This is a genomic window from Paenibacillus hemerocallicola (genome assembly GCF_006265175.1).
GTDB lineage: Bacteria > Bacillota > Bacilli > Paenibacillales > NBRC-103111 > Paenibacillus_AB > Paenibacillus_AB hemerocallicola.
The window spans coordinates 57,672-113,446 of sequence record NZ_VDCQ01000010.1 but is presented as its reverse complement, the minus strand read 5'-3'; the positions used below and the strand labels follow the sequence as shown (position 1 = coordinate 113,446).

The 55,775-nt window shown below is 55.4% G+C and carries 46 protein-coding genes and 2 tRNA genes (1 of these 48 only partly in view); 33 read left to right on the top strand and 15 right to left on the bottom strand.

Annotated elements, in window-relative coordinates:
• Positions 1-205 precede the first annotated feature (205 nt).
• Positions 206-1,594, bottom strand: a complete 1,389-nt coding sequence (locus tag FE784_RS09680) for an extracellular solute-binding protein (protein WP_139601991.1) — start codon at positions 1,592-1,594, stop codon at positions 206-208.
• 327 nt (positions 1,595-1,921) lie between these two features.
• On the opposite strand from FE784_RS09680, the gene FE784_RS09675 reads away from it, so the two are divergent.
• The 10 genes from FE784_RS09675 (at position 1,922) to FE784_RS09630 (ending at position 15,342) form a co-directional block, all read left to right on the top strand.
• Positions 1,922-2,791: a sugar phosphate isomerase/epimerase family protein gene (locus FE784_RS09675; protein ID WP_139601990.1), complete on the top strand. Its 870-nt coding sequence runs from the start codon at positions 1,922-1,924 to the stop codon at positions 2,789-2,791.
• Positions 2,792-2,814: 23 nt separating this feature from the next.
• A complete protein-coding gene (locus FE784_RS09670) occupies positions 2,815-3,846 on the top strand; it encodes a Gfo/Idh/MocA family protein (protein ID WP_139601989.1) in 1,032 nt (343 codons plus the stop codon).
• Positions 3,843-5,138 carry a neutral/alkaline non-lysosomal ceramidase N-terminal domain-containing protein gene (locus FE784_RS09665; protein WP_139601988.1) on the top strand — a complete coding sequence of 432 codons (1,296 nt, stop codon included), beginning with the start codon at positions 3,843-3,845 and terminating at the stop codon, positions 5,136-5,138. The genes FE784_RS09670 and FE784_RS09665 overlap by 4 nt, the downstream gene beginning before the upstream one ends.
• Position 5,139: 1 nt before the next feature.
• Positions 5,140-5,913: a glucosamine-6-phosphate deaminase gene (locus tag FE784_RS09660; protein WP_139601987.1), complete on the top strand. Its 774-nt coding sequence runs from the start codon at positions 5,140-5,142 to the stop codon at positions 5,911-5,913.
• 4 nt (positions 5,914-5,917) lie between these two features.
• Entirely contained in the window at positions 5,918-7,111 is a 1,194-nt protein-coding gene (locus FE784_RS09655) for an N-acetylglucosamine-6-phosphate deacetylase (RefSeq protein WP_139601986.1), read from the top strand.
• Entirely contained in the window at positions 7,108-7,959 is an 852-nt protein-coding gene (locus FE784_RS09650; protein WP_139601985.1) for a sugar phosphate isomerase/epimerase family protein, read from the top strand. The genes FE784_RS09655 and FE784_RS09650 overlap by 4 nt, the downstream gene beginning before the upstream one ends.
• 549 nt (positions 7,960-8,508) lie before the next feature.
• The gene (locus FE784_RS09645; RefSeq protein ID WP_139601984.1) at positions 8,509-9,417 is read left to right on the top strand and encodes an AraC family transcriptional regulator; all 909 of its coding nucleotides are present in this window, start codon (positions 8,509-8,511) and stop codon (positions 9,415-9,417) included.
• 677 nt (positions 9,418-10,094) lie between these two features.
• Positions 10,095-12,830 carry an alpha-L-rhamnosidase gene (locus FE784_RS09640; protein WP_176706090.1) on the top strand — a complete coding sequence of 912 codons (2,736 nt, stop codon included), beginning with the start codon at positions 10,095-10,097 and terminating at the stop codon, positions 12,828-12,830.
• Positions 12,831-13,275: 445 nt separating this feature from the next.
• Positions 13,276-14,775: a DEAD/DEAH box helicase gene (locus FE784_RS09635; protein WP_139601982.1), complete on the top strand. Its 1,500-nt coding sequence runs from the start codon at positions 13,276-13,278 to the stop codon at positions 14,773-14,775.
• 24 nt (positions 14,776-14,799) lie between these two features.
• Complete coding sequence (locus tag FE784_RS09630; protein ID WP_139601981.1) at positions 14,800-15,342, top strand: hypothetical protein; 543 nt, start codon at positions 14,800-14,802, stop codon at positions 15,340-15,342.
• 135 nt (positions 15,343-15,477) lie between these two features.
• Here the strand turns inward: FE784_RS09630 and FE784_RS09625 are convergent, their stop codons facing one another.
• Positions 15,478-17,028: an extracellular solute-binding protein gene (locus FE784_RS09625; protein WP_139601980.1), complete on the bottom strand. Its 1,551-nt coding sequence runs from the start codon at positions 17,026-17,028 to the stop codon at positions 15,478-15,480.
• A 336-nt stretch (positions 17,029-17,364) separates the two neighbouring features.
• On the opposite strand from FE784_RS09625, the gene FE784_RS09620 reads away from it, so the two are divergent.
• Positions 17,365-19,575, top strand: a complete 2,211-nt coding sequence (locus FE784_RS09620; RefSeq protein ID WP_176706089.1) for a helix-turn-helix domain-containing protein — start codon at positions 17,365-17,367, stop codon at positions 19,573-19,575.
• A gap of 142 nt (positions 19,576-19,717) precedes the next feature.
• Complete coding sequence (locus FE784_RS09615; RefSeq protein WP_139601978.1) at positions 19,718-20,269, top strand: CcdC protein domain-containing protein; 552 nt, start codon at positions 19,718-19,720, stop codon at positions 20,267-20,269.
• Positions 20,270-20,349: 80 nt separating this feature from the next.
• Here FE784_RS09615 and FE784_RS09610 read toward each other — a convergent pair whose 3' ends face one another.
• Positions 20,350-21,069: a response regulator transcription factor gene (locus FE784_RS09610; RefSeq protein ID WP_139601977.1), complete on the bottom strand. Its 720-nt coding sequence runs from the start codon at positions 21,067-21,069 to the stop codon at positions 20,350-20,352.
• Between the two features lie 119 nt (positions 21,070-21,188).
• On the bottom strand, positions 21,189-22,187 hold the full coding sequence (locus FE784_RS09605) for a ketoacyl-ACP synthase III (protein WP_139601976.1): 999 nt from the start codon (positions 22,185-22,187) through the stop codon (positions 21,189-21,191).
• Positions 22,188-22,374: 187 nt separating this feature from the next.
• Between FE784_RS09605 and FE784_RS09600 the strand changes: the two genes are divergently transcribed.
• The 10 genes from FE784_RS09600 (at position 22,375) to FE784_RS09555 (ending at position 33,308) form a co-directional block, all read left to right on the top strand.
• Positions 22,375-23,166 (top strand): CAP domain-containing protein, encoded by a 792-nt coding sequence (locus FE784_RS09600; protein ID WP_139601975.1) that lies wholly within the window; start codon positions 22,375-22,377, stop codon positions 23,164-23,166.
• Between the two features lie 129 nt (positions 23,167-23,295).
• Entirely contained in the window at positions 23,296-23,991 is a 696-nt protein-coding gene (locus FE784_RS09595; RefSeq protein ID WP_176706088.1) for a YhcN/YlaJ family sporulation lipoprotein, read from the top strand.
• 293 nt (positions 23,992-24,284) lie between these two features.
• Positions 24,285-24,509, top strand: a complete 225-nt coding sequence (locus tag FE784_RS09590; protein ID WP_138877617.1) for a helix-turn-helix domain-containing protein — start codon at positions 24,285-24,287, stop codon at positions 24,507-24,509.
• A 748-nt stretch (positions 24,510-25,257) separates the two neighbouring features.
• Positions 25,258-26,826, top strand: a complete 1,569-nt coding sequence (locus FE784_RS09585) for a TolB-like translocation protein (protein WP_139601973.1) — start codon at positions 25,258-25,260, stop codon at positions 26,824-26,826.
• Positions 26,827-26,937: 111 nt separating this feature from the next.
• Positions 26,938-27,774: a helix-turn-helix transcriptional regulator gene (locus tag FE784_RS09580; protein ID WP_246131967.1), complete on the top strand. Its 837-nt coding sequence runs from the start codon at positions 26,938-26,940 to the stop codon at positions 27,772-27,774.
• Between the two features lie 129 nt (positions 27,775-27,903).
• Positions 27,904-28,755, top strand: a complete 852-nt coding sequence (locus FE784_RS09575) for a sugar phosphate isomerase/epimerase family protein (RefSeq protein WP_139601972.1) — start codon at positions 27,904-27,906, stop codon at positions 28,753-28,755.
• Between the two features lie 15 nt (positions 28,756-28,770).
• The gene (locus tag FE784_RS09570; RefSeq protein ID WP_139601971.1) at positions 28,771-29,892 is read left to right on the top strand and encodes a Gfo/Idh/MocA family protein; all 1,122 of its coding nucleotides are present in this window, start codon (positions 28,771-28,773) and stop codon (positions 29,890-29,892) included.
• 781 nt (positions 29,893-30,673) lie between these two features.
• Complete coding sequence (locus tag FE784_RS09565; protein ID WP_139601970.1) at positions 30,674-31,408, top strand: class I SAM-dependent methyltransferase; 735 nt, start codon at positions 30,674-30,676, stop codon at positions 31,406-31,408.
• 6 nt (positions 31,409-31,414) lie between these two features.
• Positions 31,415-32,383: an MBL fold metallo-hydrolase gene (locus tag FE784_RS09560; RefSeq protein ID WP_139602048.1), complete on the top strand. Its 969-nt coding sequence runs from the start codon at positions 31,415-31,417 to the stop codon at positions 32,381-32,383.
• Between the two features lie 157 nt (positions 32,384-32,540).
• Positions 32,541-33,308 (top strand): DODA-type extradiol aromatic ring-opening family dioxygenase, encoded by a 768-nt coding sequence (locus tag FE784_RS09555; protein WP_139601969.1) that lies wholly within the window; start codon positions 32,541-32,543, stop codon positions 33,306-33,308.
• Between the two features lie 240 nt (positions 33,309-33,548).
• Here FE784_RS09555 and FE784_RS09550 read toward each other — a convergent pair whose 3' ends face one another.
• Positions 33,549-34,076, bottom strand: a complete 528-nt coding sequence (locus FE784_RS09550) for a phosphatidylglycerophosphatase A family protein (protein ID WP_139601968.1) — start codon at positions 34,074-34,076, stop codon at positions 33,549-33,551.
• 238 nt (positions 34,077-34,314) lie between these two features.
• On the opposite strand from FE784_RS09550, the gene FE784_RS09545 reads away from it, so the two are divergent.
• The 4 genes from FE784_RS09545 to FE784_RS09530 all read left to right on the top strand — a co-directional run bounded on the left by FE784_RS09545 (position 34,315) and on the right by FE784_RS09530 (position 37,162).
• Entirely contained in the window at positions 34,315-35,355 is a 1,041-nt protein-coding gene (locus FE784_RS09545) for a GerMN domain-containing protein (RefSeq protein WP_139601967.1), read from the top strand.
• A gap of 187 nt (positions 35,356-35,542) precedes the next feature.
• Complete coding sequence (gene rph / locus FE784_RS09540) at positions 35,543-36,307, top strand: ribonuclease PH (RefSeq protein ID WP_139601966.1); 765 nt, start codon at positions 35,543-35,545, stop codon at positions 36,305-36,307.
• Positions 36,285-36,950, top strand: coding sequence for an XTP/dITP diphosphatase (locus FE784_RS09535; RefSeq protein WP_139601965.1), 666 nt, complete (start codon positions 36,285-36,287; stop codon positions 36,948-36,950). Before rph ends, FE784_RS09535 begins: the two co-directional genes overlap by 23 nt.
• Positions 36,951-36,973: 23 nt before the next feature.
• Positions 36,974-37,162, top strand: coding sequence for a hypothetical protein (locus FE784_RS09530; protein ID WP_139601964.1), 189 nt, complete (start codon positions 36,974-36,976; stop codon positions 37,160-37,162).
• A gap of 233 nt (positions 37,163-37,395) precedes the next feature.
• On the opposite strand, the gene asnB is transcribed toward FE784_RS09530, so the two are convergent.
• Positions 37,396-39,240 carry an asparagine synthase (glutamine-hydrolyzing) gene (gene asnB, locus FE784_RS09525; RefSeq protein ID WP_139601963.1) on the bottom strand — a complete coding sequence of 615 codons (1,845 nt, stop codon included), beginning with the start codon at positions 39,238-39,240 and terminating at the stop codon, positions 37,396-37,398.
• 319 nt (positions 39,241-39,559) lie between these two features.
• Between asnB and FE784_RS09520 the strand changes: the two genes are divergently transcribed.
• Together FE784_RS09520 and FE784_RS40765 are read left to right on the top strand one after the other, a co-directional pair.
• On the top strand, positions 39,560-42,706 hold the full coding sequence (locus FE784_RS09520) for an efflux RND transporter permease subunit (protein ID WP_139601962.1): 3,147 nt from the start codon (positions 39,560-39,562) through the stop codon (positions 42,704-42,706).
• A 123-nt stretch (positions 42,707-42,829) separates the two neighbouring features.
• A complete protein-coding gene (locus tag FE784_RS40765; RefSeq protein ID WP_176706087.1) occupies positions 42,830-42,991 on the top strand; it encodes a hypothetical protein in 162 nt (53 codons plus the stop codon).
• A gap of 104 nt (positions 42,992-43,095) precedes the next feature.
• On the opposite strand, the gene FE784_RS09515 is transcribed toward FE784_RS40765, so the two are convergent.
• From FE784_RS09515 to FE784_RS09480, 8 genes are all read right to left on the bottom strand, one after another.
• Entirely contained in the window at positions 43,096-43,431 is a 336-nt protein-coding gene (locus FE784_RS09515) for a potassium channel family protein (RefSeq protein ID WP_139601961.1), read from the bottom strand.
• A gap of 143 nt (positions 43,432-43,574) precedes the next feature.
• Complete coding sequence (locus tag FE784_RS09510) at positions 43,575-44,003, bottom strand: vitamin K epoxide reductase family protein (protein WP_139601960.1); 429 nt, start codon at positions 44,001-44,003, stop codon at positions 43,575-43,577.
• Between the two features lie 184 nt (positions 44,004-44,187).
• Entirely contained in the window at positions 44,188-44,904 is a 717-nt protein-coding gene (locus FE784_RS09505) for an ankyrin repeat domain-containing protein (protein ID WP_139601959.1), read from the bottom strand.
• Between the two features lie 30 nt (positions 44,905-44,934).
• On the bottom strand, positions 44,935-46,443 hold the full coding sequence (locus FE784_RS09500; protein WP_139601958.1) for an S-layer homology domain-containing protein: 1,509 nt from the start codon (positions 46,441-46,443) through the stop codon (positions 44,935-44,937).
• A gap of 156 nt (positions 46,444-46,599) precedes the next feature.
• Positions 46,600-47,292, bottom strand: coding sequence for a response regulator transcription factor (locus FE784_RS09495; protein ID WP_139601957.1), 693 nt, complete (start codon positions 47,290-47,292; stop codon positions 46,600-46,602).
• Positions 47,289-48,773 carry a sensor histidine kinase gene (locus FE784_RS09490; protein ID WP_139601956.1) on the bottom strand — a complete coding sequence of 495 codons (1,485 nt, stop codon included), beginning with the start codon at positions 48,771-48,773 and terminating at the stop codon, positions 47,289-47,291. Before FE784_RS09490 ends, FE784_RS09495 begins: the two co-directional genes overlap by 4 nt.
• A 172-nt stretch (positions 48,774-48,945) precedes the next feature.
• Positions 48,946-49,335 carry a YmaF family protein gene (locus FE784_RS09485; RefSeq protein ID WP_139601955.1) on the bottom strand — a complete coding sequence of 130 codons (390 nt, stop codon included), beginning with the start codon at positions 49,333-49,335 and terminating at the stop codon, positions 48,946-48,948.
• Between the two features lie 315 nt (positions 49,336-49,650).
• A tRNA-Arg gene (locus FE784_RS09480) sits at positions 49,651-49,724 on the bottom strand.
• Between the two features lie 166 nt (positions 49,725-49,890).
• Here FE784_RS09480 and FE784_RS09475 point away from each other — a divergent pair.
• Positions 49,891-50,676 carry a DUF1906 domain-containing protein gene (locus tag FE784_RS09475; RefSeq protein ID WP_139601954.1) on the top strand — a complete coding sequence of 262 codons (786 nt, stop codon included), beginning with the start codon at positions 49,891-49,893 and terminating at the stop codon, positions 50,674-50,676.
• A gap of 1,271 nt (positions 50,677-51,947) precedes the next feature.
• Here FE784_RS09475 and FE784_RS09470 read toward each other — a convergent pair.
• Positions 51,948-52,018, bottom strand: a tRNA-Gly gene (locus FE784_RS09470).
• A 267-nt stretch (positions 52,019-52,285) separates the two neighbouring features.
• Here FE784_RS09470 and FE784_RS09465 point away from each other — a divergent pair.
• From FE784_RS09465 to clpX, 4 genes are all read left to right on the top strand, one after another.
• Positions 52,286-53,194, top strand: coding sequence for a hypothetical protein (locus FE784_RS09465; RefSeq protein WP_139601953.1), 909 nt, complete (start codon positions 52,286-52,288; stop codon positions 53,192-53,194).
• A gap of 138 nt (positions 53,195-53,332) precedes the next feature.
• Complete coding sequence (tig, locus tag FE784_RS09460; RefSeq protein ID WP_139601952.1) at positions 53,333-54,631, top strand: trigger factor; 1,299 nt, start codon at positions 53,333-53,335, stop codon at positions 54,629-54,631.
• A 216-nt stretch (positions 54,632-54,847) separates the two neighbouring features.
• Positions 54,848-55,438, top strand: a complete 591-nt coding sequence (gene clpP, locus FE784_RS09455) for an ATP-dependent Clp endopeptidase proteolytic subunit ClpP (RefSeq protein WP_139601951.1) — start codon at positions 54,848-54,850, stop codon at positions 55,436-55,438.
• 11 nt (positions 55,439-55,449) lie between these two features.
• Positions 55,450-55,775 carry the 5' portion of an ATP-dependent protease ATP-binding subunit ClpX gene (gene clpX, locus FE784_RS09450; RefSeq protein ID WP_139601950.1) on the top strand. 946 nt of this gene lie beyond the right edge of the window, so 326 of the gene's 1,272 nt are visible here — the first part of the coding sequence; it begins with the start codon at positions 55,450-55,452; its stop codon lies beyond the right edge, outside the window.

Genomic DNA, 55,775 nt, shown 5'->3' with positions numbered 1-55,775 from the left:
CGTGTTGTAACCGCTAAAATCTTAAAAACAACACGATGTTAACGGATGTGGAGCGCATTCCCCCACCTCTTGTCTTCGGAGCTTCCTCTCTTTGCAGACTTTTTCAACAGCCTCAAAAGCTCCCTTGCGGGAGCTTCGAACGAATCGGTTTATCTATCGGGCGCTCGGCAATGGTTCGTTGCGAGGCACCGCCATGCGGGGCAAGCTAGGATTTGTTCGACAAGATGCGGATCATCCGGTCGGCAAACGATTCGGCCGATTCGAGCCCTCCCCAGTACAGCTCCATCTCCGCTTCCAGCTCCTCGAGCACGTTCAAATCGCCCAGCAGCTCGTGCAAAAAGTAGCCGTTCTCGATTTGGCGGTTCGCGATGTTCAGCGAAGCAAGGCGGGTGGCGTCCCACACGGCTTCGTTCACTTCCGGGATGCAGGACAGGAACCCGGTCTCGCGGGCGAGACGCGTCTGCAGCTTATGGTCGAGCGTCGTGCGCAGGAAAGCGAGCGCCAGCTCCCGGTCTTGGCATTCCTTGTGAACCATGAACGTATTGGCGACGAGCAGCGTCGATTTGACCGGCCCGAACGGCAGTGGCGCCACCTTCGCTTCGAACGGCATGTTCTCGTTGCGCCATCCGGCGATTTCGATCGAGGTCGTCAGCACCATGGCGGCTTTCTCCCGGAGGAAGGCGCCGGCATTGCTGGTGGAGCGCGAGCTGTGGTACAGTGTCGCGATCCGCTGCTTGTACACGACATCGTGGAAAAAGTTCAGCGTATCGACGACGGCCGAGCGATCGGTCGACTCGTCGAACTTGACGCCGTTTTGCAGCGCGATCACGGGCCAGCGGTTCAGGAACGAGGATAGCGACATACCGTACAGATCGGTGATGCCGTCCCGGTCCTGATCGACGGTCAGCTTCCGGGCCGCCTCGATCAGCTCCTCCTTGGTCCAGCCCGCGCGGGGCTCCTCCACGCCGTACCGGGCGAACAGCTCCGGATTGTAGGCCAAATATACCGGAGAGAACGTGACCGGAATAGCCGGTTGAACGTTGCCCTCGCGGAACGGCTCCACGACCCGGGGATACAATTCGCCGAGCAGGTCGTCCAGATGCTCGCGCAGATCGAGAAAGGAGTCCGCGCGATCCGGATGCGCGAAGTGCCTGTCCGTCATCAGCACGAGATCCGGGGGCTGGCCCAGCTCGATGCTCGTCATCATGGAATCCCAGTAGTTCCAGCTCGGAAACGTGAGAAGCTTGACGTCGACATGGGGAAACTTGGTTTGGAACGCGTCGATGATCGTTCCGAGGCAGTTGTCGACAAAATACGAGGGCGCATTGGTTAAAATGCGCAGCGTACGCCGCTCGCTGGGCGAGATGACCAGATCGGGCGAGACGATCGTCCCTTGACCGACCTTTTTCACAATAAGGCCTTCCTTTTGCAACTGCTCGAGCGATTTGCGCACCGACGTGCGGCTAAGGCCGTAATATTTGCACAGTTCGTTCTCCGAGAGCAAATATTCCCCCGGCTTGATGAAGCCGGACATAATTTGTTCGCGGAGAATATGCGCCAGGCGGGAGTAGCGGAATTCGTTATCGCGTCTCATTCGTACCTTCCGTTTCTATAGCGGGATGGGTTGTGCCTGCTTGACCGTAAAAAGCTTTTAATACCAATTATAGCGGATATTTCGAATATAGAGAAGCGGGGCGGATTAGACTCGCTTATGATGCGCCTTCCATTGACGAGGAAATTGAGATACAACTATAATACAGCTGTAGGCGGGCGGGAAACGAAAAAAAAGTAAACTCCGATCGAAAGAAAGATCAACAAATCCCGTCCCAACCTTGGTATAGTTATAGTTGGAAAGATGCGGGCACAACCCGGACCTGGCCGGGCAAGAGCGCTCGCACGAGTCGAAAGGGGAGAAACCGTTATGGTAATGGATCGTCTTGGCATACTTACGGATGAGGTATATCCGGATCAATTCGAGAAATCGCTGGACTGGATCGTGGAGCAAGGGTTGAAACATATCGAGGTGCGCGTCGTGGACGGCGTCAATATTTCGAATATGACGGACGAGCAGGTGGCGGCGGTTCGCCATCAAATCGAGAAGAGAGGGCTCTCCGTAACGGCTATCGCCTCGCCGCTGTACAAATGCGCGCTCGATCCGAACCGCAAGGTAGCGTCGGGAGACGTGTTCGGACAGGCGGAGGAAAGCGTGGAGGCTCACCATGAGAAGCTGAAACGGGTCATCGCGATTACTAAAATGCTCGGTGCGCGGAATATCCGCATATTCTCATTCTGGCGCGAGACGGAGCCGGAACGATATTTCGACGAAATCGTCGCTCATTTAAAGACAGCGGCCGCTCTGGCGGAGAAGGAAGGCGTCATGCTGCTTCAGGAAAACGAACCGGCTTGCAACGGAGGCTTCGCCGAAGAGGTGGGCAGCATCGTTCGCGCCGTAGGCTCTCCGGCGATGAAAGTGCTGTGGGATCCGGGTAATGAAGCGTATGGAGGACGTCCGGCTTTCCCCGAAGGATACGGCTTTATTAAAGACGTTCTTGCACACGTTCACATTAAAGACGCCTATGTGCTCCCGGACGGTTCCTCCCGATGCGTGCCCGTCGGCTCCGGCAACGTGCCGTTCATCGCGCAGCTGCAGGCATTGAAGGAAGACGGCTACGAAGGCCTGTTTACGATCGAAACGCATTACAAGCCGGAGGGCGGCACGAAAGCGGCCGGCTCGAAGATGACGCTGGACGCTTTCCGCGTGCTGACAGGGGAAGCATTCCCGGCGAAGTAACTCATTCCTAGGAGGGAATACGGATGAAAACGTGGGGATTCGGCATTATCGGCACCGGCTCGATTGCGGACTTTCATGCCGCTGCGATCAAGGAAATCGAGCGCGGCAAGCTCGTCGCCGTCGCCAACCGGACGGAAGAGCGGGCGAAGGCGTTCGCGGAAAAGGAAAGCTGCGGTTATGCGACGGACTACAGGGAGCTGCTCGCCAATCCGGAAATCGACATCGTCTGCGTCACGACCTCGAGCGGCAGCCATGCCACGATCGGTCTCGACGTCCTGAATGCGGGCAAGCATCTCATCATCGAGAAGCCGATCGCGATGAATACGAAGGACTCGCTCGCGCTTATCCGCGCGGCGAAGGCGGGCGGCGTGACGCTGTCGGTCATCTCCCAGCGGCGGTTCGAAGCCCAGCATGTCGCCGTCCGCAACGTGCTGGACAGTGGCGCGCTCGGCAAACTGCTGCTCGTGGAAGTATCGCTTCCGTTCTACCGCGCGCAGTCTTACTATGATAGCGCCGATTGGCGGGGAACGATCGATCAGGACGGCGGAGCGCTGATGAATCAGGGCATTCACTCGATCGACCTGCTTCTCTGGTTCGGGGGACTCGTCGATACCGTCTATGGCAAAACGGCGACGAATACGCACAAGATGGAAGCGGAGGATCTGGGTCTGGCCCTGCTGACGTTCAAGAACGGCGCCTTCGGCACGATTATGGCGTCGACGAGCATACAGCCCGGCTTCGCCGCGGCTTTGAATCTGTACGGGGAGCACGGCACGATCAAGCTCGAAGGCTCCTCGGTCACGCATTGGACCGTACCCGGCGTCGAAGCGCCGGATCTCGGCGGCAATACGAACTACGGAGGCGTATCCGATCCGCGGAGCATCTCCCACGTCAACCATCGCATCCAGATGGAGAACGTCATCGCATCGATCGAATCCGGCGAAGAGCTGTATTTGAAAGGGCTCGACGGACTTCGCGCAGTCCAGCTCGTCGAGGCGATCTATGACTCGTCGGCACAAGGGCTGCCGATCAAGCTGGAAGAGGTGTCCGAATGAGCGGAGCGAAACTGCTGCTCGGAACGGCCAAAATCGATATTACGCCCGAACGTCCGATCCCGCTCGCGGGCTTCGGACACCGGAAGGGTCCTTTTCTAGGAGTGAATCGCCGTCTGTACGCGAGAATCAACGTGTTCGAGCATGACGAAGGCGGGAAGAAGAGCCGGGTACTGATCGCGCAGGGAGACATCATCTGGTGGGGCAGCGAGCGGATGGCCCGCATACGCGAGACGATTGCGCAGCGGTTCGGGATCGGACCGTCGGATCTCATTCTGAGCGCCCAGCATACGCATGGCGGTCCGCAGACGAGCACGGAGTTTTGCGATATTCTCGGCTTGCCGGATGCGGACTATTTGGAAAGCCTCGATCAAGCGCTGTTTCTCGGCATCGAGGCGGCTATAGCCAATCTTGAGCCGGTGACGATCGAACGCGGCAAGGGCAATTGCCGCATCGGCATCAACCGCCGCAAAATCGTTAACGGAAAGATGGCCATGGCGCCGAATCCGGACGGCCTGCTGGATACGGATGTGAACGTCATCCGTTTCCGCAAGGAGGACGGCGTCACGAAGGCGGTTTTCATTCATTATACGTGCCACCCGACGACGACCAATACGAACTTCGTCACCTCGGAATATCCGGGGGTTGCCGCGGAGCGTCTGGAAGCCACGTTCGGACGCGGCACGATCGTATCGTTTCTGCAGGGCTGCACGGGCAACGTCCGCCCGGCGCTTCACCGCGACGACAAGTTTTATGCGGGAAGCGAGGAGGAGGTCGCGAAATTCGGCCGGCAGCTCGCGAATGAAGTGGAACGCGTATTGGACGGAGCGATGGACGAGCTCGCGTCCGTGCCGGTGTCGGGCAGACGGATCGTCGTGCAGCTGCCGTTTCAGACGCTGCCGACGGAAGCGGAGATCGACGCAAGCATCGCGAAGGGCGGTGCGTTGGCTGAATGGGGCGAGAAGCTGCGAGGCCGACCGGAGAAGCTGCAGAGCCATATCCCGTTCGAGCTGACCCGGATCAAGCTCGCGGACGGCTTATCGTTCCTCGCCATGGACGGTGAAGTCGTGCTGGAATACGGCGACTATGCGAAGCGGTTGTCTGGGGACGGCACGCTCCCGATGGGATACAGCAACGGAATGATCGGTTACGTGCCGACTGCGGCCCAGATCTCCGAAGGCGGCTACGAGGGCAAGGACTCGGGCATTTACTTCGCGCTGCCTGCGGCGTTCGCCCCCGAGACCGAGACGATCATCCGCAAAGCGATCGAACAATTGATTCGAGAGGAAGAGTGACATGAGCCTGCAGCCACAACCCGTTAAGGCACAATCGGTGGATCATTTGAAAGTGAACGTATACGCAAACCGGCAAGATCTTGGGACATCGGCGGGCCGGGCGGCGGCCGCTACGATCAAGGAGCTGCTCGGCACGAAAGACCGGCTCCGGATGATTTTCGCCGCGGCGCCTTCGCAGAACGAATTTCTCGATACGCTTGCCTCCGATCCCGACATCGATTGGTCGCGCATCACGGCGTTCCATATGGACGAATATATCGGACTGCCGAACGATGCGCCCCAGAAGTTCAGCCGGTTTCTGTGCGAGCGTCTGTTCGACAAAGTGAAGCCCGGCCAAGTTCATCTGATCGACAGCTCGAGCTCGATCGAAGAGGAGTGCAAGCGGTACGGGGAATTGCTGCGCGAGGCGCCGATCGATATCGTTTGTCTCGGAATCGGCGAGAACGGACATATCGCGTTCAACGATCCGCCGGTCGCCGATTTTGACGATCCGTTTACGATCAAAGCCGTCGAGCTCGACGACGCGTGCCGCCAGCAGCAAGTGAACGACGGCTGCTTCCCGACGTTCGACGACGTGCCGACCCATGCGCTTACTTTGACGATCCCTACGATGATGGCGGGCGCCCATCTGTACTGCATGGTGCCCGGTCCGACTAAGCGAAATGCGGTGCAACGTACATTGAACGGAAGCATCTCGACGGAATGCCCGTCCACCGTGCTGCGCCGCCATGCGGACTGTACGCTGTACGTGGACCGCGATTCCTATGGAGCGTGAGGCGATGAGTGCGAACGGAAACGAAGCAAGTGCGCGGGTTCTCGAAGGCATTCATTACGCCACCGGTTTCGCCGTGCGGGTCGTCATCCATAACGGTCTTATTCAGGGCATCGAGCCATTGGAGGCCGGTCATGCGGAGCGATTGCCGATCATCGGCCCCGGTCTCGTGGATTTGCAAATAAACGGATATGCGGGCGACGACTTCAATACGCTGCCTTTCTCGACCGATCTGGTCGTCAAGGCAAGCCGCGCCTTGTGGCGCGAGGGCGTTACGTCGTACTATCCGACGATTATTACGAACTCCCCGGAAGAGATTGAAGAAGCGGCCGGCATCATTGCGCGGGCGTGCGACGGCGATGCCCGAACGAACCGGATGATAGCGGGCATACATGTCGAAGGCCCGTTCATCTCCCCGGAGGACGGAGCGAGGGGCGCGCATAGCGCCGACTACGTGCGTGCGCCGGATTGGGAGCTGTTCGAGCGGTGGCAGCGCGCCGCAGGAGGCCGCATCCGCATCCTGACGCTGTCGCCGGAATGGCCGGAGAGCGCCGATTTTATCGCGAAGTGCAGCGCCACCGGAGTGACCGTCTCGATCGGCCATACGTCGGCTACGCCGGAGCAAATCCGCGAAGCCGTGCGCGCCGGCGCCCGCATGTCGACGCATCTCGGCAACGGAGCCCATCTGATGATGCCCCGTCATCCGAACTACATTTGGGAGCAGCTGGCGCAGGACGACTTGTGGTCGTGCGTCATCGCGGACGGATTTCATTTGCCGGAAGCGGTGCTGAAGGTCATTTTCAAAACGAAAGGCTCGCAAGCGTTGATGGTCAGCGATGCGGTATATTTGTCCGGCATGCCGGCAGGGGAATATACGACGCACGTCGGCGGGAAGGTCGTTCTGACGGAAGAAGGGCGGCTGTCGCTTGCAAGCAATCCGAAAATATTGGCCGGGTCGGCGCAAATGCTGCTGTGGGGGATCGAGCATGTGCTCCGTACAGGGCTTGCCGATCTGCGCGACGCCTGGGAAATGTCCTCCGTCCGTCCGGCGCAGTTCATGAAGCTGGCCGCAGGAGCGGGGCTTACACCCGGAGCGCCGGCCGACGTCGTGCTGTTCGAACGGAACGCGGACCGCATCCGGCTGCTGCAAACGTACAAAGACGGCGAGCTCGTATACGAAGCGGAGGAGAAATCGACATGAAATTTGCGGCATTCGGCGGAGTTTTGATCGATCACAGCATCCAGGAAGCGATGCGCCTTACGAAACAAATCGGCTTTGACGGCATCGAAATCGCGGCGAGGGAGCCGCATTTGTCCGCCACGACCAGCGCGACCCGCATCAAGGAAATCCGCTCGGTCGCCGACGGGCTCGGCCTGGCCATTCCGGTTATCGCCGGATATATGGGAGGGTTCTCCACCGGCAGCGATAAAGAGTGCGAGCAGGCGTACGGCGATTTCCAGCGCATTCTCGAAGCTTCCGCCGTGCTGGGTGCGGATATGATCCGCGTAGGCGCCGGCGGGCCTAACGCGTTCCTTGCGCAAGACTACCACTACGCGAAGGCGGCGCACTGGCTGAAAAAATGCGCGGTCGAAGCGGGCAAGCAAGGCACAAGCATCGTGCTGGAAATTCATAACGTATCGCTCGCGGAAACGGTGGAGTCCAGCCTGCGCATCGTCGATCTCGTCGGGGAAGACAACATCGGCCTGATCCACGATGCGGGCAATATGTACATTACCGATACCGACTATGGCCGGGATTCGGTTATCGGTCTCGGCAAAAAGATGTTCCACGTCCACGTGAAGGACGAGAAGCGCGTAGCCGAAGTCGGAGCTCCGGGAACGTTCGTCAACCGGACGAAGCACGGGGAAGAGAAGTTTCTGCAATGCCGGCTCGGCGAAGGCGAAGCCGATCATCAGCCGCTGTTCGACGCGCTGAAGGAAACCGGCTACTCCGGCTGGGTGACGCTGGAATGCCATGCGCCGTTCCCGGCTTACGAACGGCTGGAGCACGACTATCGTAAAGTGAAGCAAATGCTCGGCCTGGCGTAAATAAAGCCGGAGTCCGATCAGGCGGGAAGCGCCGCCGGCACAGACCCTCCCCGTTAGCGGGGCCGAGGTATGCCGGCAGTCGGTTCCCGCTTTTTTTGCACGAAAGCGTAATACCCCAAGCGTAATACCCCTACGGAAGTGCATACCTCGCATGCTCGGTGAAGGCTTGCCGCCTTTACTGGCGCTCGCGAGACCGCGCATCCGACAAATAGCGGAACTGGCGTATGCTATGGACCCGAATCCGAGTATCGACAGCCAAATAACGGATAGCCACTCCTCTATTCCGCCGCTCACTCCTTATTTTCACCTTTAGAGATCGAAATAGCGGAAGCCTGTGCCGTTATGTTCAGAAGTATAACGAAATTCGGGACGATAACGGAACCCAGCGCCGCTATATATACCGACAAGTTGCCACGACCACCAACACGCCTCCAGCTTGTATACGGATGAAGCGGCCGAAGTTTTTTGACCGAATTAAGGAATAAGCCGGATAATCTGGTACAATAGTGGCTGTCGCAAGGACACCGCCATTGAAACGGAGGAATCGGGATGGAGGCTCGGCCGCCGCTCAAGTACAACAGCTTGAACTATTTCAGACCCGGAGAACTGTTCGCCATCATCCGCTACCACGAGCCTGTAAAGGAACACCGTATCTATCACTCCCACGATTTCGTGGAACTCTGTTATGTGGCGGGCGGCAACGGCTACCATATACTGGACGGCAAGGAGTATCGCGTCACCCGCGGGGATCTGTTCATTATCAATTACGATGTTTCCCACGCCTTTTATCGCGAGAGTGTCAGCGATGATTTGATCATTTACAATATATTGTTCAAGCCCGGATTCGTCGACGAATCGTTGATCGACTTCAACGATTTCAACAGCCTCTCTTTATCCTACTTGTTCAACGGCGTTCTGGACAAACCGATTCATCCGACGCTGAAATTGACATTCGAGGATATTCGGGAGTTCGAAGCGTTGATCCATAAAATATATACCGAGTATTCCGAGCGGCGCTCCGGTTATATCTCGATCATCCGCGCTTATATGATCGAGTTCATCATTCTCATGATGCGCTGCTTCGACCGCTGTCCGGACAACCGGGAGATGAGCAAACGGTTGGATGCCATCTATGCGGCGATGGACTTTCTGAAGGAAAACTATACCCAATCGTTCCATTTGGGGAATCTTGCGTCCAAATCTTTTTTCAGTAAAAATTACTTCTGCAAACTATTCAAAGATACAGCCGGGATGACGGTAACCGAGTTTGTGCAGAAGCTGCGGATAGAAGAAGCATGCAAAATGATGGAAAATCCGAATAAAAAAATGACGGACATCTCCATGGCGATCGGCTTTGCCGACTATAAATCATTTTACACCGCGTTTACCAAGCTTGTCGGCATGCCTCCGAGCGAATATCGGAAACGGTTGGAGGAATCGGCTCAGGCAGGCCGGTGAATGACTCGAACGGACTGGAAAACATGCAGTTATTTCGGAGAAGAACGATACGGCTCTCGTTTTGAACTGGAAAATATACAGTTATTTGCGCTCTTGACTCCCCGTTTTCGGGCTGGCGTCGTTTTTAACCGCATATTTTCCATTTGATTGGGCGGTACTTCCCTTTTTTCCGAGTTTACCTGTATGTTTTCAGGTTGTTGAAAAAGTCAAAGAGAGATTTGTCATACAAAAAGAGGTGGGGGAAGTGCGCGGAAAGCGAAGCGGTTGACTTTAAAATCGTGTTGTAACCGCAAAAATCTTAAAAACAACACGATTTTAACGGATGTGGAGCGTTTTCCCCCACCTCTTGTCTCCGACGCTTCCTCTCTTTGCAGACTTTTCAACAGCCTTATGTTTTCCAGTTATTTTGCGGAGGGCCCCTTTTTCATTGTTATTCGCTAGCCGTCATGAGTAGTTGCGAGAGAGCTATTCACCGTCTTTCTCGAAGCGGAGTCGCGAACCCGCGAATAAGGAATATTGACCATCTACCCGAGAACATGCGCCATATCATTTTTGTGCGGCCGGCGGTATCCTATTTATTGTAAGCGTTATCCAACGGGGGACGAGCGGAGAGACGTGGCCGTCGCCGAAGAGAAGCAACGCAAAGGACAATGAAAATACGGAAGGTTGAGAGAAACGTGAGAAGTTCCGAGCTAATCATTCATTCTCTGCGCGTCAACGATATCGATCAGCCGATGGGGATGGACGGCGATTCGATCGCTTTTTCCTGGAAGCTGGACGGTGGGGAACGGGGAGCTGCGCAAGCCGCTTACCGGGTTCTCGTCTCCGCTGTCCGGCAGGAGCCCTATCGGAACCAGGGCGACATATGGGACAGCGGATACAAGGAAGGACATCCGCTCCGCGTTCCGTATGAAGGAATGCCTCTCGGCACACAACGACGATATTGGTGGAAAGCAATCATTAAGGACCGGATGGGACGTATCGCCGAATCGGAGTCCGTTCCTTTCGATACGGGACTGGCCCGGGAGGAATTGAAGGCGACATGGATCTGGAAGCCGGGAGAGGCGCAAACCAACGACTTCGCCTATTTTCGTAAAACGTTCCGTTCCGAACGGGACGTCAAGCTCGCCAAGCTGTTCGTATCCGCCCATCACGTGCTGCAATTGTTCGTTAACGGACAGCGCGTAGGCGGCTTCGGTTCGCCCGCACCGACCAATCCGCTGAAAACCAAATATTACTTGGCCTATGATGTTACGAAGCTGCTGCTGGATGGCGACAATTGCATCGCGGCCATCGTTCACTATATCGGCGGAGACGGGCAGAACTACGTGAACGGATGGCCCGGCTTTTTATTGCAAGGGCATATCGAGCATGAGGACGGTACGCGGGCAACCGTCATGACGGACGAGACGTGGGATTGCTTGAACGATATCCCCCATCGTATCGGTACCCCTTACCAGCAAAAACGCCGAATTACGGCAATCGAGGCGTACGATGCGCGCCTGGCGGACAGCAGTTGGACAACAACCGAATTCAAGGGGAGTTGTACGAAAGCCGTTCCGTCAAGGAGGATCGAAGAACGGCGTTGGCCGATGAAATGGCAAGCCATTCCCGAAGGAGCCGCGGAGGAGACGATCGTTCCCGCACCGATGCCGGTGCAGGAAATCGGGCGCCAAGTATTTGACGCGGGCAAAATCGTCTCCGGCTGGCCGCGTTTGACGGTCAAAGGAGCAAGGGGAACGAAGGTCCGTATTCGCTACTCCGAGGACTTGGACATGCAAGGGTATGTCAAGCACAACGTGTGCAACGAGACATCCGAGCATTATTACGACGATTATACGATGGCCGGCGCGGATACGGAAATATGGGAGCCGAGCTTGTCCTATAAAGCGTTTCGATATGCGGAAGTGACAGGCTATCCGGAGCCGCTCGGGGAAGGCGGCATCCGAATCGTATCCGCCCATACGGCAGTCGATCGGACAGGGTGCTTCCGGTCTTCGAGCGAGCTGCTCAACAGCTTGTATGAGGCATGCATCCAAACGCAGAAGAACAACGTGCTCGGGCAGCTTGTCGATTGCCCGCACCGCGAGCAAGCGCAATATTTGGCCGATTCGGATCTCCAGGCCGAGCTGCTGCTGTTCCAGTTCGATTCCGTCCCGATCGTGGAGAAAGTATTGGCCGACTTCGCGGACGGCCAGTTGGCGGACGGTACGTTCCCGTTCGTCTATCCGTCCAATTACGAGCACCCCGATTTCCATATTTTTATACCGGAATGGGATCTGCACTTTCCGACGCTGCTTCATAAATTGTATCGGCATACCGGAGATACGCGGCTGCTGGAACGATTCTATGAGCCTGCACGGCGGATGGCGCTGCACTATGCGGGCCTTGCGGACGCCGAACTGGGGCTTATCCCGCAAAGCCGAATCAGGAAGCCTCGGCATTGGCATATAAGCGACCATCCGTACCCGGAAATCGACCATAGCGGCGATTATTTGACCGTACAAAACTTGAAGCTCGCACATGGCCTGAACCTGCTGGCCGAGATGGCCGACCTGCTGGCCGACGAGGCGGACGCGGAACGGATGAAGGCATATTCGCACGCGTTAACGGAAGCGATTATGACCCATCTGTACGATGCGGACCGTAAACGATTCAGGGACAGCTACGGGTCGGAGCAAAGCCATCAGGGGACGAATGCCGTCGCCCTGCACTATGGTTTCGTTCCGCCCGAAGACAAGCCGCATGCGCTGGAGGCGATGGCGGCCCAAGGCTTGCAGACGAAGACGCTGTTGTCGCTGAACTTGCTGCATACGCTGTTTCGGGACGGCAAAGAGGAAGAGGGCTACCGGCTTCTTTGCAAAACCGATTTTCCAAGCTGGGGGTATATGATCCGTCAAGGCTCCCGGACGATATGGGAAGGCTTTCGGGATATCGAGTCCCATTGCCATGCATGGAACGCCTATCCGGCTAAGATGATGGTCGAGTATGTGGTCGGCATCCAGCTTGCGGAGGCCGGATGGAGGCGCGTCCGCATCAAGCCGTTCGTACCGGCAGAGCTCGATTATGCGGAAGGCTCCGTCATGACCCCGCGCGGCAACGTCCGGGTCGGATGGGAGAAGACGGCCGATGCAGGTGCGCTAAAGCTGAAAGTGGAGATTCCCGTGGGGACAGAGGCAGCCGTATGGATTCCCGCGCAGAACCCCGGCGCCATATACATTTCGGAGTCCGGAAGCCCCATATGGGCGAAAGGAGCTTTTAGTCCGGTCCGGCAACGGCCAACGTCCGACAGCCCGGTGACCGAACCGGATGCGAACGCCGCGGCGGGGATCGCAAACGCCGAAGCCGCTCCGGGAGCTGTCGTGATTCATATCCGATCTGGCCATTATGCTTTTGAATGCCGTCAAGCCTGAATGTCAATACCGCTGTCCGACGGGCAGCGGTATTTGTTATCGTTAAAGAAAATATCATCCCCAGGGAGAGCGAGCGAATGATGTCAACGGAAGCTAGTCCTTCATGATTAACTGTAAATGATACAGTAATATTCAGGTAATATGCAATATTTGCCGAAATAACTGGAAAATATGCAGATAAATCGCTACCAGACCGTAAAATGGGCTTAAACAAGCGAGAATAACTGTACATTTTCCAGTTCATTGCGGCATAGAGGCAAATCTTCACCGGAATAACTACATGTTTTACAGTTCGTCTGATTGATTCCCCGGCAGGCCGATCACGCCGGATGGCTTCAATTTCCCGCACCGCGTAGTTTCCGGCCATCTTCATTTCATTCGCGGCGTCCGATATGGTATAGTTTTTAACAAATGGCATGAATTATTGAAATGAGGGACTTGAAATATGAATTCGACGTTCGAATCGCTAGGCATCGGCTCCGGACTGAACGAGACGCTTGCCAGACACGGGATCGCGGAGCCTTCGCCGATCCAGCGCGAAGCGATTCCGGCAGCTCTTGCGGGCAAGGATCTGCTCGCCCAGTCGCAAACCGGCACGGGGAAAACGCTCGCTTATTTGCTGCCGATATTGGAAAGGATCGACCCGTCCGAGAAGGAACTGCAGGCGGTCGTGCTGTCGCCGACCCGCGAGCTGGGCGTCCAGATCGCCGCGGAAATCGAAAAGTACGGCGCGCCTGCGGGCATCCGCGGACAAGCGCTCATCGGCGGAGCCGCGCTCAGCAGACAGGTGGACCGGCTGAAGCTGCATCCGCATCTTATCGTCGGTACGCCGGGGAGGATCGCCGAGCTGCTGCGGATGCGCAAAGTGAAAATGCACCGCGTCCGTACGATCGTCATCGACGAGGCGGACCAAATGTTCGCGCTCGGCAGCGCCAAGGAAGCGGAGGAAATCGTGGAGAGCGCGCTCCGCGACCGGCAGCTGCTGTTCTTCTCGGCTACGCTTCCGGCGGAAGTGCGGCGCATGGCCGGCAGATGGATGCGGTCGCCGAAGGAAATCGAGATCGATCCCGGACAGCGGACGGCGGGAGGAATCGAGCATCTCGCGTTCGTATGCGAGGAGAGAGAGCGGACCGATACGCTGCGCCGGCTGATCCGGCTGTACGATCCGAAGTCGGCGCTGGCGTTCGTGAACGACCTGGATGTGATCGCCGAGGTCGCGGCCAAGCTGCAGCATGCCGGTCTGTCGGCCGACGCGCTGTATGGTGACGCGCCGAAGCAGGAGCGGACGACGCTGCTGAACCGGTTCCGTACGGGCAAGCTGCGTACGCTCTTGGCAACCGATGTGGCCGCACGCGGCTTGGACATCGAAGGGCTGACGCACGTATTCCATCTGCAGCCCGCGCTGGACGCGGAGCATTATGTGCACCGGGCGGGCCGGACGGGCCGGATGGGACGCAGCGGCTTGTCCGTCTCGATCGTGACGGAGCAAGAGATGTTCATTATCCGCAAATTCGAGAAGCAGCTTGGCATCGTCATCCATCAGAAGGCGATGTACAAAGGAAAGGTCGTCGATCCGGATGAGGTGCGCGGCTACGCGGCCCGAACTGCGAGCAAGACGGCGATACAACGTCCGGCGCATCGGGGACCGGGACCGAGCGCGAAAACGGCTGCGGGCAAGGAAGCGGCCGTCCGCTCCGGCGAAGGCGAAGGTGCCGCCGGGCGGCGTTCCGGGGAATCGTTCTCGATCCGGTCCGCAACGGGCGGCTTCCGGACGCCGGGGGCGGCCAGCCTCCGAAACGAGCGGGAAGCCGCGAGGAAGGGGGAGCAACCGGCCGCTAAACCGGCCTCGGCGAGAGCCAAGGCGAACGAACGCGAGCGCGACCGCAAAAACAAAGGCGCCCCGCGCTGGCTGAAGGAGAAGAAGGACCGGGACACACAACTTTAGAGCATTTCTTGGGAGAGGAACAGCTTGATTCGAAAAGCGATGTACGTATTGGCCGTCCTGCTGCTGCTTCTCGGCGCGGCCGGGTATGCCGCGATCCGGTACGCCAAGCCGACGGAAACGTTGAATCTGGATTACGGACAAGTTTCCGTCTTGCAGAAGCTGCTGGAAATGGTCAAAATCCGCAAGCCGGATGTGCATATCAGCGAGCGCGAGCTGAACGATATATTGAAAAAGCAGCTTGCCGATCGAGCGCAGCTAACCCCCAATGTCGTCATCGAAGGTGCGCGCTTCGAGCAGCATGCGGACCGATTGGCCGCCTATGTCAACCTGAAAACCGCCGGCGGCGTCCGGATCGGCGCGACACTCGATTTCGCGCTGGCATGGGATGCGCCGGAGCTGATCGTCCGGCACACCGGTACCCGCATTCGCAGCTGGAACGTTCCGGCGTCTTGGCTGCAGCTCGACCCGATGGTCGTAAAGATTGACGACGGGCTGCCGCCCTTGATAGCGGTCCGTGATATCCGCTTCGAAGAGGACGGCATTACCGTATCGTTGAAGTTAAATTAAGGGGGCGGGTCGTTCCGCTCCCGAAACGCATTCCAAAAGGCCCCCGCCGCAGCCGGTCGATCTGACCGGAGCGGACGAGGGCTTTTTGGAATGGGGTTTATTCGTCTTGCAAGGACACCGTTTCGGAACGCTGGTTTATTTGGTAACGCCTGCCGCTTTTATTTGCTCGGCGTAGGCGTCGAACAGCTTGCTGCCGCTATACTTGGTCATGAGCTCCTCGCGGTAGCTCGGCCAATTTTTGCCCGATTTATCCTCGAATACCGCCTTCGCCTGCAGCTCGCGCTGACGTTTGCGGAATGCGGCCAGGTCGAAGCCGGCCGGTGGCGTCAAGCTCGTTCCGACGTAAGGAGCGGTCGGAATCGCCGCCAACGTCTTCATAATGTCCCGGTCCCGGTCCGTCTGCCGCGGATCGACTACCGTCAGGCCGTACGTATTGGGGGTATTCGGGGTGAAGAAGTCCCAAATCGTAAGCCAGTCGCCCTTTTTGACGATTTCGTCCTGAATGACTTCGGGCTTCAATGTTACCGTCTTGCCATTGCGCGTATAGTGCTTGCCATCCTGACCGTAATGGGTCAGAAGGAAACCTTCTTCGCTTGCGAGCCAGTCGAGAATTTCGACGATCCGCTTCACCTTGTCCGGGTTTTTCTCCACGATGTTTTTGTGGAACAGGAACGGATTGGCCGGAGCGATGCCGGATTGGAGCGGCTGGTCGCCGAACGGAGTGAACGGCACCCAGTTGGCGTTCGGGAAGATCGCTTTCGATTTGCTTTGCAGGCTTTGCGGGTTCGAATCGAAAGCGAAATCTTTTGTCGTTCCGAGCACGACGCCGATTTTTCCTTGTGCCGCCTTATCTACATGCTGCGTCGATTTGTTCAGGAACCAATCGGGATCGACCACGCCCTCGCCGATCAGCTTGCCGATATCGTTCAGCACCCCCTCCATGCGGGGATCGGTCTGCATGTCCTTGAATACCCCGTTCTCGAGGAACGATGCGAATACGAGTCCGTTTTTGCGGTATTCCGGCCAATCGAGCCCGATTCCGTCGCCGCCGGCGGACAAGGAGAAGCCGTATGTGTCCTTTTTGCCGTTGCCGTCCGGATCGTCGTTCGTGAAAGCGCGGAGTACCTTCGCATAATCGTCGTACGTTTTCGGAACCTGAAGGTTCAGCTTGTCCAGCCAATCTTTGCGGATATACCAGGAGCGGTATATTTCCTTGTTGTACGGAATCGGAGCGCGCACGAACTGGTTGTGAACCTGGTACCGCTGCAGCGTCGTTTCATCGACCCAATATTTGAAATAGTTGGGCATGAGCTGCGGCGTTACGAATTTGCTCATGTCTCCGAGCAGTCCGTCGAGCGCGTACTTTTGGCCCCCGTCGCCGTTCGCGTCGCGCCACATGTCGGGCGGATCGTTGGAGGTCAGGTAGGCGTTGATTTTCTTGTTGTAGTCGTCTCCCGGCGCCATATACTCGACCTGCAGCTTCACATTGAACTTGTCCTCGATCGTTTTCTTGACGAAATCGTCCTGCTCGGGCGGCAGCATCGCGTTGTTCTGGGCGTCGATGAAAATGCGCAGCGGCATTTTCTCGGTGCCCGCTTGTTTGCCGCCGTCGTCTTTGGCCGAGCATGCCGCGAGCATGCTGCCCGCCAGGATGACAGCCGCTCCGGCTTTCCATGTTCGTTTCATCCGTCGTTCAACCCCTTTGACGTTGTTTGTTCGTCCCGGCTTTTTCGCCGGTTTGTATCCGCATTGCTATCGTAACGGGGAAAGAGGTTTGTTGGATACGGATCGTTTTTGCGCGATGAAGCTTTTATGCAATCCGGCCGCGGATTGCGGAATATAGCGTTTTTGCGGCATGAATCATTTTTGATCCATTTGTTTGCGGCTTGACGGTACGACCCGTATGCGAAATAATAACGTTAAAAGATAGGTTTGTAAATGGGAAGCGGTTTCAGCCGGTTCCCGGCGTGGAGCTTGCATCGAAAGGGGCGACGAGATCTGAGAAAAAATTGGTTTTACCGTATGCTGCTGTCGTATATGCCCGTGTTTCTCGCCGTCTGCCTTACGCTGCTGCTCATCACGTTCGTAAGCGTCCGCCAATTGTCCGAACGATCGGCTGTCAAGTCGAGCGAAGCGGTCGCGAAAAATGCGATGCAGATCATCGAGCAGTCATTGCGCAATATAGAGGATACGATGTATGCAACGGTGTTGTCCGATCCGAGAATCGCCGACTTTTACGCCGACGCGAACGGCTCGTTTGTCAGCTCGTATTCGGCCGCACGCGCTCTGGGCGAGCTACAGTATAGACTTCCGCTCCTGTATTCGGTTTATTTGTACCGTCCGGAAGACGGTACGGTGCTCAGTCCGACGAGCATTGTCCGCATCGACGATTTTGTCGACAAAGGGTATGTGCTGGACAAGATGGAATCCGATCTTCGGTATGCTTGGGGCGATCGTCGCCTGTCGGGAGGCCCGGGCGCTTTCGATTCGCCGGAGGTCGTCTCTCTGGTCAAAATTGCCGATTTGCGTACGAATGGCTTGCTTGTCGCCAATGTTAACGCGGATGCGCTGCGACTTTTGCTGGCCAACTCGACGGATACGTCGACAGGCTATTTGGAGCTGTCGGATGGAGGCGGAGCCGTGATCGCCTCTACCTCCGGACACGACAGGGCTGAGGTTAAGCAGGAGCGGAGGAAGCTGGTGGGAGCGGACATGCCCTATACCGGCTGGAAAATAGAAGGAGGACTGCTGCAGGCCGGCATATTCGGCTGGGTCGCTCCGGTGTTGTACGGTTCCGTCTCGCTCGGGGCATTATGCATCGCGCTAGGACTCGTCTGGATCTTGTACGTTACCCGAAGACATTATCGGCCGGTCGAATCGCTGGTGAGACAAATCGGCGCGTTCTCGGTCAAAAAAACGCCGGCTTTCCCGACGGCCGATATGCGCGACGAATTTCAAACGATCGGTCTCGCGTTAGAAAGCTTATGGGATCAATCGAACCGGCTGAGCCGGGAAAACGAGGAAAACAAATCGTTCAAGCGGGCGCATCATTTCCGCCGACTGGCGGAAGGGCGCATGGAGGCCGTTTCGAGAGAAGCCCGCAAGGAAGCGGAAATGCTCGGGCTGAAGCTCGATTCGGGACCGGCCTCGGCCGCGATCGTGGAGATCGACCGTTTCTTCGTCGAGGTGTGCGGGAATTATTCCGACCGGGACCGGCAGCTGCTGAAATATGCGCTGCAATCCGCTTTGCAGGAAACGTTCGGAGCGGCGGGCATGGAGGTCAAATCCGATTGGCTGGCCGAGCACCAGCTGGGAGTAATCGCCCTGCATGGGTACGAATCGGATCCCGAGCGTGAAATCGAAGCGGCGCTGGAGAGGCTGCGCGGCTGGTCGGCGGCTCATTTGCCGTTTACGGTGACGGTCGGGATCGGCAACGAAGTCGAACGCAGCGATGACATTTCCCGATCGTTCCAGACCGCCAAGGAAGCGCTCGCCTATAAAATACCTCTCGGACTGAATCGGGTTATCCGGTTTCGCGCCTTGCCGGGCGGAGGACATCCGGAAATCGCGCTGGGGCTGCAGCGAATCAAGGAAATAAGCCGCCAGTTCCGGATGGGAGAACCTTCATGGACGGTGGAGTGGTCTTCGCTGCTCGCTTCGATGCAGAACGGCTGCTTCAGCGGCGAGCAGATCCGGCATTTGCTGTTTGTTCTGCTGTTCCATGTCCAGCGCGAAATGATCGAGCTGCCGACCGAGCTGCAGACGGCGTGGGTAGAGGAGAGCGCCCGGCTGGAAGACTTCCTGAAGGAAGGAGAGACGCTCGAAGAGATCGGGGAAGCGTTCACCGTCGTGTTCGCCGCGGTCGCGGAACAGCTGCGGCTGTGGCGAGAGTCGAAGCAGAACCGCAACGTTGTTCAAGAAATCAAACGGTATATCGACGAGCATTATGCCGATCCGAATTTGTCACAAGCGATGCTGGCCGACGAGTTCCATCTTCATTCTACGTCCATCAGCAGATTGTTTAAAGAAGAATACGGCGTCAAATTCGTCGATTACGTCAATGAGATCCGGATCGGGCAAGCGATCGGGCTGATGGAGAGCACGGAGCTGCCTGTCCATGAAATCGCTCAAACGGTCGGCTTCATGCACAGTCAGACGTTTATCAAGATGTTCAAAAAAATAACCGGCTTCACGCCGGGAAGCTACCGCAAGGAAAGAACCGGAACCGGCTGACGGTACGGTTCTTTTCCGTCCGAGCGGACCGTGGCTCATTCGGTCGAAGCCGCGCATCGGTCCGCAGAACGATTGTTGATTCATTCCGATTCTGGTACACTGGGTAGCGATTGCAAGGCTTACATGATACGGAGGACTCTCTATGAACGCCATAAGCCACTATGCGTTTCCGATTCTTATTATCGGTTGGGTCATGTACCGACGGACGAAGAGAAGCATCGGATTTCAAAAGCTGGCCGTCAGACGCATGAAGGTGCGGCTCGGATTTTTCGCTTTCGCCGCTCTTCTCCTGCTGCTGCTTGCCGTCGCCCATCCGGTCATGTTCATCGGCTATGCGGCAGGCATTGCCGGAGGGCTCGTATTGTCCCATTATGCGGCGAGACATTTCTTGACCGAGCGGAGAGCGGACGGCTTGTATTACCGGACCCATATTTGGATCGAGTCGACCGTGCTCGCTCTTTTCCTGGGTCGCATCGCGTATCGGATTATCGAAATGGCGGCGATGCCGGAAATGACGGCCGACACTGCCATGGATCCTGGCGCCATGGCGAAAGACCCGCTGACCGGCGGCATTTTGTTCGTCATCATTTCTTATTATTTCGCTTACTATTTATTCGTCATGAGACGGGCGAAGCAGCTTGAAACGGGAACGACAGGCGCGCCGAACGAATCGGCGGGGCCGGGAGCACACTAGTCAATCGGATAACGAAAGAGGCTTCGCCGTAATATCTAGGCGGAGCCTCTTTCTTATCTCGGGACCGGTATACGCCATCGTCATGGCACGGCGCCGATGACCGACAGGGAGCCGTTGAACTTGTAGCCGCCGCCACGGACGGTCAGAATATAAGCCGGACGGGCAGGATCGTTTTCGATCTTTTTGCGGATGTTGCTTATATGGACCATGACGGTCCGGGGGTCGCCGATTGACGGGGATTCCCATACTTGCGTGAACAGCTGGTCCAGACTATAGACGCGGTCCGGATTTTTGGCCAGCAGCAGAAGCAGCTGGTATTCTTTGGCCGACAGCGGCACCGGTTCTCCGCGGAGCGAGACGGTAAAGCTTTTCGGTTCAATGGTCAAGTCCCCGTAATGCAAATCGTGCTCGGTATTGATCGGCTCGAACATCATGCGGCTTCTTCGCAAATGGGCCTTCACGCGTGCGACCATTTCCCCCGGACTGAAGGGCTTGGTGATGTAATCGTCTCCGCCGACGCCAAGACCGAGTATTTTGTCCAAATCGTCGTTTTTGCAGCTCAAAAACAGGATCGGCGCCTTCGTCATTTTGCGAAGCTCCAGACAAACTTCGAAGCCGTCCAGATCGGGCAGCTGGATATCCAGAATAACCAGATCGGGCTTCTGCTTGCCCACCATCTCGATTGCGCCGTAACCGTCGAGTGCCATCAGCGTCTGGTAGCCTTCCTTGGCCAAATACAGACAAATAAGCTCGCTGATCTCGATTTCGTCATCCACGATCAATATTTTTTCTCGTCGCATGGATTCCCCCCCGATACCGAGCGTCCGGTGAAAAAGTGTCATCTTTCATTATACCTTTTTTTTGAAAGATTACTATATAACATTAAATAAGGCATCTCCATCAATCGGGGGATAGCGTTTTATACAGTCCATCGAACAAGCAGTCCGGCGTGAGTAAGTCCCCCTCCGAATCCGTACAGCAAAAGCGTATCCCCGGCCTTTATCCTTCCGGATGCCGCGGCTTCCGCCATGGAAAGCGGGATGGAGGCTGCGGAGGTGTTGCCAAAGCGAACCATGCTCGTTAACGTTCGGTCAATCGGATATCCACTCTTCTCGCAAATCGATTCGATCATGCGCAGATTGGCGCTGTGCGGAATAAACCAGTCGACCGATTCCATCGGCCGTCCCGCTTTCTCCAATAGACTATGCATGCCGTGGGGAATCGTCTGTACGGCCCATTTGTACACTTCTCTGCCGTTCTGGACGAGCAGCTTGGAATCGTGAAGCGGCTTGCCGCTCATGTCGCTGCGGATGCCGGTACGGTAAATGTGGCCCCCGCCGGAACCGTCCGAGCCTTGATGAGCGGCCAGAAACGCCGGCTCGGAAGAAGTCTTTTCCACAAGAGCGGCACCGGCGCCGTCTCCGAACAAAATGCAGGTGGTCCTGTCCGTATAATCGGTTATGCGCGACATGTTGTCGGCTCCGATAACGAGCACTTTGCGATGGAGCCCGGATGCGATCATCCCGTTCGCAGTGTGAAGGGCGTACACGAATCCCGCGCATGTGGCATTCATATCGACCGTACCGGCCGCCCGGATGCCGAGATGCGTCTGAACGAGGCACGCTACCGACGGGAAAGGATAGTCCGGGGTATGGGTAGCGACGAGGATCAGATCGACGTCATCGATTGTTACCGGGTAACGGGACAGCATATTTTCCACGGCGGCGACGCACAAATCGCTCGTATATTGGTCCGGCGCGCATATGCGCCGTTCACGGATACCGGTCCGTTGCACGATCCATTCATCATTCGTATCGACTATTCGAGCCAGATCGTCGTTGGATAGTACTCGCTCGGGCACGTAAGCCCCGATTGCCGTAATGCCCGCATACATGGCGGAAGTGTGATCGGAGTTCATATGCATTCCTCCTTGCCGTATTTAAGAGATTTTAGTATCTAATATTAGTACCAGGTACTAATTATAGCTTACTTCATACTTTATCCAACCTGTTGCCTGTTGTCAATGGGGCACGACGGCGAATAGAGCATCCTTGGATTTGGCATATTAGGTGAGAAACGCATGAAATGAAGGAGTGAAACAACGCATGGCGGTATTCCGTCGCTATAAACGTACCTTTCTTATCCTGCTGACCTTGCTCGTCTTCTTGTTCGGAGCCGCGCAGCCTGCAGGCGCTTTCGGTAAAGGGGCCAAAGGGCCCGACGTATTCGCCGTGCAGGGCATGCTGAAATCGCTCGGGTATTTCTACGGGACGATCACCGGATATTACGGCTCCGAGACGGAGGCGGGGGTTAAACGGTTCCAGCAAAAGTATGGCCTTCCCGTTACCGGGGCGGTCGACGACCGGACGCTGGAATCGATTTTGTGGGCATATGCAAGCGTGAAAATTCCGAAACGGGCACCGACGCCAGCTCCGAAGCCGCCAGCTCCCGCTCCCCGGCCGAACCCTGCGCCAACGCCGGAACCGACGCCTGTACCAAACCCTCCGTCCGGGATCAGCGCGGAAGAGCAGCAAATGATCGATCTCGTCAATGCGGCGCGCAAGGAAGCGGGTCTGCAGCCGTTGATCGTCGATGTGAAGCTGTCCGAGGTCGCACGCTTGAAGAGCGAGGATATGGCGGAGAACAATTATTTTTCCCACCAGTCGCCAACCTACGGCTCGCCGTTCGAAATGATGCAGAAGTTCGGCATCACTTATTCGAGCGCAGGGGAAAATATAGCCTGCAACCAGACGGTGCAAGCCGCCCATGAAGCGCTCATGAACTCTCCGGGGCATCGCGAAAATATTTTGAAGCCGACATTTACACATATCGGAATCGGCATCGTCGACGGAGGACAATGCGGCAAAATGTTTACCCAGCAGTTTATTTCCAAATAACCGTCAGGGGAGCGCGTTACGGCTCCCCTTTCGTTTTGCCATCGATTCGCAAGCATGCGGCAGGCGATACCGGTACATCATAAAGACGTTCCGAGAAATCCATAAACCTATAGACGGGAGCTGACTGGATTGGCCAAAAACACGGTTCGGTTCGTGCTGCTCGCTTCGTTGGTCGCCGTGGCGGCGTCGGGGTGCAGCAATGCGCGGCATGAAGGCTCGGGCACGAATGACGGCATGAAGACGAGCAACTACCGTCCGTTCAACTACGGAACGGGCAATACGAAAGATATGCGGCTGGGCCTCGATCGGTATAAAGGGACCGACCCCGATCTGATCAAGGACAATGACAGCATGCGGCAAGGGTTGAATCGGGACAACGGGGTTACCGGCTACGGTCCGGATGGGGTAAACCGCTGGAGCGACTACAAAAATAAAGACGGCACGGCCGGCTACGGCACAGATATGACGGGGATGCACAACAATACCCGAATGGAAGCCGCTCAGGACTGCGCCAACCAATTAACCGCTACTCAGCCGATCCAATCGGCCAACGTGATGCTGACGGATAAAAACGCCTATGTTGCGGTCGCGACCAAGGACGGGCAGGATCTCGACAACGCCGGGGATATGAAGACGAAGATCGCCGAGCAGGTAAAGGCGATGCGCCCGAATATTCAGAACGTGTACGTTTCCGCCAACCCCGATTTCGTCGGCCGGATCAACAACTACGTGCAGGATTTGAATGCGGGCAAGCCGGTTTCCGGGCTGGTGCAGGAGTTTAACACGATGGTACAGCGATTGTTTCCGGCCAACGCCACCAAATAAATTGCTCTTTTTCCGACAAATACGGATTGCGAAAGAGCCTTCGAATGTTAGCCATTCGAAGGTTTTTTCGTCGTTAGAAAGAACAACTATGGCGTGTTTTATTCCCATGGTGAGGACGAGATCCAGATGGGAGAGAGTCGGCTTACCGGACGGAAGGCCGGAAGCAAAGCGGAGAGAAAAAGCCCATTTTTGTCGGGCACCGCACCAAAGTATCACCACGCTCATATCCTATTTTGACTGTATCCCTACACCTTGTAACATATACAAAACCCAAGCAAGGAGGGGTGGCGATATTGAAGGGCAACGACCACAAAAACAAGTTTCTTTTGACCAACCGTGAGCGCGAAGTCTTTGAACTGCTCGTGCAAGACAAGACAACGAAAGACATCGCTGGGCAGCTGTTTATCAGTGAAAAGACCGTGCGAAACCATATTTCCAACGTGATGCAAAAGTTGAACGTTAAAGGTCGATCGCAGGCGGTTGTCGAGTTGATCAAGCTTGGGGAATTGAAAATTTGAGTGAAAGCCTATTCCGGCGAGCAGAAATCTTCCTTCCATTCCGCATTTGGATGCGGGTGGGAGGAAGTTTTTTTGTGTGGTTTCCGCAGCTTACGGGCTCCAACCAAAACGCTTGATTATACTGAATGGCAGGATTTTCTAGGGGCTTATGCATGCGATGGATTTTTCAGTGCAAAATAGCGGAACCGGCGTGCCTTATAGCCACGATTCCCGGTGTTGATAGCAAGATAACGGAAAACTGCTCCGCTACTCCGCATGCTTGCTGCCCATTTTCACCCGAAAGATCGAATTAACGGAAGCTTGTGCCGTTATATTCAGGATTACAACAAAATTCGGGACAATAACGGAAAGCAGTTCTTCTATTAAAGCAATATGTGTCCCGCATCACCAAAAGCACCCACAGTATAAGCGCGCTCAATGGCATGGGGAATGAACTGCGAACTGAGCTCCTGTTCGTACGATTCGAGAAAGCAAGAATGGCTTGTCATCTGAAGCAAGCGAACAAATAAGCGATAAGGAACAAGCCCATTCAAGCGTTATCCGAGGAGTTCTCCATACATAATATCACATTGACCCGACATATTGCAGGTTTTAAGCAGCAAGCGACAACTTCGTTTCATGCGGCATTTCAATGATGGCGGAACGAAGTTTTTTTGTGCGAATATTTCGAAACATTCCGGCTTTCCGTAACGTCTTAGGTTATGAATAGGATGACGGAAGCTCGCGCCGGTTGAAGGAGGAGGACTTTATGAAGACATGGCTGAGCATCGCTTTGGCTGTTGTCCTGTTGTGGTCGGCGACAGGGTGCAAGAAGGAGACGAGCCCCCCGGGGGCTGAGGGGACCGAAGATGGCAAGCAGCAGGAGCAGCCTTCCAAACAGCCGGATTTTTCCGGAAAAGGTTCGGAGAGTGCTCCGAACGGCAACGGAGGCGGTACGGAAGGTCAGGCGTCACCGTCCGATTCCAAGCCGGCCGGAGAGGTCGCCACTATCTCGTTCGAAGGCGATACGCGGCTGAAAGCACCGGCCACGACGCTAGTCTCTCCGACGACACAGAAGTTTCGCATCGCGTTCCGGGATCCGATGGACCGGGAATCCGTCGTTCGGGCGATTATCCAGTCCAATTCGGAAATGCGCGGTCAAGAGAACAAGGTAGCGTCCGACAAGTTCGCCTTCGACTGGAAAAGCGACACCGATCTGAGAGTGGAGCTGCGTCTGACCGAAGACGATTACGTGGAGGAATCGAACCGCATATACGCCGTACAAGTAAATGGCGCGAAAACGAAACAAGGCGCGGACATCCAGGAGCAGCCGGGCTACCGGGTCGTAGTTCGCAAGCCCGATCAATTATGGCGGATCGCTTCAGACGGTAAAAGCACGGACCGTTTGACCTCGTTCCAGGTGCCTTACGGCATGCGGCTGTTGGACGACGATGCTCGTTACCTGCTGTTGACCAGACCGACGAATTATTGCGAATGCGATGCTCCGTCGGTCCCATTGTACTCGGTTTACGACACGGCCGCGAAAACAGTAACCGATTATCCGGTGCCGCTGTACACGCAATATGTCGGAGACGGGGCGTTTATCGCTGATAGACGCGGTTTCCTGTACGCCGACACGGGAGAAAACGGCGTTCCGGAAGGCAAAGAAACGGTTCGGATCCGCGTAGACGGGTACGTGCAAGGCGCCCAGTTCAGCAAGGATGGGAAAACCGTCCTCGCGGCTGTCGGCAAGGATGCCCGACAAACGAGCGATCTCGATTTGGTTTTGATCGATTTGGCCGGCGGCAAGGAACGGAGGTTCGCGGGCGCGCTGCTCGGCAAGCTGGAAATGAATATGGTCACCGACGGGACGCTGCCGGTTTCCTTTTACGACGACGGCAAACGTATCTACACCCGGATGTTCGACCCGCAAGGGAAAGAAATCCGCTACGGCTACGATTGGGCGACGAGTGGAATCGGTACATGGAATGCGCCGAAGGAAGCTTCGGGCTGGTCCGGGTTCGTCGCGTCCGCCGACGGGTCATACCGCATGTACGCCAACGCCGGACTGTATAAAGGCGATGAGAAGAAGGCCGATATTCCCCGGGGCATGGCCGGATATCCGGTGCACTGGCTCGGAGCGAGCCATACGTTCGTCTACAAAGCCTATGAGGAGCCGGCCCAAAACCGCAAGCAGCATATATATGCTTATGACGCGGACAGCGGGCGGGCCAAAGCGATCGTTTCGAACGTATCGCTTTACAGCGAGCTGATCGGGGCTTCCACCGACGGCAAATGGATTTATGCGCACGGCATCCACGATATGAAGCCGGACTGAGGACCGGCAACGAGAGCTTCCGAGCCGGTTATTCCGGAACGGGAGCTTCTTTGCTTTATGCGGGCCGGTTCCCATGCTACACTATTTTTAGCAACGTAAGGGGGACAACCGGTGCGACCGCCATTTCATATACGGCCTTTGGAGGCCCATTACAGCGAATCCGGCACGAGCATGAAGTTTCACTCTCATGCGCATTTTGAAATTTATTATTTTCACGGGGGCAAAGCGAACTATTTGATCGGAGATAAAATTTTCGTGCTCTCTCCTGGCGATCTTATTCTGATGAACGGCATGACCCTGCACTGTCCCAATGTGGATATGAACGTTCCGTACCAACGCACGATCGTGCACTTCGAGCCTGCTTTTTTGAAGCCTTTCGCGGAGATGCCGTTCTCCGTCCATTTGCTGCAGCCGTTCTATGAATTGAAAAACCATCGCATCCATCTGCAAGGTTCGCAGCGCGCGGAAGTCGAAGCGATGCTCGAACGCATGTGCAGACTGTCCCTGGAAGAAGGCGGACTGTCGCGGGACCGGCTGATCGTCTCTTTCCTCGATTTACTGGTGTTGGTATACGAGCTGTGCCAATCGTCCAATACGGCTTCGGCGTTCCCGTCGGATAAGGAGAGGCATGCGCAGAACATTATCGATTTCGTCGAGGACCACTACCAGGAGGATCTGCACCTGGAGCAGCTGGAAGACCGGCTTCACCTGAATAAATATTATTTATCCAAGCTGTTCAAGGAAGTGACTGGTGTGACCATCTTCGACTATGTGTATCATAAGCGGATCAATCAGGCGAAAATCCATTTCTTGCTCGACAAAGATTTGACCGTGACGGATGTTTGTTACAAGGTCGGGTTCAAGCACCCTTCGCATTTTACCCGGATGTTCAAAAGCCGGGTCGGCTGCACGCCGGATCAGTACCGGAAGCAAACCGTCTCGACTTGACCGGGAAGTACACCAACCACGATCAAATGAACCGAATCGATTCGGCAACTAGGATGAAGTGCCCGGTGCTCTTTTTATGGTAGGATGAAGAAAATGACGCCATAACGGCAAGGCGAGGGAGTGTCCAGGTTGAAATTTGCCGTCTTTACGGTCATGATGCCGGAGTATACGCCGGAGGATACGGTAAGCGCTTTACAAAAGCACGGATACGACGGCATCGAATGGCGGGTCACGAAGATCGATCAAGCCCGTCTTCAAGATAAGCCCTCCTTCTGGGGAAACAATTTGAGCACGGTGGATGCCGAATCGTCGGAAGAACGACTGCTTCAGCTGAAGCGTCTCGCGGACGAGGCCGGTATGGCCGTTCCAAATTTGGGCTGTTACTTGAAGGTCGGCGATCTCTCTGCGGTCGAGCGGGATATGCGTACCGCCAATTTGCTCGGGGCTCCGTCCATTCGCATCGGGGTGCCGGGCTACAACAGAACCAAGACTTACGGAGATCTCTTCAAGGAAACGCGGGCATACATGGAAGGCGTGCAAGAGTTAGGTGCGAGCTATGGCGTCAAAGCGCTCGTCGAGATGCATATGAACATGATCGCTCCCAGCGCGGGATTGGCGAGAAGGCTGGTCGAAGGGTTCGATCCCGAACGCATCGGCGTCATCTTCGATCCGGGCAACATGGTGTACGAGGGGTACGAGCAGTATCGGATGGGACTCGAGGTGCTGGACGAATATTTGGCCCACGTGCATGTGAAAAACGCCGTTTGGGAGCCTAATCCGAATCGGAGCGGCACTGCCGATCCGGCATGGAGAACGGTCTCCGCACCGATGCGCGAAGGCTTCGCCAATTGGCCGCAAGTCATCGCCGATTTGAAGAGCATCGGCTACGACGGTTGGCTCAGCTTTGAAGATTTCAGCTTGTCGGCGCCGACCGAGGAGCTGCTTGCGGACAATATCGCTTATATCAAATCGTTGTTGTAAAGGAGCGGACTAGAGATGAGTAGTGTGCGTATCGGAATTGTCGGGATAGGAAATATGGGGACTTCCCATGCCAAGTATATCGCCGCGGGCGAAGTAGCCGGAGCCGAGCTGGCAGCAGTATGCGACATCAGCACGGACCGGCTGCGCTGGGCCAAGGAGCAGTTCGGAGAGAAGCTGCATACGTTTGAAACGGTGGACGCCATGCTCGACTCGGGCACGGTGGATGCGATCATGATCTGCAATCTGCATTTCGATCATCCGGGCACGTCGATGAAAGCGTTCCAGCGCGGTATCCACGTGCTGTGCGAGAAGCCGGCCGGCGTCTATACGAAGCAGGTACGGGAAATGAACGAAGCGGCGGATGCGAGCGATGTCCGTTTCGCGATGATGTTCAACCAGCGCACGAACCCTCTCTATATCAAGCTGAAAGATTTGATCGATAGCGGAGAGCTCGGCGAAATCCGGCGGACGAATTGGATTATTACGACCTGGTACCGTACGCAAAGCTATTACGATTCGGGCAGTTGGCGGGCGACATGGGCCGGCGAGGGCGGAGGCGTGCTGCTGAACCAATGCCCGCACCAGCTCGACCTGTGGCAATGGACGATCGGCATGCTGCCTACGCGCGTCCGCGCCTTCTGCGCCTTCGGCAAATATCGGGACATCGAGGTAGAAGATGAAGTAACCGCCTATGTGGAGTATCCGAACGGGGCGACCGGCGTGTTCATTACGACTACGGGCGAGACGCCGGGAACAAACCGGTTCGAAATTACCGGCGACCGCGGCAAAATCGTTGTCGAGGATAACAAGCTGACATTCTGGAGGCTGCGCGTGCCGGAGCCGGAGTTCAACCAGAAGGCTAAAGCCGGCTTCGGACAGCCGGAATGCTGGAAGTTCGACGTGCCGGTCGGGACCGCCCCGCACGGGCATAAGACGGTTACCCAAAACTGGGTCGATTCGATCCGCAAAGGCACGCCGCTCGTAGCGCCCGGTCAGGAAGGCATCCGCGGCCTGTCGCTGTCCAACGCGATGTATTTGTCCGCCTGGACGGACGATTGGGCCGAGCTTCCGCTCGACGAGGACCGGTTCCACGAGCTGCTTCAGCAGCGGATCGCGACTTCGCGGTTCAAAAAATAAGCGAATCCCAAAAAACCGTCAGGGTGTTTCTGGCGGTTTTCTTGCGAAATGGAACATGTATATGCCGATAACGGAAGCGCTAAGGGCGTTATTTCCTCCCGAATAACACCTTTCGGAAACTAACGGACACCATGTGTCCGTTAGGATCCATTTCGGGATCAGCGCGCGAGTGTCCGTTAGACGAAAACGAGGCCGAGTCGGCGCTCGATAGGGGGGGCGACGATGGAAAAGGCGTGTATGCGGCTTGAAAGGCTTCCTTTTGAAAGAGCGGAACAAATACTTCCGTTATTTTTTGTGGAGGGAACAATGAGTTCCTCTATTACCCGCGAAAGACTTGGGAATAGCATTAACGGAACGGTGAGTTCCTCCATTTGAGCAAAACGGCCCTCAACCAACCTTTATACTGTCAATAAAGGAAATAATCGTTCCACTACGCCCCATTTTACCGGCTATTCGAAAGGTATAGCGGAACTTTTTGTTCCGCTTTTCTTGTTGCAGTTTTTTTGTCGGAGCTTTCTCTTTTTCCCGGCGTCTTACAGTGGTACAATTTATATGGATCGTACTACCGATAGGAACTACAGCCGGTGACGGCACCGGCGCGCCTAGTGTAACGGATTGTTTGGAGACGTGCGCAACCCTTCGGAGGAGCCGCCCGAACCGTTCGGCCAGGAAGCTTCGCAGTCTCGATAGAGCGCGGTACGCAGAATCCGAGGCCATGCGGGAAAACATCAAAACGGACGGGTGTTAGTCCGGTTTATGAACAGGAGTGTGCAGGTGAGCTATGGGATGGTACGAAGAAAGCTTTGGCGACGATTATTTGATCGTCTATAAGCATCGCGATACGGCTGGAGCTTATAATGAAGTGCAAGCGATGATCGGATGGCTCGGGCTGCCTCAAGGGGCGGCGGTGCTCGATTTATGCTGCGGAATGGGACGCCACTCGATGGCGCTGGCCGATTTTGGCTACCGCGTAACCGGAGTCGACTTGTCCGGGGTATTGCTTGCGGAAGCGATTAGACGCGACACGCAGGGACGCATCGAATGGGTACAGGGCGATATGCGCCATATACCGGCCGACGGCCCTTTTGACGCGGTCGTCAATTTATTCACTTCATTCGGCTACTTCCGCGACGATGCCGAGAACGAAACGGTAATCCGCGAAATATCGCGGGTTCTGAAGTCGGGGGGACGGTTCATCATCGATTTCTTGAACGCGTCTTATGTGCAAGCCCATCTCGTGCCGCATTCGGTCCGGCGCGAAGGCGACTCGCTTATCGAAGAAAATCGTTCGGTCGAGAACGGATTCATAAGCAAACGGATAGCTATCCGCGAGCCGGGCAAGCCCGAACGACAATACATCGAGCAGGTCAAATGCTACGGTCTGGAGCAGCTCGAGACGATGGCGGCAAGGGCGAAGCTGCGGATCGATCGCGTTTACGGCGGCTACGACGGAAGAAGCTATGAGCGCGACGGCTCGCCGAGGCTCATTTTGACCGGTACGAAGGAAGGTACATAACCCGTGATGAAACCGATCCTACATTTGAGCGAAACGCTCATACAAATTAAAGTTCCGCTTCCGTTTCCGCTTAGATGGGTTAACAGCTATGTGATCCGCTCCCGCTCCGGCTGGACCTTGATCGATCCCGGGCTACGCACGCCCGAAGCGGAGGAGCTGTGGAACCGCGCCATGAAGGAGCTCGATTTGCCGCTGTCGGCGCTCGACAGCATTGTCCTGACGCACCATCATCCCGATCATTACGGGCTGAGCGGGTGGTTTCAGGAGCGATCGGGAGCGCAGGTGCATATTTCGCAAACCGGCAAGGAGCAGGTGCGGGCTTTGTGGGGGGAAGGCGAGACGATGAGCGCCACCCTGCTGGAGCTGTTCCGAAAGCACGGGATGGAGGGGGAGACATTGGCGCTGATGACCGAGCATATGTCGGGCTTCCTCCCGCAGCTATCGCCGCAGCCGGAATTGACGGTCATCGATACGGAGCGGCATTTCCCGCTGGGAGATCGGCCATACAGGCCGTTCGTCACGCCGGGGCACGCAGCGGGGCACGTTTGCTTTCTCGACGAGGAACGCTCCGAGCTGTTTTGCGGCGATCACGTCCTTCCGCAAATTACGCCGAATGTCAGCTACATTCCGGGGTTCGACGACAATCCGCTGCACTCGTATTTGCAAAGCTTGGAGGAAGTCGGACGACTGAAGGTGGATATGGCGTACCCGGGTCACCGCGACCCTTTCCGCACGTTTGCGCAAAGAACGGCCGAAATTATCGGTCATCATGAGGAAAGGCTGGCCGCCATGGAGGACAGGCTGGACGAGCCCCGTACCTCTTACACGGTATGCCGCGCTTTTTTCGGCGACCGGCTGTCGATCCATCAGCTCCGCTTCGCGCTCTCGGAGACGATCGCGCACCTTCTGTATTTGCGGGAGGAAGGCCGCATCCGGGAGCTCGAGCGCGACGGCGTCGTTTACTATGCGAAATAGAAGGATTGTCCAACAGGATACGGTTAATAAAGGGAGCGGCTGCCGGAATGGCGGCCGTTTTCCGCATTTTACGGCATTGCTGTTGACTTCCTCTAGTAATTATTATACACTAACTTACATAAAGTAAGTTACTATTCGCGAATGGGGGCGTTACACGATGATTCCATCTCTTTTTCTGGCCCACGGTTCCCCGATGCTGGCCATCGAACAAACCGAGTATACGCGCTTTCTGTCCGAGCTCGCCGGCAAAATGAAGCCGAAGGCGATCGTCGTCTTCACCGCCCACTGGGAGCAGCCGGTTACGACCGTCTCGTCCTCCGATGACGTCTACGATACGATATACGATTTCGGCGGCTTCCCGGACGAACTGTATCGCGTCAAATATCCGGCCAGAGGCTCCTCTGTCGTAGCCGGCATCGTCAAGGACCGTTTGAAGCGGCACGGTATCGAGTATGCCGAAGATATGTCGAGAGGGCTGGACCACGGCTCATGGACGCTGCTGCACCGGATGTATCCGGAGGCGGACATTCCGGTCGTCCAAGTATCGGTCAACCCATACTTGCCTCCCGCGGAGCAGTACAAGATCGGCGAGGCGCTGCGCGGATTGGGCAACGACGATATATTGGTTATCGGCAGCGGCGTAACCGTGCACAATTTGCGCATTATCAAATGGGGGCAAAAAACGGCGGAGCCTTGGGCCGTCGAATTCGACGACTGGCTCATCGAGGAAATGGATAAAGGCGATCCGGCTTCGCTGTTCGATTATGCGGGGAAAGCGCCGCATGCCCGCACGGCCGTGCCGCGGGCGGAGCACTTCGTGCCGCTGTACATCGCCATGGGAAGCGGCGACCCGGCGAGGAAGCCGGAGGTCATCCACCGCAGCTATGATATGGGAACGTTAAGCTACCTCTGCCTGCAGTTTTAAAGGGCCGGTGAGTAACTGAGCGGAGGGTTTGGAATGATGCCGCAGAAGCGTCAGCGTTCGCATTTGTTTCCGGATTTTCACCGATTGCGGGCTTATTGAATCAAAAAATCTGGAAACAACGGCGATCGGAGGCACATTCCAAACCTGCAGCGGAGTTATTCACTGGCCTATTCAATCTCGTTTTAGGAAAGCCCCCCGATTCCGGCGCCAACCGGGTTCACAGGAGCTTCTTGCGCCTCGTCACGCTTCGTCTATGTACTCTTCCGTCTCTTTCTCCGCCTGCTTGCGATGGGCGATCCGGCTGCTGGCCGCTGCCGCGATGGCGCCGACGATGTCGTCGAGAAACGTGTGGACGTCTTTGCCGTTTTTTTCATTCAACCGTTTCAGCACGCCCGGCTTTTGCTTATCGATATAGCCGAAGTTGGTGTATCCGATGCTGCCGTATACGTTCACGATCGACAGCGACAGCACCTCGTCGCATCCGTACAGTCCTTCGTCGTTGAATACGATATCCTGCAAGGGCGGGAACAGCTTGCCCTCCTCCGCCAATACGTCCAGCTGGATGCCGGTCAGAACCGCATTCTGGACCTCCCTTTTGGATAGCACCCGTTCCACGGATTCCATGCATTCCTCCATGGTCAGGTTCGGATAATATTGCCGCTGCAGGAACATGACGAGTTCTCCGATTTCCCGCTTGTCGACACCTCTTTGACGCATCCATTGTTCGGTCGCTTCCGCCACCTTGCGGCTGTTCAGGCTGTAATCCATCGGTAGGACCCTCCGTTCTATGCATAAGGTTTCTCATTCATTGTTGCCAATGCAGCCCTTTTTCATAAGCTTCCGGGGTCCCCGCATAGTACCCGAATAAGCTGCAAAGCCAAATCTCCGCTTTGCGGGGCTATTTCATGACGGACAAAATCTCCGTGTCGTAAAACCGATTCGTTGTTATAAATCGGCGAAGGGCTCGTATACATAATAGTACAAGATAAGAAGAGGAGGATTCCCAATGAAACTGACGAAGTGGACCAAATGGGCTGCCATTGCCGGGGTTACCGTCCTGTTGACATCCGGTTGCTCGGTGTTGAAATCGAAGGAGAGCCAAGAGATCGATCCGCCGCAGAACATAGCCGGTACGAACGGGAAGGCGGGCGATGCCGTTCCGACAAGCGCTCAAGTTCAGCAAGGCATTCAGGTCACCATGTATATGAAAGATATAAACAGCTATGTCGCTCCTGTAACGGTTCATATCCCGACAACCGACGCGGTCGCCCGCACGACCCTGGAATATATGGTCGAGGATGGAGCGGGGAAGAACGTGCTGCCTGCCGGCTTCAAAGGCTTGCTTCCGAAAGGGACGACCGTCAAGGGGCTCGACATCAACAAGGACAAAAAAATCGCAACCGTCGATTTTTCCAAAGAGTTCAACAATTATGCAGCCGCCGACGAGCGCAAACTATTGGAAGCCGTCACTTGGGCCTTGACCGGATTTCCGAACGTGAACGAGGTGCGGATCTGGGTGGAAGGCAAAGAGCTGAAGGAAATGCCGGTAGGCCGCCTGCCGATCGACGGCTCGCTTAGCCGGGCGATGGGCATCAATCTGGAGCGGGCCGAAGGCGTCGATTACGGCCAAACGACTCCGGTCACCCTTTATTTTCTCAGCCAGTCGGACGGAGGCAATCCTTACTACGTTCCCGTCACCCGCATGGTGAAACGCACGGAAGACAAAGCGAAGGCTACGATCGAGCAGCTGATCGCCGGTCCGATGCGCAACAATTTATTTTCGGTCATGGCTTCCACGGTAGACATACCGAAGGTCGACTCGGCAGGCGGCATCATCACGGTCAACTTTACCGATACGCTGCTCGGTCCGGACAAGAAGGCTCCGGGCGAGGCGCTGCAGTCGATCGTCCTGTCGCTCACCGAAATCGCCGGAGATTCGAAGGTGCAAATTATGGTCAACAATGACGCGAAAGTAAGCTCGACCGACAATCAAAGCTACAGCAAGCCGGTATCCCGGCCGAGCAACGTGAACGCGATCAAAATGTAAGTTCAGCCTGATCCGTCTGAACCGAAAAAGCCTATGACCGGATGCGATGCTTTCCCGCGGACCCGTTCCGCCGGAGGGCATCTTTTTTAGGCTTTTACAAACATGGCTTGGCGGTTTCTTTTCGATCCGGTGTTTGGTAAAATGAGGGAGGCTTTACAAGCGGATAACAATTGACGGGGGTGCCAGCATGAGAACCGACGGCAGACAATACGACGAAACGCGGGCGGTTACGATTACGCCCCATTATATCAAGCATGCGGAAGGCTCCGTCCTGATCGAGGTTGGCGACACGAAAGTAATTTGCACCGCATCGATCGAGGAGCGGGTGCCTCCTTTCATGAAAGGTCAAGGACGCGGCTGGATTACGGCCGAATATTCGATGCTGCCGCGGGCGACCCAGGTGCGCAACCAACGGGAAGCGGCCAAGGGAAAAATCGGCGGCCGGACGATGGAAATCCAGCGGCTGATCGGTCGCGCGCTTCGCTCGGTCGTCAACCTGGAGGCGCTCGGCGAGCGGACGATCACGCTCGATTGCGACGTCATCCAGGCCGACGGCGGAACGCGCACCACGTCGATTACGGGGGCTTTCGTCGCGCTGTGCATGGCGGTGAACAAGCTGATACAGGGCGGGAAGCTGAGCAAATCGCCGATTACCGACTATTTGGCTTCGGTCAGTGTCGGCGTGGTGAAAAATCAGGTTTGTCTCGATCTCAATTATGAGGAAGATTCGCAGGCGAAGGTCGATATGAATGTCGTCATGACAGGCCTTGGCAAATTCGTGGAGGTTCAAGGCACGGGCGAGGAATCGCCGTTTACCCGCGAGGAGCTGAACGACTTGCTGGCCGCGGCCGAGATCGGGATTCAGGCGATGATCGGCAAGCAGAAGGATACGCTCGGGCCTTTAACCGCCGTTGTGGGAGCTGGTGCCAATGCCGCAAACGCCAAAAAATAAGGAGCTCGTCATCGCCACTAAGAATGCGGGCAAAGCGCGCGAGTTCGCCTTGCTGTTCGAGCCGTTCGGCATTGTGGCGCGTTGTCTGAACGACTATCCGCAAATTCCGGACATCCCGGAGGAAGGCGAGACGTTTGCCGACAACGCGCTGACGAAGGCGAAGACCGTAGCCGAGCTGCTCGGGGTTCCCGCGCTTGCCGACGACTCCGGCTTGTGCGTCGATGCGCTGGACGGACGTCCCGGGGTATACTCCGCGAGATATGCCGGACCGGGGGCGAAGGACGCCGACAATAACGCCAAGCTGCTTCGCGAGCTGGAGCTGCTGGCGGAGGCGGGGCGGCTGGCGGTCGAATCTGCAGCAGCCGACGGCAGGGAAGTCCGGCTGTTGAGCCCGGCCCGATTCGTCTGCTCGCTGGCACTGTACGATCCGCATTCGCCGCCCGTGCAGGTAGAAGGGCAGTGCGAGGGCTTCGTCATCGATACGTTGATCGGAGAGAACGGCTTCGGATACGATCCGCTGTTCTATATGGCCGAGTTCGGCCAGACGATGGCGCAATTGCCGATGACGCGCAAAAACGAGATCAGTCACCGCTCGCGGGCGCTGGCCAAGCTGCAGGAGCTTCTCCGCGAATCCGAAGCGTGACCGGGAAGAGGAGAGGGAGCCGGATGATGTGGCAAAACTTGTTGTCGAACGACAGGATCGAAGTGCGATTCGATAAAAGTGACAAGACGGCGATGCTCGAAGTAAACGACGGAGGACTCGTTCCGTCGTACATGACGATCCGATTGGATGTCGCAGAGCTGGACGAGCTGCTTGCGGCGCTCCGGGAAGCGCGCCGGTTGATGGAGAGCTGAGGTTGCAATGTTCGAGCTAGCACGAAACAACGAAAAGAGGGCCGAGTGCCCTCTTTTTGTCGTGGAATCGGAACGGATTACGGTTTTGCGCGATCCTCGCAAGCAGCAGCTGGCGAAAAGAGAACCCAATTTGCTTATTTGTGACCTTTTTGCGCAATTTGCCTTTTTCCGGCATATGGAGGTTATTGAACCTGCAGCAATCATTACCAAACTGTTATATGCGCATAGGCGTATTAGCGGATCGAGACGTTGTACTCCCGCAGCCAGGCGTCCATTTGGCCGATGTAGGCGAACAGCTGCGGACCGGACATCAGCTGTCCGAACCACGGCAAATCCATCGTCGCCGATTCCGGAGCTGCCAATTTGCGAAGATGCTCCGTATCCAAAAATTGCAGCACCGGCGAGGAAGGGTCGTCGAGAATCGACTGCACCCAAGCCCGGGTGGCGGCCAAATAGTTCGGATTGTGCGTTTTCGGATAAGGGCTCTTTTTGCGGGTCAGCACGTCTTCCGGCAGTATGCCCTTCAGCGCCTTGCGCAAAATGCCCTTTTCGCGGTCGCCGGCCGTTTTGATTTCCCAAGGAACGTTCCATACGTATTCGACCAGCCGATGATCGCAATAAGGCACGCGCACCTCCAACCCTACGGCCATGCTCATCCGGTCTTTCCGGTCGAGCAGCGTCGGCATGAAGCGGGTAATGTTCAAATACGACATTTCCCGCATGCGCCTCACGATGCCGGCTTCTCCATTCAGATGCGGCACTTCGTCCAGAGCTTGGCGGTACCGTTCGTCCAAATATTCGCGGGGGCGCAGCCAGTCCGCCGTATCCTTGCTCAGCAAATCGATGCGGATGCCCGCGGATAACGACCACGGGAACGTGTTCGCATTCAGCGATTCCTCCCGGTGGAACCAAGGGTAGCCGCCGAATATTTCGTCGGCCGCCTCGCCCGACAAGGCAACCGTAGCCCCTTTTTTGATTTCGCGGCAAAACAGGTACAACGAGCCGTCCACATCGGCCATTCCGGGCAGATCGCGGGCCCTCATCGCGTCGAGCAGCGAATCGACAAGCTCCGGCGTATCGAACCTGATATGGTGTTGCTCCGTTCCGAGAACGTCGACCATCCTTTGGATCCATGGGGCGTCCGAGTTCGGTTGGAATACGTTGGCTTTGAAATGCTTGTCGTTGTCGACATAGTCGACGGAGTACGTAGGGACGATGCCTTGGCCGGTCCGGTTGTAGTATTGCACGGCGATAGCGGTCAATGCGCTGGAATCGAGACCGCCGGACAGCAGCGTACACACCGGAACGTCGGAGATCAGCTGACGCTCCACCGTATCCAGCAGCAGCTCGCGAATGCGCGAGGCCGTCTGTTCCACGTCTTCCTCGTGCGGCTTGCTCTCCAGCTTCCAGTACGTGCGGATCGAGACGCCGGAACGGTCAACGATCATGAAGTGCCCTGGCTTCAATTCGGCCAGATGCTTGTAAACGCCGTGGCCGGGCGTCCGGGCAGGCCCGATGACGAACAGCTCAGCCAAACCTTCGCGGCCGATTTCCGCTGGGAAATCGGGGTGGGCGAGAATCGCCTTCGGTTCGGAGCCGAAGGCGAACAGGCCGTTCCGCTCGGCGTAGAAGAGCGGTTTGACTCCCAGCCGGTCTCTCGCCAAGAAGAGCGATTGCTCCTCGCTGTTCCAGATCGCGAAAGCGAATATGCCGTTGAACCGGTCCAGACATGAGCGGCCCCACTCGACATACGAGAGGAGCAGCACCTCCGTATCGCAGTTCGTCGAGAACGAATAACCTCTTTGCTCGAGCTCTTTTCTCAGCTCGATCGCGTTGTACAGCTCCCCGTTGTATACGATCGTGTAGAACGTGTCGCCCTTCGTCCGGGTCATCGGCTGTGCCCCGTTCGCCGGATCCATGACGCTCAGTCTGCGATGTCCGAGCGCGCAATGCCGGGACAGCCAAGTACCGGAAGCGTCCGGGCCGCGGAGCGCCATCGTTTCGGTCATGTCGACGAGCACGGACGCATGCTGTGTCAGGTCCTTTCGCCAGTCGATCCATCCCGTTATTCCGCACATCCCACCTCATCCTCCCGCAAGTAAAATCGTGTTGCCGGATCGATACGGCTATGCCGCCGCACGTTTCCGAAACCAAAAGAAAAACGTCTTTCGACGTCAGGTCAACATCAGCCTAGTAAATTCCCGAAACGATAGTTAAAAGTATGCGGCTTCGACGGGTTTCATGTCTGTCCCGGCGGCAACTGTCGGTTGGACGCGAAAATTCGCAATATTTATAGCATTGTGAGTCGGTTATGGAAAAGACTTTCATGGAAAATGGGAAAAAGGCGCAAAATGATACTGACCCGTATCGACCGAATTCATCGCGAGGAGTGGTAATTTGCGCAGCGTCATTCGTTTTTCCTTGAACAACAAGTTCGCCGTCTTGATTTTGACCTTGATCGTAACCGCGGCCGGCATGTTCGCCGGTCTTGGGATGAAGAAGGAGACGATCCCGAACATTGAAGTCCCTTTCCTGACCGTAACGGCCGTCCTGCCGGGAGCGGCGCCGCAGGAAGTCGCGGACAAGCTCGGCAATCCGCTCGAGCAACGGATTAAAAACTTGGGAAACGTCAATACGGTTACGTCCACGTCGATGGAGAACGCTTCCTCCATTTTCGTGGAGTACGGCTACGGGACGAAAATGGACGATGCCGAGAACGAATTGCGACAAGCGCTCGCTTCGTTTGTTTTGCCGAGCGGCGTGCAGGAAGTGAACGTCTCCAAAATCAGCTTGAACGATTTTCCCGTCATCTCGCTCAGCATTTCCGGGCAAAATTGGAAGCTTGACGACCTTACGAAGCTGGTGGAGGAGCAGCTGAAGTCATCGCTTGAAGGCGTGGAAGGCGCGGGTAAAGTCGCGATCTCCGGTCAATACGTCCAGGAGGTGAGCCTGTACTTCGACCGAGACAAGTTGAATTCGCTCTCGATAAGCGAAGATACGGTAAAGGGCATTATTAAGGGCTCTGCCGTCAAAGTGCCGCTAGGCTTGTTCGAGATGGAAAACGCCGAGAAGTCGATTGTAGTAGACGGCAACGTTGCGACATTGGACGATCTGAAAAATTTGGCGATTCCCTTAATCCCTTCAATCCCCGGCATTCCTGCCGGCACCACCTTTGCACCCGTTGCACCCAATGCACCCGGAGCAGGGGGAGGAACGCCCGCTGCCTCGGCGGGAATGGCTACCGTACGACTTGCGGATATAGCCGACATCCGGATGGAAGGCAGAGCGGAGTCGATCTCGCGCACGAACGGCAACGTATCGATCGGCATCAATGTGTCCAAAACGTCGGATGCGAATACGGTCGACGTGGTGAACGAGGTCAAGCGGAAGGCGCGGCAATTCGAGAACGACCATCCGGGCGTCCAGGCGCTCGTCATGCTCGACCAAGGGCAGCCTATCGAGGAGTCAATCGGCACGATGCTCGATAAAGCGCTGTTCGGCGCGCTCTTCGCCGTGATTGTCATCCTGCTGTTTCTTCGCAATGTCCGCACGACGATCATTTCCGTCGTCTCGATCCCGTTATCGCTGCTCATCGCGCTTGTCGTGCTTCGGCAGTCGGGGATCACGCTCAACGTCATGACGCTGGGCGCGATGACCGTCGCGATAGGCAGAGTCGTGGACGATTCGATCGTCGTCATCGAGAACAACTACAGGAGGATGGGCTTAAGCACCGAGCAGCTCTCCGGCAAGGCGCTCATTCTGGATGCGACGAAAGAAATGTTTATCCCGATCTTGTCTTCGACGCTCGTGACGATCGCCGTATTCGTACCGCTCGGTACCGTCAGCGGTCCGATCGGACAGTTGTTCATGCCGTTTGCGCTGACGATGGTTTACGCGCTGCTGGCCTCTTTGCTAGTGGCCGTCACCGTAGTGCCGGCAATGGCCCACTTCATGTTCCGCAGAAGGTCGAGACGAAGACGAAGACACGAGGACAAGCCGGGCGCGATTGCCCGGTTTTACCGCAGGGCGTTGAACGGGGCGCTTAACCATAAAGCGTTGACGTCGCTCGCGGCGGTCATCCTGCTTGCGGCCAGCTTGGGGTTGGCCGGAGTCGTCGGCGTCAGCTTTCTGCCGGAAGAAGAACAGAAATATGCGATGATAACATACAGTCCCGGTCCCGGCAAAAGAATCGCCGACGTCGAAGCCGCCGCTTTGGAAGCGGAGAAGCTCATCTTGAACCGGGACGGCGTCGCGAATCTGCAATATTCGGTCGGCGGACAAAATCCGATGAGCTTCGGTACGAACAAATCGGCGTTGTTCTATGTCCAATACGAGAACGAAACGAAGCAGTTCAAGCAGGTGAAGGAAGCGCTGATCGCGGAGCTGCAGAAGCTGGATGCGGCGGGGAAGTGGAGCGAGATGGATTTTGCCGGAGGCGGCTTCGGCGGGAATAAGCTCAGTCTTTCCGTTTACGGGGATTCGCTGGAGCAAATCAAGCCTGCCGTCGATCGGATTCAGGACGAGCTGCGGAAGGAAGGGGCCTTCGAGAAGATCGAGTCGAGCTTGTCCCGAACCTACGAGCAATATTCGATCGTAGCCGACCAACAGAAGCTGGGCAAACTGGGCATGACCGCAGGACAAATCGCCATGAAGCTGAGTCCGGTACGCGAACGGCCCGTACTGACCGAGGTCGCAGTCGACAACAAGCCGTATTCCGTATTCGAAACGATCGAGCAGAAGCAGTTTGCCGCGATTGCCGACGTCGAAAATATGACCATCCCTTCTCCGCTCGGCTTCGAGGTGCCGGTGAAGGAGATCGCGACGATCCAGAAGGGAACGTCCCCGAATACGATTACGCATAAAGACGGTCGGCTGTATGTGGAGGTCACCGCCAACATTGCCGCCAAAGATGTCGGCCAAGCTTCGACCGACGCGCAGAGCCGCATCGGCGCGCTCGGCCTTCCGAAGGGCATCCAGGTCGATTACGGAGGCGTGACGGAGCAAATCAACGAAACGTTTACACAGCTCGGCATGGCTATGGCTGCGGCGATCGCCATCGTCTACTTGCTGCTCGTCATTACGTTCGGAGGGGCGCTGACGCCGTTCGCGATTTTGTTCTCGCTGCCGTTTACGATCATCGGCGGTCTCGTCGCGTTGTATTTGGCCGGCGAAACGATCAGCGCCTCTGCGATGATGGGAGCTCTCATGCTGATTGGCATCGTCGTTACGAACGCCATCGTGCTGCTGGACCGGGTGCTGCATATGGAGCGGGACGGCATGCGCACGCGCGAAGCGCTGCTCGAAGCGGGCTCTACGCGGTTAAGGCCGATTTTGATGACCGCGCTTGCCACCGTGGGTGCGCTGCTCCCTTTGGCTCTCGGTTTCGAGAGCACGAGCGGCAGTTTGATCTCCAAAGGGCTGGGCGTCACCGTTATCGGCGGCTTGATCAGCTCGACGATATTGACGCTATTCATCGTGCCGATCGTATACGAATTTCTGGCCAAATTTCGCCGGAGGCCGTTGCGCGAGGCGGAAGCGGACTAAATATGCGCAAAAAACCGGCAGCACCTATGCGGATGCGGCCGGTTCTTTGTGTGCGTTGCGGCCGATCGAACCGAAACGAAAGCTCCCGTTGGCGCGTACTACTTGTTAAGGGGGGATGGATGCATGTTTTCAATGGAAGAGAAGGAATATATGCTGAAGCTGATGGCCAAGGAGAAGAGGAGAAGCTGGTTCGGTATCCGGAAGACGCCGGCCGTGCACGGCAAGCTCAAAGAAAAGCTGGAACAGATGATCCGCAACGAGCAGGTGAACCGCAAGCATTTGTAAGCTTTAAAGACCGGCAGAGCCCGGAAAGCCGGTTTAAGTTAATGAATGTCTAGGTTCGTTAAAGCGAAATGCGACATTGTTACCAAGAATAAGCTTCGGCTTTCTTACTTGCCTTTGGACGAGGACGAGAAATGAATGCCTTTGGCTATGTAATAAATGACGCCGAAAATAACGCCGATTCCGGCGAACGTGTAGATGACCGTAAATATTTTCCCCAGATCGGTGTGCGGAGCAAGCTCTGCGGTCCCGACCGTCGTTAGCGTCATCGCGCTGAAATACAAGGCGTCTACGACGGTGAAGTGCTCGACCTCGCGATAAAACAACGTGCCCGACAGCAAAATGAGCAAGGTCAGAATGAAGAGCGTTTTGAACGTTTTTTCCTTGAAGGCGTGAAGCAGGCCGGTCAGCATGCGTTTGACAGTGAGCAGAAACGATATCATTCGGTCATTCACTCCACTCCAAGGCGTATTGGCGGATATTCTCGATTTACCGGCGGAACGGGCCCGGAATATTAGCCTTCCAAAAACTCCAACCTCCAATACCCACGCATCGGTGGAATTGGAGGTTGTGTTCCGCGGCGAGACTATAATCGTTCGGAATCCCTTTTTTGCTGCGGAGTCAATAAGCCGTCGATCTGATAGACGTAAGATCCGTTTTCGGCCACCCGCAGCTTGGCGTACCCTTTCTTTCTCAATTGCTCGAGAATGTCGCCCGCTTCCTCCAAACTGAGGTCCGAATCCAGCACGATTTCCATCGGCGTTACGAAGCCTTGATTACGGGCCGCTACCCGGAGGACGATTTTCTCGGCGCTTTCGCGGTCTTGCCGCTCGATATGCTGTCGTTCGTGCAGCTTCTTCCGATTTTTGTCGCGATACCAGATGACGCCGGCTGCGATTCCCAAAATCGCCACGATCCAGAAATATTTCGCGAGCCAGCCCAATATCGCCAAGATGACAAAAGAAGCGAAGAACAGCGTCAAGCAGCCTACGCATGAATTCCCCGGCAGTTTCATATTTCGCACTCGACTCCTCTATGCTCCGTAAGCACTACTATACTACATGGACGTTCGTCATACTATTGTATACGGCAAAATCCGCAGACCGTTTCGCCGGAACGGGTAGCGGGACACGAAAAAGGAGCGGGGGTCCGCTCCTCGGTATAAACTTTATGCGTTCTGTCAGAAGCGGGGCGGTTTGTTACTTGCCTCCTGCGGCAGTCAATGCCTGAACCATTTCGGAGTAGCCCCGGCTTGCGGCATGCTGCAGCGGAGTAACTCCTTTGCTGTCCGCCAGATTGACATCGGCGCCGTGAGCGATCAGCAGCTTCACGATGGTTTGGTGATGGTTTCCGCCGTCTCCGAGCAGAACCGCTTCGAGCAGGGCGGTCCAGCCCAAATTGTTGACATGATCGATATCGACGTCGGAATGGGCGAGCAGCTCTTCCACGATCTCCACATGTCCGCGGTCGGCTGCGGGGATTAACGCCGTTCCGCCGAAACGGTTCGTAATTTTCGTGTCGGCGCCGGCCGCGATCGATGCTTTGACGAAGTCGAGCATGCCTTCCGCTCCGGCATACAGAAGCGGATTGTCCGAACGGTCGTCCCGAATGTTCAGGTTGGCGCCTTTTTCGATCAATAGCTTGAATACGGACAACTGCTTCGTGTGCACGGCGATCATGGCCGACGTTCTGCCTCTTTCGTCGGTAGAATCGATATCCGCACCCTCTGCAAGAAGCTTGATCATCGCCCCGGTGTCGCCTTTTTCCGTTGCCGTTAAAAAGTCTTTGTTCGATTGGTCCATTTTTTGCTTTACCGTTTGGGTTGCCTGCTGCTTTTCGTTATTCAGCAAAGTGCCGTAAATCGGCTGGCACCCTGATATAACCAAGGCCAACGATAGCGCGAGAAGCCGCAGCATAGCGAACCATCACCTTTCTTTGGGTATGCGTCACTTCACGGACATAGTGATCGCGGTTGCCGTAGCCCATGCACCGACAGGCGTTACCGCATAGGTTGCTCCCGGCGTCAATTTTCCGTTTTGTTGGATATCGAATACGCCTGCCGCGCCTTTGCGGCTGGAGTATTTATAGGTCGCGATCAGCTTGTCGCCGTTCGGTCCCGTCAGCTCCACGCTGCGGCCGGAAAACAGCTCGTCGCCCGGATCTTTCGCCAGTGCGACGTTGATCGACGTTTCGTTGACGGCTTCCGCACCCGCAAGCTGCAGCGGAGCGAATGATCGGGCCGTGAACGTCGGGTTCGCGATGTCCGCCCAATCGGACGTTACCGTATAGGCAACCCCCGGAGTCAACGTCTGCCCTTCCGGAAGACGGAACTTCGGCTCTTGCTTGCCATCGGTGGATTGCGTAAACGGAACGTATTTCGCCACGATCGGCTGCCCGCCTTCCGGAGTAATCGTGACTTGTCTCGCCTGCATGGATGAAATGACCTGATACGTACTGCCGTCCGCGCCGTTGTTATCGTCCGTCACGAAGGCATTGGCTCCTCGGCCTGCGCTATAAGCCGAAATAATATATCCGTAATCGACCACTCCGGCCGTTTTCAAAGATTCCAGCTCGAACGTATCGTCTGTAACTTGGCTTGCCTGGGTCATATCCAGCTTCGTACCGTCGCCCTCGAATGCAGCCGCCCGCTCGCCTTTATAAGTCAAGCTGTACGCGGTGCCTGCCTTCTGAACCGATGTCGGAACGATATACGTAGCGGTAGAGCCCGTTTTCAAGCGTGGCATGTTCGTCAAAGTCAACCCTTCGCTGAATGAGAAATCGGCTTTCGCTTTATCGAACAGCTCGTTGGCCGAAGTGAGCGGTGCGTCGAACGTGACGATCAGCGTAATGGCGTTCAACGATTTGACGCTCGTAATTTTGGCGTTGTCCGAAGGAATCGCTTTATGGGCCGTTTGGAGCAAATAAGCCGCTTCGCCGCGCGAGGCGTTTTGACCTGCGGAATAGTAGTCTTTGAGCCAGTGGATTACGGAATTTACATCGCGCTTGAGCGCTTTGGCAACGAATTGGACAAGCTCCTCGTCCGTAACCGTCGCCTGAGGCGCGAACCTTCCGTTGTCCGCTTGCATGATGCCGAGGCCGACGATTTCCGCAGCATACGGAGAGTACCAGGCGTTCGGATCGACGTCGGACAATGCGACCGAGCTTCCGGCTTTGCCGTTAAGGCCGAAGGTCAGAGCAATCATTTTCGCCAGCTCCGCCCGGGTGATCGGGTTGTTTTCGCGAATCGATTGATCTTCGTAGCCGTCCACGACTCCGAGCCGGATAAGCTCGTCGATTGCCGCTTTGATGTCTTGGCCGATAGCCGGATTGACAGCCGCAGCCGCTAACGGATTCGCGTCGTTTGCCTGCACGTTCATTGCCGCGAAAGGCAGAGAGGTCGCTCCTACCGTCGCAGCTACGATAAGGGCTGCCATTTTATTGGAAATTTTCTTCATAAGGGAGGTCCTCCTCTAAGGTTGTAGTTTGTCGTTGCCTACATCTCTAGGATAGAGGACAGAAATAAACGGTCTAGAAACGAAATCTTAACCGGGTATTAAAAAGTTATTAACAAAAGATTAAATGAAGCGTGCAGAGCAGGGGCAGACCATTGATCACACGGTAAACCGGTAACCGGCTCCCCATACGGTCTCGATATATTGGGGGTTCGACGGATCGGCTTCGATTTTTTCCCGCAGCCTGCGTATGTGGACCGTAACGGTGGCGATATCGCCGTTCGAGTCCATGCCCCATATCCGCTCGAACAGATCGTCCTTGCTGAACACCCGGTTCGGATGGCTCGCCAAAAACTCGAGTAGCCCGAATTCGCGCGCCGTAAACACGACCTCTTTATTCCTCACGAACACTCTTCGCGACGCTTTATCTATGGCAAGTCCTCTTATGAGGATCGTATCCTTCGAGGCCGTCTCCTGCTTGCCGAGCAGCCGCTCGTACCGGGTCAAATGCGCCTTCGCCCTGGCGACGATTTCGCTCGGGCTGAACGGCTTCGTAATATAGTCGTCCGCTCCTAGATTGAATGCGCGGATTTTATCGATTTCTTCTTTCCTGGCCGAAATGATCAGGATCGGCACCTCTTTGGCTTCCCGAATTTGGCGGCATATTTCAAAGCCGTCCATGCCGGGCAGCTGCAGGTCGAGAATTATGAGATTGTAGTCGCCGTGCAGCGCCAGCCGAAGTCCCTCCTTGCCGGTATGGCATAAGTCGACGGAGAAGCCGTTGAGCTCGAAATAGTCGCGCTCCAGCTGAGCGATTGTCGTTTCGTCTTCAATGATGAGTATTCGGGTCATTCGGATTCGCCCCTCCCGGAATTCGTCGATCGTTTTAAAGTGAAAAATACGCTTGTACCGACTCCGAGCTCGCTGTTCACCCAGATGGAGCCTCCATGTCCTTCGATGATTTGCCGGGCGATGGCGAGTCCGAGGCCGCTTCCGCCGGTCGATAAATTGCGCGACGGCTCGGCGCGGTAAAACCGTTCAAATATATGGGGGACGGCTTCCGCGGGTATGCCCATGCCGTTGTCCCTGACCTCGACCGTGACCCATTCGGAATCGGCCTGAAGCGAAACGCTCAATCGTTTATGAGCTTTATCCATATATTTCAGCGAGTTCCCGATTATGTTCAAAACGGTTCGCTTGAGCTTCTCCAGATCGGCGATGACCTCGACCGCGTTTCCCGTCCTTTGGCCGTCCCAGTCGATTACGATGCCCTTGTCCTCCAGCGTATAGCGCAGCTCGTCGATACAGTCGTCGAGGAATCGGACGATATTTACCGGCTCCATCGAGAATTTGACCTGCTTCAAGTCGAGCTTGGAATACAGGAACAGCTCGTCCACCAGCTTATCCAGATCGACAGCCTTCGCGTAGATGATGCCGACGTATTTATCCATCTTCTCCGGCGTATCCGCGACGCCGTCCCGGATGCCTTCGATGTAGCCTTTGATGCTCGTGATCGGAGTCCGCAAATCGTGGGAAATATTCGAAATTAATTCCTTGCGGCTTTCTTCATCCTGCAGGCGGAGATCGACCGACTGCTGCAGCCGCTCTCTCATATTCTCGAACGCTTCGTTCAGCTGGCCGATCTCGTCCTTCGAATGAAGCTCCAGCTTGAATTGCAGGTTGCCTTCCTTGATACGCTCCGCGGAATCCCTCAGCAGATCGAGCGGCTTGACGACGCTTCGAGTGATCCAGCGATAGAGCAGCATATTCGCTACGACCAACACGCCGATCAAAAGAAATGATAAAACCGGAAGCAGCTTGCGAGACAGCTCGGCAAACGGACTCCGCTCCCGGATTACGAACACGCTGCCTTTGGCGCCGTCGGTAAATTTGAAATCGAATTTGGCGTAGGCATAAAACCGTTCGCCGATATTGAACGTGTTGCGAATCTGGTTGTTATCCAAATCGTACGGAGGCAGCGCCTTCTCCAGATCGGGCTGGTTGAACGTGAACGATTCGAAAATTGGGTTGCTCTCCCGCCGGACGTACAGCCCGGCTCTAACGGTGCGGAGCTTGAAGTCGTAATCGCGCAGCAGCTGCTTGTCCTGCAGCGAATCCGGTTCGTTTTTGGCCAAATATTTCAATTCCAGAAAAATGGACTCCTCCTGCTCGGTCAGCGGATTCAGCTGGTAATGCACTTTATAAAAATCCCGGAAGCCGCCTATATCTCCGGTCGTCGCGATCGTAAACAGGCCGGCGGTCACCGCGAACATAAGCAGGCTGATGACGAGCATGCCCGTGTAAGACAGCAGCAATTTTATGCGTATCGACACGTTCCTCACCTCTCCGACAAAACTTCCGCATGTACATTATATACTAGCAGATGGAGCGGCACACGTAGAAGTGCGGGTTCGTGACGTTTGCGGGAACGCGATGCGGAGCTGCATAAAAGAAGAGCAAGCCAGCGACCCGAAGGTACTAACGCGCTCTTTGTTTGCAGCTGATTTACTTCACGCGCTGCCGTACGACTTTCTCGATAATCAATCTATGTCCGACCATGACCCCGAGTCGTATAAGGCCTGTTGTTCTGCCGGAAATGATATGCCGGTGTCCGTCGGCAACATTCGTTTGTATGCGAAAACGGTGAAAATGGTTCGGACCGGTACCGATGTTGAGACCCGTTCGCCCCGAATAGGAATGCCGGTGTCCGTCGGCTGTAGTCGTGATTCCCCGGAAAGTATGCCGGTGTCTTCCGTCCTCGGGAATGAATAAATCCGTTAAATTGCCGAAAGAATGTCTATGTCCATCCACCAACGAGGTCAAGCCTTCCATGCGATGCCTGAATTGCACGGGCCCCCCGTTTCCGGAGCCTTGCCGGATTTTCGCCATGGCCATCAACCTTTCCAAAAAGGGATGGTAATAGGGTATGTAGGGTGAGCTTGATTGGCTTGGATAGATGTCTTAACGGGTCTGCGGGGATAGGGGGGGGAATCGGAAAGGCTTATATGTTTCTATAGATGTTATTGACTTCACTTGTTCTTAGGTAAAAAATCAATGTGTAAAAAATGTGTAAAAAAATCCGATTTATATCGTTTTCATATGGATTCGATGATGTTATGAGGAGACGAACAAAACCCCGAAATCCCTGATGTATCAAGGGTTCCGGGGTTTTGTTCGATTTACTAAACTTGACCAAACTCATCCTGTTTACGTCCCAGAAGGGATTCGAACCCCTGACCGACGGCTTAGAAGGCCGTTGCTCTATCCTGCTGAGCTACTGGGACATTTGGCGATACGCTGACCATTATATCACCGGGCAAAGAGAAAATGCAATTCTTTTTAAGTAGTTGTTGTTTTCAAACAATTGTTGCCGATTTGGGTCGTTGCCGATGTCGGGCAGTGGGCTTGTCGCATACTATGAATCAAACCAGAAAAGGCAGGTGACACGAAATGGCTGTAGGATTTGATTGTTCCACTCCGTTAACGGCCGCAACCGCGGCAGCATTCAAATCCGACGGATATGAATTCGTTTGCCGGTATTTGGTGCCATCCGGTTGGAAACGGCTTACAGCGGAAGAAGCGGATTTGATTAGTGCAAGCGGGATGCAAATCGTCTCGGTATTCGAGACTACGGCAGACCGCGCGCTCGGCGGACGCCAAGCCGGACTGCAGGATGGCGCTGTAGCCGTGCAGGTCGCCGCACAAGTCGGCCAGCCGGAAGGCTCCGCGATTTACTTTGCCGTAGATTTCGATGCGACGGCGTCACAAATGAAAACCGTTATTGAATATATAGGGGCCGCCGGCGAGGCGTCTACGGCTTTTCTGACAGGCGTATACGGATCGTACGCAGTCATTGAAGCCATGAAAGCCGCGGGCGCTTGCTCCCGCTTTTGGCAAACGTATGCCTGGAGCTACGGCTCCAAAGCCGACGCCATCCATCTTTACCAGTACGAGAATGACATCATGGTCAACGGAATCGCGATCGATCGCAACGAATCGTACGGCAACGAGGGCTGGTGGATGAAAGGGCAACCTATTTCGGGGGAGGATGGCACCATGCAACTGGAACAATGGCAATGGAAGATGCTCGGCGATTCGCTTGACGGCTTGTATCGCAAAGGCTTGATCGGCGATTATACGTGGGCGGAGAAAGCTTATAAAGGCGAAATGAAGGCGTCGGAGCTGGCATGGTTGAATACGATCATAATCGCCCGACAAAATGGCATCCAGGCATAATAAGATGAAAAGCCGATTGACTTTATTATAGAGAGATAAGGAAAAGGAGCCTTGCTGAACAAGACTCCTTTTCCATTACCGGGAGTATTTCAGATTGTTGAAAAAGTCAAAAAGAGAGATTTGCACTACAAAAAGTGGTGGGGGAAATGTGCGGAAAGCGAAGCGGTTGACTTTAAATTCGTGCTGTAACCGTTAAAATCTTAAAAACAACACGATTTTATCGGATGTGGAGCGCATTCCCCCACCTCTTGTCTCCGACGCTTCCTCTCTTTTGAAAACTTTATCAACAGCCTCAGTATTTCCGCTTATTTTGGGTAAATCTCGCACTATGAAGGCCCGTACTTTCAAAGAGATAAAAGAATAGAATAGATCATCCGAACCGAAGGAGGTGATGGACATGAGCCTCATTCTCAATCAAGTTTATGGGATCGTTTATAGAAACCGCAATCGGACGACGACCGTTTTCAACGGGCGCATTGTTGCGAGGGGACGTACCTTCATTATCATCCGGTTTATGAATGCCCGCGGGGTCATCGTTCGCCGTAGACTCATTATTGGCCAAATTATTAGAGCCGTCCTCATTTAAGGATAGCGGCAAAGGGGAGCATGACGGCTCCCCTTATCGATACGGCAACGCTATCCGATTACATACAGGATTTATAAAGTTTGCCGTTTACGTAGTCCGTTCACTTCGCCGGTGCTTCTCGCAACACAATCCATCAGAAATGAAATATCCAACGGACTCGACTAGTGAATCCCCATATCGACGGCAAACTAAACAAATAAACCTCAAAAATGGCGGAATCGCGGCTAAATAGGAAATAGCGCAATGAAGAAGTCCAACCGCAATGAAGAAGTCGAAAAATACAGGACAGCATAATCTGCACCCACTCTAGAGGCCGCTTGATGAGACTTGTGCCAATAGTGCGGTTATTTAGAGGAATTGGATTCCGTTATTATGCCCAATACCGTTGCACTTTCGAATTTAACAGAACAGACTTCCGTTATCTCGGTGCTATGGGGTGAAAAATGAACGTGAACAGCGGAATAGCGGCACGGTTTTCCGTTATGATGCGTTCGACATCGGTATTCGGGTCAATAACATACGTCAGTTCCGCTATTTGATGGATTCCCGGCCACGCAGGCGCCGACGAAGGCGACTGGCCTTCGCCGAGCGTGTGGTACAGGTACTTCTGTACGCGAATGTTGTTGTAAATAGAAAAAAATCCTTTGAGCTGCGCTGCAAAGGATTTCCGCTTGATCGGCAAGGAAGCGGGTGATGGGAATCGAACCCACGCCACCAGCTTGGGAAGCTGGAGTTCTGCCATTGAACTACACCCGCACGATACAAAAAGGCAAGATTTAATATATCATGCGTCTCTCCCAAATTCAACAATTAATGGCGAGCGCACGGCGGAATCGCAAAATCCGGGCAAGTCGTTTCGATTTTCGCAAGTTAAAGGAGATACTATGGGGTAAATAATCGTGCAGCCGCCAGGAAAAGGTCGACTGACAGGGAAAATCTGTTACAATGTTAAGCATTGGAGCAAAAGAAGCGTAAGGAAAGGCGGTGGTTCCAATCGTATCGTCTAATCAAGATAACGTCGTCTTGTTTCCAACGACGATCGAGTACTATCAGAACGAGTTGACGCAAATGCTGGAGGGGGAGCGTTATGGCGAGGCGGCGCGTTTGCTCCGGTTTTTGCTGAGGTGCCAAAGCGACGATCCGCAATATAAAGAGGAATGGCAATCGCTGCTGGACTGGCTGACGTCAACGTTTCCCGACTCGCTTGGCGAAGCGTCAGGGGCCGAATCGGGTCAAGCGGAACGATCCGAAGACGACGAGGAACAAACCGAGGGAGAGCTGTTCAAGCGCCATGTGCGCGGCAAAGCGGCAAACGATCCCCAGTATGCGGATAAGCTGCTCGCCATGCTCGATCCTCAAGCGGCGGCGGAGAAGCAGATGATGGCCTTGGAGCAGCTGGCCCATTTGGACCGGGTTACCGTGGGGGGACCGCTTAAGCATTGGCTGGAAGAGAGCAGGCTTCATCCGCTCGTGCAGTTTCGCGGACTTCAGGCGCTCCGCTCGGTCGGAGAGAAGGGAACGGTCGAAATACGCAAGCTCGGGCAAGCGATGTCGCTGCCGATAAGCGACACGCCGCTCCGTTATGAGCAATTTCCGGCCGCAGCCCGGAACGTTCTGGAGCGAAGCAGACAAGCGATGGAAGCCGATCAGCCCGGTTTGGCCGATCTTGCCGAGACGACGTGGCGCGACTTCCTAGCTTTCTTGTACGGCACCTCCGTCTACGACGAGCTGTTGGCGCTGGACGACGCCGGTACGGACGTCTGGGCGGCGGCCCTTCATCAAACGGTTTTGGAGACGCTGTTCGGACGATCGGACGATAGCGAAATTTCCGGATTGTACCAGGGACTCGGGGGAGCCGATCCGAAGTCTTTTCACAAAGCGCTGCAGGTCATTAAACTGTTCATGACCGTCTCCAATCCCGGAGATCTTTGATGTTTCAAGCTCAAACTTGAAATGGAGTCGCCTTATGTTATAATATAGTGGTTAAATGGCCATATGAGAACGTGTGCCTATGGCGACGGAGCCGGGCGTACGTAGGACCGGCAAATTTTTTGGAGGGGAAAGCATAAAATGAAAGCAACCTGGGAAAAAATAGAGAAGAACAAAGTCGTTCTGAACGTGGAGGTTGACGCGGAGCAAGTAGCAGTCGCCTTGGACAAGGCTTTCAAGAAAGTAGCCGCAAAAGCGAACATTCCGGGCTTCCGCAAAGGCAAAGTGCCTCGGCAAATTTTTGAAGCGAAATTCGGCGTAGAGAGTTTGTACCAAGACGCTCTGGATATTCTTCTTCCCGAAGTGTATGTACAAGCAGTCGAGGAATCTTCCATCGAGCCGGTCGATCGTCCGGACGTTGAAATCGAACAGTTCGGCAAAGGACAAGCTCTTATCTTTAAAGCGACCGTTATTGTCAAGCCTGAGGTTCAGCTCGGCGAGTATAAGGGTCTTGAGGTCGAGCAAAAAGCCGACGCCGTTTCCGAAGACGAGATCGCGGAGGAGCTGAAGCGTCTGCAGCAGCGCCATGCCGAGCTGGTCGTTCTGGAAGAAGGTACTGCGGAGAATGGCGACATCGCCGTGATCGATTTCGAAGGTTTCGTCGACGGCGTTCCTTTCGAAGGCGGCAAAGGCGAGAGCCACTCGCTGGAGCTCGGCTCTGGCAGCTTTATCCCGGGCTTCGAAGAGCAGGTCGTAGGTTTGGCCAAAGGCGAAGAGAAGGACGTTAACGTGACCTTCCCGGAAGAATACCATTCCGAAGAGCTCAAAGGCAAAGAAGCCGTATTCAAAGTCACGGTTCGCGACATTAAGCGCAAAAATTTGCCGGAGCTCGACGACGAGTTCGCCAAAGACGTCAGCGAATTCGATACGCTTGACGAATTCAAGCAGGACATCGTGACGCGCCTGCAAGAGCGCAAGCAAAAATCGAACGAGCAAGAGCTCGAGTCGTCCTTGGTCGAGAAAGCTGCCGCCAACGCGGAAGTGGAAGTACCGGAAGCCATGATTACGACCGAGGTCGAGCAAATGTACACCGAATTCGGCAACCGTCTGCAAATGCAAGGTATGGACTTGGCCATGTATTTGCAATTCACGGGTCAAGACGAAGCGACCGTGAAGCAGCAAATGCGTACGGACGCCGCCAGACGGGTTCGCAACAATCTCGTGATCGAAGCGATCGCCAAAGCGGAAAGCATCAGTGCATCCGAAGAGGAAATCAATGAAGAGCTGGAGCGCCTGTCGAGCCAATACCAAAGATCGACAGACGAGCTTCGCGCCATTTTGAGCGCGAACGGCAGCTTGGATACGCTGCAAAACGATCTGACTTCGAGGAAGACGATCGCGTTCCTCGTCGAGAACAGCAAAGCCGTAGAAGTAGCCTAAGCATAAATCGATCCGTACGTACGAAAAGGCACGTTTGCTCCTAAGCGTGCCTTTCGTTTACCCTACGAACGGCTCCTCCGACAACTCCATGCGGGGGGCGTCAGGGCGCATCGTTTGATCGCGGCTTACATAGACTTATGGAAGCAACGGCAAAAATGACATGCGGCCGCAAACGTGGTAAAATGAATTGAGCTTACAAAGAAATGAGGGAACGATATGGGCCTGATTCCTATGGTTGTCGAGCAGGAAAGTCGCGGCGAGCGTTCGTACGACATCTACTCGCGCCTTCTGAAAGACCGCATCATCTTTTTGGGCAGTGCCATCGATGACGACGTGGCGAATCTGGTCATCGCCCAGCTGTTGTTTCTGACCGCTCAAGATTCGGAGAAGGACATAAGCATTTATATCAATTCGCCCGGGGGCTCGGTTACCGCAGGCTTGGGCATTTACGATACGATGCAGTACATCAAGCCGGACGTTTCCACGATTTGCGTCGGCATGGCGGCCAGCATGGGTTCTCTGCTCTTGACTGCGGGAGCTAAGGGCAAGCGATTTGCGCTCCCGAACAGCGAAGTGATGATTCACCAGCCTCTTGGCGGCGTAAGGGGACAGGCGGCCGACATTAAGATTCACGCCGACTGGATTTTGAAGACGAAGCATAAGCTTAACGAAATTTACGTGCATCACACCGGTCAGCCTTACGACAAGATCGAACGCGACACCGACCGGGATAATTTCATGAGTGCCGAGCAGGCTGTGGAATATGGGCTGATTGATAAAGTAATCACTCATATCAACCAACAATAGGAGGTGATCCTATGTTTAAGTTCAACGACGAAAAAGGACAGCTGAAATGCTCGTTCTGCGGGAAATCCCAAGATCAGGTTCGCAAGCTGGTAGCCGGTCCGGGCGTTTATATTTGCGACGAATGCATCGAGCTTTGCACCGAGATCGTGGAAGAGGAGCTGGGCAGCGAGGAAGAGCTGGAGCTGAAAGACGTTCCGAAGCCGAAAGATATCCGCGCCATTCTCGATCAATACGTCATCGGTCAGGAGCAAGCGAAAAAATCGCTTTCCGTTGCGGTGTATAACCATTACAAACGGATCAATTCCCAGAATAAGCTGGAAGACGTCGAGCTTCAAAA

Excerpts from the sequence above, each read along its gene's own strand:
- FE784_RS09535 (WP_139601965.1), top strand. The coding sequence starts at position 36,285 with ATGCCGCAAACGCCAAAAAATAAGGAGCTCGTCATCGCCACTAAGAAT.
- FE784_RS09505 (WP_139601959.1), bottom strand. The coding sequence starts at position 44,904 with ATGCTGCGGCTTCTCGCGCTATCGTTGGCCTTGGTTATATCAGGGTGC.
- clpP (WP_139601951.1), top strand. The coding sequence starts at position 54,848 with ATGGGCCTGATTCCTATGGTTGTCGAGCAGGAAAGTCGCGGCGAGCGT.
- FE784_RS09665 (WP_139601988.1), top strand. The coding sequence starts at position 3,843 with ATGAGCGGAGCGAAACTGCTGCTCGGAACGGCCAAAATCGATATTACG.
- FE784_RS09610 (WP_139601977.1), bottom strand. The coding sequence starts at position 21,069 with ATGCGACGAGAAAAAATATTGATCGTGGATGACGAAATCGAGATCAGC.
- FE784_RS09655 (WP_139601986.1), top strand. The coding sequence starts at position 5,918 with ATGAGTGCGAACGGAAACGAAGCAAGTGCGCGGGTTCTCGAAGGCATT.
- FE784_RS40765 (WP_176706087.1), top strand. The coding sequence starts at position 42,830 with ATGTTTTCAATGGAAGAGAAGGAATATATGCTGAAGCTGATGGCCAAG.
- FE784_RS09650 (WP_139601985.1), top strand. The coding sequence starts at position 7,108 with ATGAAATTTGCGGCATTCGGCGGAGTTTTGATCGATCACAGCATCCAG.
- FE784_RS09570 (WP_139601971.1), top strand. The coding sequence starts at position 28,771 with ATGAGTAGTGTGCGTATCGGAATTGTCGGGATAGGAAATATGGGGACT.
- FE784_RS09475 (WP_139601954.1), top strand. The coding sequence starts at position 49,891 with ATGGCTGTAGGATTTGATTGTTCCACTCCGTTAACGGCCGCAACCGCG.
- FE784_RS09565 (WP_139601970.1), top strand. The coding sequence starts at position 30,674 with ATGGGATGGTACGAAGAAAGCTTTGGCGACGATTATTTGATCGTCTAT.
- FE784_RS09675 (WP_139601990.1), top strand. The coding sequence starts at position 1,922 with ATGGTAATGGATCGTCTTGGCATACTTACGGATGAGGTATATCCGGAT.
- FE784_RS09605 (WP_139601976.1), bottom strand. The coding sequence starts at position 22,187 with ATGAACTCCGATCACACTTCCGCCATGTATGCGGGCATTACGGCAATC.
- FE784_RS09515 (WP_139601961.1), bottom strand. The coding sequence starts at position 43,431 with ATGATATCGTTTCTGCTCACTGTCAAACGCATGCTGACCGGCCTGCTT.
- FE784_RS09625 (WP_139601980.1), bottom strand. The coding sequence starts at position 17,028 with ATGAAACGAACATGGAAAGCCGGAGCGGCTGTCATCCTGGCGGGCAGC.
- tig (WP_139601952.1), top strand. The coding sequence starts at position 53,333 with ATGAAAGCAACCTGGGAAAAAATAGAGAAGAACAAAGTCGTTCTGAAC.
- FE784_RS09545 (WP_139601967.1), top strand. The coding sequence starts at position 34,315 with ATGAAACTGACGAAGTGGACCAAATGGGCTGCCATTGCCGGGGTTACC.
- FE784_RS09560 (WP_139602048.1), top strand. The coding sequence starts at position 31,415 with ATGAAACCGATCCTACATTTGAGCGAAACGCTCATACAAATTAAAGTT.
- FE784_RS09670 (WP_139601989.1), top strand. The coding sequence starts at position 2,815 with ATGAAAACGTGGGGATTCGGCATTATCGGCACCGGCTCGATTGCGGAC.
- FE784_RS09585 (WP_139601973.1), top strand. The coding sequence starts at position 25,258 with ATGAAGACATGGCTGAGCATCGCTTTGGCTGTTGTCCTGTTGTGGTCG.
- FE784_RS09485 (WP_139601955.1), bottom strand. The coding sequence starts at position 49,335 with ATGGCCATGGCGAAAATCCGGCAAGGCTCCGGAAACGGGGGGCCCGTG.
- asnB (WP_139601963.1), bottom strand. The coding sequence starts at position 39,240 with ATGTGCGGAATAACGGGATGGATCGACTGGCGAAAGGACCTGACACAG.
- FE784_RS09600 (WP_139601975.1), top strand. The coding sequence starts at position 22,375 with ATGGCGGTATTCCGTCGCTATAAACGTACCTTTCTTATCCTGCTGACC.
- FE784_RS09660 (WP_139601987.1), top strand. The coding sequence starts at position 5,140 with ATGAGCCTGCAGCCACAACCCGTTAAGGCACAATCGGTGGATCATTTG.
- FE784_RS09645 (WP_139601984.1), top strand. The coding sequence starts at position 8,509 with ATGGAGGCTCGGCCGCCGCTCAAGTACAACAGCTTGAACTATTTCAGA.
- FE784_RS09680 (WP_139601991.1), bottom strand. The coding sequence starts at position 1,594 with ATGAGACGCGATAACGAATTCCGCTACTCCCGCCTGGCGCATATTCTC.
- FE784_RS09550 (WP_139601968.1), bottom strand. The coding sequence starts at position 34,076 with ATGGATTACAGCCTGAACAGCCGCAAGGTGGCGGAAGCGACCGAACAA.
- FE784_RS09620 (WP_176706089.1), top strand. The coding sequence starts at position 17,365 with ATGCTGCTGTCGTATATGCCCGTGTTTCTCGCCGTCTGCCTTACGCTG.
- FE784_RS09635 (WP_139601982.1), top strand. The coding sequence starts at position 13,276 with ATGAATTCGACGTTCGAATCGCTAGGCATCGGCTCCGGACTGAACGAG.
- FE784_RS09510 (WP_139601960.1), bottom strand. The coding sequence starts at position 44,003 with ATGAAACTGCCGGGGAATTCATGCGTAGGCTGCTTGACGCTGTTCTTC.
- FE784_RS09530 (WP_139601964.1), top strand. The coding sequence starts at position 36,974 with ATGATGTGGCAAAACTTGTTGTCGAACGACAGGATCGAAGTGCGATTC.
- FE784_RS09500 (WP_139601958.1), bottom strand. The coding sequence starts at position 46,443 with ATGAAGAAAATTTCCAATAAAATGGCAGCCCTTATCGTAGCTGCGACG.
- FE784_RS09555 (WP_139601969.1), top strand. The coding sequence starts at position 32,541 with ATGATTCCATCTCTTTTTCTGGCCCACGGTTCCCCGATGCTGGCCATC.
- rph (WP_139601966.1), top strand. The coding sequence starts at position 35,543 with ATGAGAACCGACGGCAGACAATACGACGAAACGCGGGCGGTTACGATT.
- FE784_RS09615 (WP_139601978.1), top strand. The coding sequence starts at position 19,718 with ATGAACGCCATAAGCCACTATGCGTTTCCGATTCTTATTATCGGTTGG.
- FE784_RS09495 (WP_139601957.1), bottom strand. The coding sequence starts at position 47,292 with ATGACCCGAATACTCATCATTGAAGACGAAACGACAATCGCTCAGCTG.